Below are 56691 nucleotides of genomic sequence, written 5' to 3'. Positions count from 1 at the left end.
TCGACTACACCGCGAGCAAGGTCGAGGAGTACGTCGAGAGGTACACCGGCGGCGAGGGGTTCGACATCGTGGTGGACAACGTTGGTGGCGCGACGCTCGACGCCTCGTTCGCGGCGGTACGCACCTACCACGGGCACGTCGTCAGCGCGCTGGGCTGGGCCGCACACTCGCTCGCCCCGCTCTCGTTCCGTGGCGCGACCTATTCCGGCGTGTTCACCCTGCTGCCGATGCTCACCGGGCGGGGCCGTGAACACCACGGCGACATCCTGCGCGAGATCGCGACGCTGGCCGACGCCGGTGCGCTGCGCCCCCGGCTGGACGGGCGCCGGTTCACGCTCGACACGGTCATGGACGCCCACCGCCTGGTCACCGACGCCACCGCCGAGGGCAAGGTCGTCGTGGACATCGCCGGTTGAGCCGAGCCGTTCGTTCACACCGAAGAGGTCGCTGGTTCGGTACCAGCATCGCCCACGCAAGTCAAAGGCCATCCCCATTCATTGGGGGTGGCCTTTTTGCTGCCCGTACAGCAGCGAAGTACAGCAACGGTCAGCGGGCGAGTGACGACCCACCCGGCGCGGGCACGCGGGTTGGCACAGCTGGCGGTTCTCGATCAGCCGGGCGGTCGGTCCGCGATGCTACTTTGCCGGCCGTGAATGACAACCTGCGCGCCGTCGACTGGGAATCGCTGCAAGGTCCGTACGGACCCGCCTCGGATGTGCCAAGGCTGTTGCAGACGCTTCGAACTCACGACCCAGCGGCGCGGGGCGAGGCGGAAGAGCAGCTCGAAGACCATCTCCAGCACCAAGGCTTGGTGGAGGAGCCGGCTGCCGCCGCAGCGCCGTACCTGATCGATCTGCTTGCCGACCAGGAGGCACCGGATCGGCTGGTGGCCTACCGCCTCCTGCGGACGATCCTCGATTGTGTCGAGCTGTACGAATCGCCGAGGCCGGCGTCCGACGTTCCGAGTCTCAGCTACCTCGCATCGCAGCGCTCGGACTGGTGGTTGTCCAGGTCGCCGGAGTGGCGCAGGCATGGCGGATTTCAACGCCCGGTCACCGATCCCTGCCACGCCTCAGCGTATGAGGCGGTGCGGGCCGGTCTCCCCACGTACCTGCAGGTCCTGCAGGATCCCGCCCCTGACCTTCGGCTCGGGATGGCGTATCTGCTCGCCGCGTTCCCGCAGGAGTGGGCAACCGTGTCACCCGTTCTGGCCCAACGGCTCCCAGTCGAGACCGACCCGGCCGTAGCCGCCGAGATGTGCATCGCGGCCGGCCTCGCCGGCCAACCCTCCGACGGTGCCATCGTGGATGCGGTACGCCAATGGCGTGGCAACTCCGACCGGCTTCTCCACCGGGCGGCGCTGATCGGCTTGGTGCGGCTCCTCCCGGCACCCGACACGGCGCTTCTGGCCGAACTTGCCGACTGCTTGATGGAGCCGGTTCAGGATTGGGAGTCGCAGGCCGGCGCGATGGCCAATGCCGTCGCCTCGGCCCTCGGCGGTCTCACCGCGAACTCGGTGCCACAGCTCGCTGGACTGTTGCTGGAGCGGATGCGGGTTCCAGACCCGCACCGGCATGACTTCCTGGCACTGCGGCTATTGCTCGGCCTGGCCTTTCCCGGCGGTCCGCTTCGGGACGGCACCGCATTCGATGATCTCTCACCTCTGCAGCAGGAGGTTGTTCGGGTCGTCATTGGTGCCAGTCTGCTGAGGCAGGGCGCGATGATGCCGCGAGCCATCGGAGAGTGCAATCTCCCCTACACAGAGGAAGCTCTCGCGACCTGGTGCGCTGGACAGCCTCACAGCGCGACCTGACCGTAGCGAACGGTTGCAGCATCACCCGTCGAGGACATCCCCGAGGCGCTTGAGCGCTTCGCGCGTGGCCTTGGACGATACGTGCGTGTAGATCTCCATCGTCACGGAGAAGCGGGCGTGCCGTAGCACCTGCATGGCGACTCGCGGGTGGACGTCGAGGTCGGCCAGGAGCGTGGCGCAGGTGCGCCGTGCGTCATGGACGGTGATCGGAGTGGCGTTGGCTTTCTCGCATCTCGTCTGCCAGGAGCGCTGGAAGTTGCGCGGCTCGATCGGTGTGCCATACCGGGTGGTGAATACGAGGCCGGTTTCGTGCCAGGCTTTTCCGGCGGCTGCTCGCGCCTCTTCGCGTTGTTCCTGCCTGAGCTTGAGGGCGGTCAGGCAGATGTCGGGCAGGGGGAGGGTGGCGTCGGACGCCTGGGTTTTGGTGTCGCGGTGGAGGAGCTGCCCGCGTACGCGTTGCAGTTGGCGGCCGATGGTCAGCTCTCCGGCGTCGAGGTCGACGTCTGCCCAGGTGAGCCCGAGCGCCTCTCCCTTGCGTAGGCCGGTGACGAGGACCAGGGCGTAGGCGGCGTAGAGCGGGCCCTCGTCCCGGCGGGCGGACCCCAGGAACTTCCGCGCCTCATCGCTCGACCAGGACTTGCCCCGCCGCCGGCGGACGGTGGCCAGGGTGACCGACGCCGCCGGGTTCTTGGAGATGAGGTCTTCGGCCTGGGCGTGGGTGAGGGTGGCCCGCAAAGTGGCCCGGATATCGCTGACCGTGCGCGTCGACGGGACGGCCTGGCAGCAGCGGCCGACCGCGCAGCAGCGCCGCTTGTCCTCGCAACGGGAGGCGTCCTTGCCCTGGGCGCAGCACTGGCAGGTCCGGGCAACCTGGTTGATCCACGTCTGCACGTCCCGCGACTGGAGCCGGTCGAGCCGCTTTGCCCCGAGGCCGGGGGCGATGTAGCGGCGGACGAACGTCTCGTAGGTGGCGTAGGTCAGTGGTGCCCGGTTGGGCTGGATGATCTCGTTCAGCCACCAGGTGAGGAAATTGCCGACCGTCGGGACGTTGGTCGCCACCGGTCCCTGTTTCGCCTGCTGGTGCAGCTTGATCCACTTGTCGTGGACGGCCTCGCGGGTCTTTCCGTAGACGTACTTGCGGGTGCGTCTGCCGTCCGGCTTGGTGACCCAGACGTACGCGGCGAAGCCGTTGCGGTAGGGGAAGATGGAGCCTTCGCCGTTGGCTCGTGTGCGTCCGGGCATCAGGCGGCCTCCTGGCGTTCGACCTGTTCGCGGATGTAGTCGTCGACCCACTCCGGGAGGATGCGGCGGTACTTGCCGTCCTTGATAGAGCGCAGCTCGCCGGTGGCGATCTTCATCTTGACCTTGGAGATGCCGAAGCCGAGAAGGACGGCGACCTCGGCAGGGGAGTACCAGCGGGGGCGGAGGTCGTGGGTCATGCGGCGGCTTCGGTGAGCCAGGCTTCGTGGGCGAGTTCTTCCCGGCCGATGCGTCTGCTCTCGCGTCGCTGACTTGCGGCGGTGTTGGCGAGTAGGGCGTCACCTTCGATAAGCCAGCCGGACCCGCTGTAGGTGAGGGTGCTGACGGTGATCGTGTCTGGCGGGTCGTCGTCCTCTTCGCGCCGGTAGGTGGCGCGGGTGTCGCGGAGCAGGCCGAAGGTGACGGAGTAGCGGCGGGCCTTGGTGAGGAAGTGGCCGCCGAAGCCGAGCATGTGCGCCCAGCGGCGCAGCCCGGCGTAGGCGTTCGGTTCCGTGTCAAGGCTGCCTTGACGGTCGCCGGCCGTTATGGCGCCGCTGGCGGTGTCGGTGCCCACGGGCCGTCCGAGGTGCCAGCAGGCGTCGATGAGGCGGGCGAGATGGTCGCCTTCCGGATCGGCGTAGTCGTCGACGGTGGCAGGGGTGAGTCGGGTGGATTGATGGCCGGTGGCTTCGGTGGCCTTGGTGGCGTACTTGGCCAGGTAAGCGGCCACCTTGCCATCGGTCAACTCGCCGTTCGCAGCGTTGATCCGTCGCACGTCGACCTGCTCGCCCCAGGCCACCATCCAGCCCTGCGGCCGGTCGGGATGCGGAGGTGTGGTGACGACGATCTGCCGCGCGGCGGCATGGACTGCGGCGTCGAAGTCCTCGATGGTGATGGCGGCCGGCGGCGGAACGAGAGCCTTCGGGTCAGGGTCGACACCGTCGAGGCGCAGCAAGGCGTGGAAGTGCACGGCTGCCCTCCTCTGCATCTCGGCGACCTTGCCGTGCGACACCCGCACCGGCGGCATCCGGCGCACCTTGCCGGAGTTGGCGACGACCTGGACGTGGGGGATGCCGCGACGTCGGCACAGCGCGGCGAGGTGACGTTCGATGGCCTGCTTGGTGCGCCGAACCCTTCGCCGCCCGCTGATACCGCGGCGGCTCATCACTGGCCAGGGCCTTCTTCACGGTGTTGCGAGACATCCTCAACCGCCGTGCGATGGCCTGAATCGCCATGCCCTCCGACCGCCGCAGCCGCCGGATCTCCGCCCAGTCCTCCACGCTCAGCACCTCCCGATGCTTCAGGAGGTGGTCCCGATTCAGCCGGAACCAGGTGGTCAGTTTTCAGGCGGAGCCGACAGTCAAGGCGTGTCTCGTCCAGTTCGGATGCCTTTGCCTGGCGACGGGATCAATACAACGCCAAGTGTTGACCACACATTCGGCGCTCGCCGCTGATGAGGCCGTGAGGCCGTTAGCTACTGTGCTGGCATGGTAGGCATGTCAAGTGGGCGGACCGCCGTCAGGCACCGCGAGCTGAAGCACTGCCTAACCCACCCCGAGCATCAGTTCTTCTGGGCACCTGCGCTCGGCTCATGCCCGTATTGCACCCTGAGTGATGCAGAGCGTTCGCGGGGCTCGTCCGACGAGGCCGTTCCCTGTCCGTCCGGCTGTTGTCCGAGCGCATCGGCTACCCAGGCTGCTGGTTCGTGACGTACACGCCCTTGCCCTGCCGGCCATCAATGAACCCCTCGGCTTTCAAGATGAGCATGGCGGCGCGGATGACGGTGTTGCTCACCTCGTAGTGCTCGCACAGGGCGGCGAAGGACGGCAGCTTGTCGCCCGGCTTCAACTGGCCGGAGCTGATCTGCTCGCGGATATCACGCGCGACCTGTTGGTAGGCGGCTTCAGACATAGGTGGTGCTCCCAGCTTGGCGGCTGGTGCAAGCAGATCACACCCTGGGTGCGACTTACAACGCTATGTGCGTTGACTGTTGACCCTGCGCACATTGCGTCCTAAGTTGCTTCTGGGGCTACCCAGCTTGGCGGCCGGGGGTCCTGCCGTGGGTGCCCGCCTCCCGACGTGGGTGCCCACGGCCTTACCCGGCGTCGGCGGGAGGCGTGATGACCAGGCCGAACAAATCAGCCGCTGGCAATCGCTGGCGATCCACCGGCGATCAGGCTGGCGGTCGACCGCACGTGCCCTACGACGCGTACCTCTTGGCCGTAGCGCTGACTCTGGCTCGCCGGCACCGGCCCGTCTGGTCCTGGCGACACTGGCGGCGCATCTGCCGTTGCGGAGGTGATCTGCCATGCCGAAGCCGCCACCGCATCCCGATCAACCGCGGTCACTGGCCCAGCCAGGACGGCCCGCAGTGACCACTCACCACCCGATCAAGCCAGCCTGGACGTGCGGCGGCTGTGCGGGGGAGTGGCCATGCCAGACCCGGTGCCGAGAGCTACGAGCCGAGTACGACCGAGCCCCGGTGTCACTCGCTCTCTACCTGGCCGCCCAACTCGTCGACGCCGCCCAGGACCTGGCCCACGTTCCCGCCGGCCACCTGCACTACCGATTCCTCGGCTGGACCCGATGAGCATCCTGCGGCCGGGTGACGAGAAGTTCCACTACAGCGACGGCTCACACAAGTGGATCCCACCGGACCCGGACTACGACCAGGAGGTCTGGGACGAGCAGGTCCGCCAGCACAAGCACGGCCACCTCAGGAACGAGCGCCCGAAGGTCCGCATCCAACGCCTCGTCTGACGCCAGCAGTACAGCAGTGAAGTACAGCAACCGTGCCAGCCGAACCGGCCCGAGAAGGGCGCTAGCAGGCCGTCTGACCTCGCATCAAGCCTGGCTCGACCGGCTTGCCGAGAGTTCACACCGAAGAGGTCGCTGGTTCGGTACCAGCATCGCTCACTCTCAATTTGCGCAAGTTAGAGGCCGCTTCCCGGGTTTGGCGGTGTCACGTTCGCTGTGCCTGAGGGTTCATCTCTGTGAGCCTTGGCGATGGGATGGTGTGACCGATGGACGAGAATGAGTGGTTGGCCGCGCGCTTCGAGCAGCACCGACCCCGGCTGCGGGCGGTGGCTTATCGAATGCTCGGTTCGCTGGCTGACGCGGACGACGCTGTTCAGGATGCCTGGCTACGGCTGAGCCGGTTCGACGCGGATCAGATCGACAACCTCGGCGGATGGTTGACCACTGTCGTCGCCCGGGAGTGCCTGCACATGTTGCGCTCTCGCCGACGCCGCCGGGAGGATCCGTTCGCCACGCACCTGCCCGACCTGGTTGTCATTCCGGACGGGGACCTCGACCCCGAGCAGGAGGCGTTGCTGGCCGACTCGGTGAGCTTGGCCCTGCTCGTCGTGCTCGACCAGCTCACTCCTGCTGAGCGGTTGGCGTTCGTGCTGCACGACATGTTCGACCTGCCCTTCGAGGAGATCGCCGGCATCGCGGGCCGCACCCCGGCCGCGGCGCGACAACTCGCTAGCCGGGCACGGCGCCGGGTGCACGGTGCCGATATCCCTTCACCCGATCCGGATCTAGCGCGCCAGCGGCAGGTCGTCCGTGCCTTCTACGCGGCTGCGTGGACCGGTGACTTCGACGCCCTCGTGCAGGCTCTCGACCCCGACGTCGTCCTGCGCACCGACTTCGGCACCGCCAGGCCGGCGACCGTCGTTCACGGCGCGGCGGCCGTGGCCAAGCAGGCGCGTGCCCCACGCGGTGGCCAGCTGCGCCCCGGCCTGGTCAACGGCGCGATCGGAACGTTGATCACCCGCGACGGGCAGCCGTTTTCTGTCATGGCATTCACTGTCGCGGGCGACAAGATCGTCAGGATCGACGTTGTCCGCGACCCCGACCGCGTCCACCGCCTCGCGTCCGTCCTCCTGAACCAGGCGGAGCGACCAATGGGGTGAATGCCGAACCCCACTTCCACGAGCTGTGGGTCTGATGCCGCGTGACCGGGCGGCGCAGCATCAGGCCAGGGACTCGAGATATTTCTGGGTTTCCAGCTTCTTGAAGTACTGCGCCCAGCCCGCCGGCTGCGCGTTGAACCCAGGTTCGCGGGCGGTGTGGTCGGCACCGTGCTCGACCAGCAGGCGCGCGATCGACAGCTCACCCGCTGCCGCCGCATAGTGCAAGGCGCTGGCGCCGGCGGCGGTGACACCGTTGACGCCGAAGCCAAGTTCGATGAGCAGCCGGACCGTTGACCAGTTGCGCGCCTCGGCCATCCGCGTAACCAGGTCTGCACGCCGATCGCACAGCCCAGGGTCGGCGGACAGCATCGACCGCATCGTCGCTTCGTCGGCGGCCTCGGCGGCTTCTTCAAACTGCATTGTGTCCTCCTCGCGTGTTTGCACTCGTGCTTATGAGCCCAGACGACGAGCCGATGTGACAGGGCGAGGTACTCGAACGAAGCCAGACGCGAGGCTGTCGACAGCCACGGTGGCAGCACCACGCCTGATGAAAACGCCCGTCGGCGGCCGTGTACGGGCTGTCGGGGAGTGGACGTGGCTCGGTCGCGCCTGGTAGGCAGGCGGGCGTGCGAATCGTCTCCCTGCTGCCGGCGGCCACGGACATCGTGGCCATGCTTGGCCTGACCGGGCAACTGGTCGGCCGTACCCACGAGTGTGACTGGCCGCCGGGGGTTCTGGCCGACATCCCGGCGGTGACCGCGACGTCCCTGCCTGAGGCCCTGACGAGCCGGGAGATCTCGTCGGCGATAGCCGGTGACGCGCACCGAGGATCGTCGTTGTACCAGCTCGACGTCGCCATGCTGGACGCTTTGAAGCCGGATCTGATTCTGACCCAGGATCTGTGCGACGTGTGTGCGGTCTCCTACCAGCGGGTCAACGACGCGGTTGGTCTGATCGATCTCGACACCAGGGTGATGTCCCTGGAGGCGAGGACCATCGACGGGATCCTGGACACGGTCGACGCCGTGGCCGCGCTGACCGGCACCGAAGGCAGGGCGGCGGAGATCCGAGCCGACGCCGAGCGTCGCCTCGCCGCGTTGCCGGGGCCGGTGCCTGGCGCGCCGACGGTGCTGTTCGTCGAGTGGCTTGACCCGTTGATGCCTGGCGGGCACTGGGTTCCGGAGCAGATCAACCATGCGGGTGGGCGGTCGCTGCTTCTCGGTCCGGGTGCGCACAGCACCCCGCACCGGTGGTCGATGGTCGCGGACCTGGCTCCCGAGGTGGTGGTGTTCGGGCCGTGCGGGTTCACGCCTGAGCGAACCTTCGACGAGCTGTCCGTGGCGACCGCGCAACCCGGCTGGGCGGACCTACCCGCGGTTCGTCAGGGGCAGGTGTGGGTGGTCGACGGGCCTGCCTACTTCAACCGCCCCGGCCCGAGGGTTGTCGACGGTGCGGAGATCCTCGCCGGCATCCTCGCCGGCCGCCCCGACTCCCGCGCTCGGCGGGTGCCCCTCGACGTCGGCTGACGCTGCCGCGCCCGAGTGGCGGAGGCGGATCTCCGATGCCGATCGCCCGTTGCCCCGGCATTCGCACCGCACCAAACCGCACCGATGGTCAGGCGTGTGCCCTCGCTGCACCGGCCAGGTCGACGATCCGGTCGCTCCAGCGGTCCAGCAGGGTCTGGTCGTGGGTGATGACCAGGACCCCGGCGCGCTGGGTCCGCTGGTAGTGAGGCTCAGTCGAGGATCGGCGGCGGCGCGCGGGCTTTGGAAGAGAGTGGCGACGCGGGTCCGCAGGGCGACCGGCACGGCGTACCGGACGGCGTCGACGAGCATCCCCGCCGCCGCGGTCGACGCCACGAGGCGTCGGAAGGTCGGAGGCATCCGGGTCACAGAGGGCTCCTGTGGTGTGGGGAGGAATCGTTGGTCGGGTGGGCGCAGCGCCGGAACCGTTGATCATCACGTTGACGCAGTTGCCACTCTTGGGCAATTACCACTTGCCTGCATCAGGTGGTTGATCAACCGCTGTTCACGTCGCGGTCTGGTGCCGAACACCCATCCGGAGCTGCACGTTTTCGCGCCTACGGCAGTGTGGGCGCGATTCCTGCCACCGCGATCCCGGAGCGCTTCGTGTCCCTGCACCGACGTCGTCGACGAAGCGCGGTGACCGTCCTCCCACTGGCGGTGCTCGCCGTCACCGCGTCCGTCACGGCCCTGCCGCCCCCGGCGGTGGCACACCCGTCCGGCGACCCGCAGACCGTGTCCATCGCGCGCGACGACCAGCGGCCGGAGGTCGTACGGGTGCGGTGGCGTGTCGGCGGCCCCGACGACCTGACGCTGCTCGGCGTCTCGCTCGGCCTGCTACCGCCCGACCGCGTCCTGCTCGACGGTGCCGTCGACTACCGCACGACCGATCCCGCGGTGATCGCATCGTCCGAGCGGTTCTCCGCGTACCTGCTCCAGCGGATCACGGTGGTCGACGGCGGGCGCCGATGCCTCGGCGTGGTCGCCGAGTCGAAGGCGCTGGCGAGGGCCGGCGCCACCGTCGACTACACCTGCCCCGGGCCGGTCGACACGGTCACCGTCGCGGTGCGGACGCTCACCGACCTCAACCCCGCGTACCGTGCGACGGCCACCGGCCCCGCCGGACAACGCGCGGAGTACGGCTCGAGTGAGGACTCCCACGACTGGGCCCTCGACGGCGCGCCGGCCGTGGTCGGCACCAACCGCGGCCACGGTGCCGTCCTCCGGCTCGCCGCCCTCGTCGGCGCAGCCGTGCTGGTCGCCGTTGGCGCGCTGCTGCTGACGCGGCGACTGCGGCGACGGCGGGCCCCGGCATGACCGCTACCACCGCCCCGTGGCGCGTCCGTCGGCCACCGCTGCCGGGCCCCATCCGTCGGTGGTGACGGTCACCGGTGACCGGCTAGGGTTCCGGAATGTTCCGCGCCGTCGTGTTGATCGCTGCTGTGGTGCTCGCCGCGGATCAGCTCACCAAGTACTGGGCCGAGTCCACGCTCTCCGGCGGGCAGACCATCTCCATCCTCGGTGACCTGCTGCAACTGCGACTCGTGTACAACCCGGGCGCCGCCTTCTCGATCGGCTCCGCGTACACCTGGATTTTCGCGGTGTTCGCGGCGGCGGCGGTGGTCGCGGTGACGGTAGTGGCGCGGCGGGTCACCTCGCGCGCCTGGGCGGCGGCGTTGGGCCTGGTGCTCGGCGGCGCGACGACGCACCTGCTGGACCGCCTCTTCCGGGAGCCGGGGTTCGCTCGCGGGCACGTGGTGGACTTCATCGACTACGCCGGGTTCTTCGTCGGCAACGTCGCCGACATCGCCCTCGTGGTCGGCGTGGGCATCATCATGGTGCTCAACGTGCGCGGCATTCCGCTGCACACGGCGGCCACCCCCGACGAGACCCGCAGCGACGAGCAGGTGTCGTCGTCAGGCTCCTGAACCGCCCGCCGGGCCGTCTGGGACGACTTCGTCGTCGGGGCTGACCAGGACGATCTCCAGCCGGCGCGGGCCGTGCACTCCCTCGACGCGGTTGAGCTCGATGTCGCTGGTCGCGGACGGGCCGGAGATCCAGGTCTGCGGCGCGCGCGGGTCCAGTCGGCTCAGTGCCTCCGGCAGCAGTCCGACGACCTGGTCGGTGCGGACGACGCAGATGTGCCGGTCGGGCACCAGGGTGAGCGCGCGTCGCCCCTGTGCCGGGCCGGCGTCGAGGATGATGGTGCCGGTGTCGGCGACCGCGACGGCGCAGCCGGTCAGGACCGCGTCCAGGTCGTCGAGCGCGGCCGGCGACAGCGGGGGCGCGTCGCGGTGCAGCTGCCCGCCGTAGCCGGCCAGCCAGTGGGCGGGGACGTCGGTGGGGACGGCGAGCCGGTCGACCTCGCTGAGCAGCCGGGGCAGGGCGTCGATGCCGTGGTGGACGACCGCCCGGTAGTCCTCCAGGCGGTCGACCAGGGTCTCGATCAGGTCGGGGCGGTCGTCGGCCCGGCGATAGCGGCGGGGCACCTCCACCGGCGGCGGACTGTCGGCCAGCGCCGTCCGCAGCCGCGCCAGGATCTCGTCACGTGCGCTCACTGCTTTCCCCACCATTCCCGGAAGGTCTGCGGCGCGGGCAGCGGCAGGTCTCGCGACCGGGTCCACGCCGAGGCCGGCCAGGGCAGTCGCCGCAGCGTCCGAGCGCCGGTGCGCCGCTCACGGTACGCCCCGAGTGGCCCCGCGCCGGCCCGGGCCAGGCGCAGGGCGACGGCCCAGCGTCGGGGGCTGCGCATCACCCAGGACAGGACGCGCATGGCGGCCCGTTCGGCCGGCGGGTGCGGAGCCTGCTGGCGGAGGTGCACCAGGATCTCCGGAATGTTGATCTTCACGGGACACACGTCGTAGCAGGCGCCGCAGAGTGTCGACGCGTACGGCAGCGAGGCGTTGTCGGCCACGCCGGTCAGCTGCGGCGACAGGATCGCCCCGATCGGCCCCGGATACACCGAGCCGTACGCGTGCCCGCCGGCCCGCTCGTACACCGGGCAGACGTTGAGGCACGCGGAGCAGCGGATGCAGGACAGCGCCGGCCGCCCGACCGGGTCGGCGAGCACCGCGGACCGGCCATTGTCGACGAGGACGACGTGCACGTCCTGCGGGCCGTCGCCGGGGGTGACGCCGGTCCACATCGAGGTGTACGGGTTCATCCGCTCGCCGGTCGAGGAACGCGGCAGCAACTGCAGGAAGACCTCCAGGTCGGTGAAGGTCGGCAGCAGCTTCTCGACGCCGACGACGCTGATCAGCGTCTCCGGGAGGGTGAGGCACATGCGGCCGTTGCCCTCGGACTCCACCACCACCAGCGTGCCGGTGTCGGCGACGGCGAAGTTGGCGCCGGAGACGGCCACCCGGGCCGAGAGGAAACGGCGTCGCAGGTGGGCGCGGGCCGCCTCGGCCAGCGCGGCGGGTTCGTCGCTCAGGTCGGCCGGCGCGTCGGCCATGCGACGCTGGAAGATCTCCCGGATCTGGGCCCGGTTGTAGTGGATCGCCGGCACCAGGATGTGCGAGGGAGTGTCCTCGCCGAGCTGCACGATCAGTTCCGCGAGGTCGGTCTCGTACGCGGCGATGCCGGCGGCCTCCAGCGCCTCGTTGAGCTCGATCTCCTGGGTCGCCATCGACTTGACCTTCACGACCTCGTCGGCCCCGGCGGCCCGGGTCAACGCGACCACGATCCGGCAGGCCTCGGCCGCGTCGCGGGCCCAGTGCACGGTGGCGCCGGCAGCGGTGGCGGACGCCTCGAACTGCTCCAGCAGCTCCGGCAACCGGCGTTGGACGTCCGCCTTGATCGCCGAGCCGGCGTCCCGCAGGGCCTCCCAGTCGGGTACCTCGTCGACGACCCGGGCTCGCTTGGCCCGGATGGTGCGGGTGGCCCGGTGCAGGTTGGCCCGGAGTTGCGTGTCGGCGACGGCCGGCTTGGCGGCGGTGGGAAACGGCAGTGGCGTGCGGATCCGCCCGCTCCCGGTGGCGGGTGCGACCGGTTGGCTCATGAGGTGGCTCCCGTCTCGGCGAGAATCTCGGCGTAGTGCACGGCCCGTACGCCGGAGCGGTGGCGGTCGAGGCCGCCGCCGATGTGCGCCAGGCAGGAGTTGTCGGCCGCGGCGAGCACCCGGGCGCCGGTGTCGCGGACCCGGGCGCACTTGTCGGTGAGCATCGCGGTGGAGACGTCCGGGTTCTTCAGGGCGAACGTGCCGCCGAAACCGCAGCACTCCTCGGCGTCGCCCAGCTCGACCAGCTTGATCCCGCGCACCTGGCGCAGCAGGGTCAGCGGCCGGTCACCGAGGCGCAGCATCCGCAGGCCGTGGCAGGTGGGGTGGTAGGTGACCGTCTCCGGGAACTCGGCGCCCACGTCGGTGACGCCGAGCACGTCGACAAGCAACTCGGACAGCTCGTACGTGCGGGCGGCCACCGAGGTGGCGGGTGGGTGCAGGTGCGGGTACTGGTCGCGGATCATCGCGGTGCACGACCCGGACGGCGCGACGATGGCGTCGTAGGAGTCGAAGACGTCGACGTAGTTGCGCACCATCGGCAGGGCTTCGGCCCGGTAACCCGTGTTGGCGTGCATCTGCCCGCAACAGGTCTGGTCGGCGGGGAAGTCGACGGTGTGGCCGAGTCGCCGCAGGATGCGGGTGACCGCGATGCCGGTGGCCGGGAACGCGAGGTCGTTGACGCAGGTGATGAAGAGGGCGATCCGCATGGCGGCTCCTCGGGTGTGTGGGGGTGGGTCACGCCGAGTCGCGCGGTGTTCCGGGGGCGGCGGGGAGCCGGTCGAAGGCGGGAAGGTGGCGTTCCCGAGCGGCGCTGAGGTGGGCGCACATCGCCTCGGTGGCGGCGGCCGGGTCGCCGGCGACGATGGCGGCGGCGATGCGCTGGTGCTCGGTGTTGGTGTCCGGCGCGCCGGCGACCGGAAAATACAGCCGGTGCAGGTGCAGGTGGGAGTGCAGCCGGGTGATGGTGTCCCGCAGCAGGGGGCTGCCGGAGGCCTCCGCGATCAGGTCGTGGAACTTCGCGTCCAGCGCGGTGAAGGCGGCGTGTCGGCGATATCCGTCGCCGGCCTCCACGTCGATGCTCGCCGCCGCCTCGACGCTGATCCGTTGGCGGGTCTCGGCGGAGGCGTGCGTGGCGGCCCGCCCGGCGGTGGCGCCCTCCAACAGTTGGCGGACGTCGAACAGGTCGTCGAACTCGGCCCGGCTCAGCAGCGGCGTGGTGGTGTAGCCGGAGAGCGGGCGTTTCCGGACCAGGCCGTCGGCCTCCAGTCGGGCGAGGGCCTCGCGGACCGGGGTGGGGGAGACATCCAACTCCCGGGCGAGCGCGTCGATGTTGACCCGCTCGCCGGGGGGAAGGATGTGGTCCATGACAAGCGTCTTTATCGACTCGTAGACGTCCTCGGTGAGGGTGAGCCGACGGGCGGGACGGAGTCGACCCTCGCGAGGTTCCTGCTGGGCCATCTCGTCTCCTCAGCAACCCCTTGACTGTGCCGGTGTGAGCGAGTACACACTAGCAAAGCAACATCCTATAGGAAATAGGTTCCCCCGCCACCGTCTCGCCACCACCACCCCCGAGGAGACGAACATGTCGCGCAGAATGCTGTCCCGAATTGGCTCGGGCCTCACCGTCGTGGCCCTCGCCACGACCACTGTGGCCTGCACGAAGAAGAGCGACACCACCGACGCCGAAGCCGGTGGCCGGGAACCGGCGCAGGTCAAGGTCGCGCTCGTGCCCGGCGGCTCGCACCCGTACTTCCAGCCCTGGAAGGACGCCGGAGCCAAGGCCAAGACCGAGCTCGCGCTCGGCGACGTCACCTTCAACGAGACCGCCGGCTGGGACCAGACCAAGCAGAACGACGTGCTCAAGTCCCTGGCCGCGCAGGGCTACAACGCCTTCGGGGTCTTCGGCGTCTCGCCGGACAACATCAACTCCACCTTCGAGGACCTCAAGCGGCAGGGCTTCCCCGTCGGCTCCCTCGCGTCCTGCCCGGCCGGGGCCAACAAGGCCGACTTCTGCCTTTCCACGGACGTGGAGGTCGCCGCGTACAAGGGTGCCAAGGCCGCCATCGACGCGATGGGTGGTCAGGGCAACCTGGTGCACCTGACCGGAAACAAGGTCGACTCCAACACCCAGCGCCGGATCGCGGGCGTGGAGAAGGCGGTCGCCGAGACCGGCGGCAAGGTGACCCTGATCCAGAGCGTCACCGACATCGACAAGGATCTGCAGAGCGCGCAGAAGGCCGTGGCCGACCTCCTCGCCGCGAAGGGCCGTCAGATCCAGGCGATCGTGAACACCGCCTACAACCCGGCGGTCGCCTCGGCCGAGGGGGTCCGCCAGTCGAAGCTGCCCATCAAGGTCATCGCCATCGACGACGACCCGGCGGTCCTCGACGGGCTGCGCGGCGGTTCGGTGGCCGCCACCATCCTGCAGAACCCGGTCGGTCAGGCCCAGGTCGGCTCATACGCCCTGATGAAGCTCAGCGGCGGCTGCACCATGGCCGAACCCGGGGTGACCATCGACTCGGGCTCGTTCGTGGTGACCAAGGACAACCTGGACGGTTACGAGGCCGACCGCACCGCCACCACCGAGGCACTGCGGAAGAAGTTCGACGGCGACCTGCTCCAGTGCAGCTGATGTCGACAATCACCAAGGCCGAGGCGTACCTCGTCGACATTCCCGTCGAGACCGTCCGCACCGACGCGGTACAGGCGTTCCTCAAGCAGGAGACGCTCTTCGTCGAGGTGCGCACGGCCGACGGCGGACACGGCACGGGGTACGCGTACACGATCGGGACCGGCGGCACGGCGGTGCTCGCGCTGCTGCGCGACTACCTGCTGCCGCACCTGGTCGGCCGCGACGCCGCCCGGGTGGAGGCGATCTGGCGTGACCTGCACGCCGCCACCCGCGCCACCGCGGTCGGGGCCATCACCTCGTTGGCGCTCGCCGCGATCGACACCGCGCTGTGGGACCTGCGCGCCCGCGCCGCCGGCCTGCCGCTGTGGGTGCTCGCCGGGGGCGCCAAGGACCGGATCCCGCTGTACGACACCGAGGGCGGCTGGCTGCACCTCACCGAGGACGAGCTGGTCGCCGGGGCGAAGGCGTCCCAGGCGGCCGGCTGGCCCGGCGTCAAGCTGAAGGTCGGCAAGCCCAACCCCGCCGAGGACGCCGCCCGGATCGGCGCGGTCCGGGCGGCGCTCGGCGACGACTTCGACGTGATGGTCGACGCCAACCAGTCGCTGACCGCCGCCGAGGCGATCCGCCGGGCCCGGTTGCTCGAACCGCACCAGCTCGCCTGGTTCGAGGAGCCGCTGCCCGCCGACGACGTCGCCGGGCACGAGCTGCTGGCCCGGGCGACAAGCATCCCGGTCGCGGTGGGGGAGTCGATGTACTCGATCGGCCAGTTCGCCGAGTACCTACGCCGGCAGGCGGCCGGCGTCGTCCAGGTCGACGTCGCGCGCATCGGCGGCATCACCCCGTGGCTCAAGGTGGCGCACCTGGCCGAGGCATGCAACGTGGTGGTCTGCCCGCACTTCCTGATGGAACTGCACGTGAGCCTCTGCGCGGCCGTGCCGAACAGCCGCTACGTCGAGCACATCCCGCAACTGCGCGCGATCACCCGGACCGAGATCGCGATCGTCGACGGCCACGCGCTCGCCCCCGGCGAGCCGGGCCTCGGCATCGACTGGGACCGCGACGCGATCGAGGACAGGAGGGTGGCGTGAGGACGGAAACAGCGCCGGAGGCGCCGGCGGTGCCTCCGGCCGCGGAGCCCAGGCCGCCGGCCCGGGCCCTGCCGGTCTGGGCGAACCCCCGGCTCGGCCTGCTCATCGTCATCGCCGTGCTGGTAGTCCTCTTCTCGTCGCTCACCCCCGCGTTCCTCGACCCCCGGCTCACCCTGGCACCGCTGCAGGCCGACATCAGCGTGTACGTCGTGGTCGGTCTCGCCCAGCTCGCCGTGCTCTCGCTCGGGCACATGAACATGGCCGTTGGTCGGATGGCCGCGCTGTCCACCTTCGCGATGGGCCTGGCCTACGACCGGCTCGGCGTACCGCTGCTGGTCGGGCTGCTCGTGGGTCTCGCCGTCGGGGCGGGCATCGGCGCGCTCGCCGGCCTGCTCATCGCCAAGACCGGCGTGAACTCCTTCGTGGTCACCCTGGCGCTCGACTTCGGGTTGCTGGGCCTGGTCACGATCCTCTACACCTGGGCGACCGGCGGGGTGTCGTTCGCGGTGCAGCCGAGCGGGCTGTCCGCCCTGCGCTTCGACACCTTCGCCGACTACTGCATGGGCGAGGTCTGCGGACCCCGGATCCCGCTGGTCGTGCCGATCGCGGTGGTCGCGGCGCTCGGCGTCGGGCTGCTGTTCCGGCACGCCCGGCTGGGCCGGGAGATCCTGATGACCGGCTCCAACACGGTCGCCGCCGAGCTGTCCGGCATTCCCACGCACCGCCGGGTCGTCGCCGCGCACGCGTTGAGCGGACTGCTCGCCGCGCTGGCCGGGTTCCTGCTCGCCGCCAACAACGGCGCCTTCTCCGCCACCATCGGTGAGTCGTTCCTGCTGCCGTCGTTCCTGGCCCCGGTGCTCGGTGGGACGCTGCTCGCCGGTGGTGCGGTAAGCGTCCTCGGCACCGCGCTCGGCGCGACCCTCACCCAGGTCATCTACAAGGGCCTCAACCTGCTCCAGTTCTCCCTGGAGGAGCTGAAGCTCTACATCGGGCTCGTGCTGCTCGCGGCGCTGTCGCTGGACCGGCTGCGGGCCGTGCTCGCCGAGCGAAGGGCGGTGTCACCCTCATGAGGAGCGTGATCCGGACCAACGAGTTCACCCTCGCGGTGATCGCGGCGCTCGGGTTCGCGGCGCTCGCGGTCGCCACCGACTTCAACCTGCTCACCGCCGGCACCCTGGACGCCTTCCTGCGCTTCCTCGCCCTGCCGATCGTCATCGGCCTGGCCCAGATGGTGGTGCTCGCCGTCGGTCAGATGAACCTCTCGGTGGGCGTGCTCACCGGGTTCTGCGCGGTGACCTCCGGCTGGCTGATGATCGACGCCGGGCTGCCCGCCCCGGTCGCGGTGCTCGCCGCGCTGGCCCTCGGCGCCGTCGTCGGGCTGGTCAACGGCCTGTTGGTGATCTTCACCCGGATCAACGGGTTCATCGTCACCCTCGCCACCATGACCATCCTCGAAGGGCTGCGGTACGGGGTGAACGGCACCGGCACCTACCAGGGCTACTCGCCCGGCCTGCGCGAGTTCGGGCAGGCGTCCCTGGCCGGCGTACCGGTGGTCTTCCTGCTGGCGGTCGCGATCGCCGTCGCCGTGGCCCTCTTCTTCCGGCGTACCGTGCCCGGACGGCACCTGCTCGCCTCCGGCGGCAACCCGTTCGCGGCCCGGCTGTCGGGCATCTCCAACGACCGGGCGCTGGTGCTGGCCCACACCCTGTCCGGGCTGCTGGCCGGCTTCGCCGCGGTGATCGTGGTGGCCGCCTTCGGCTCGGTGAACGCCTCGATCGGCGACGACCTGCTGCTGCCCAGCTTCGCCGCGCCGATCATCGGCGGGGTGGCCCTGGCCGGCGGCATGGTCAGCGTGACCGGCACGGTGCTCGCCGCATTCCTGGTCCGGCTGGTCGACGTGAGCCAGTCGCAGTTCGACATCAACCGGCGGTGGGTGGACCTCATCATCGGCGCGGTCGTCCTCGGCGCGGTGCTGCTCGGGCAGTTCCGCGACAAGCTCTCCGGAGGTCCACGATGAGCGTCGTGCTGTCCGCGGAGAAACTGGTCAAGACGTTCCCGGGGGTACGCGCCCTGGACGAGGCGACGCTGACCCTGACCGCCGGCAGCGTGCACGCGCTGCTCGGCGAGAACGGCGCCGGCAAGAGCACCCTGATCAAGATCCTGACCGGGGTGTACCGGCCGGACGGTGGGCTCCTGCGGCTGCCCGGGCCCGACGGCGAGCTGCGCACGGTGCAGCTCGGCAACCCGCAGGACGCCCAACGGGCCGGCATCGGTGTCGTGCACCAGGAGCGGAACCTGATCCCGGCGTTCAGCGTCGCCGAGAACATCTGCCTGCAACACCTGCCCCGCCGCGCCGGCCTGCTCGACCGGGCGGCGCTGCGTACCGAGGCCCGCCGTTGCCTCGACCTGCTCGACCTCGACCTGGACCCCGACCTGCCGGTGTCGCGGCTGTCGGTGGCCCAACTGCAACTGGTGGAGATCGCCAAGGCGCTGTCGGCCGACTCGACAGTACTGCTGCTCGACGAACCGACCGCGTCGCTGACCAACGACGAGGCCGACCGGCTCTACGGCATCGTGCGTCGGCTGTCCGAGCGGGGCCACGCCACCGTGCTGGTCAGCCACAAACTGGAGGAGGTCTTCGCGGTCGCCGACACGGTGACCGTGCTGCGCGACGGGCGCAGCGTCGCCGAGGCGGAACCCCTCGCCGACCACAGCCGCGAGGAAATCGTCGACCTGATGGTCGGCCGGGCGTACCAGCAGGTGCGCCTCGCCGCCCGGACCGTCGCGGCGGACGTCGAACCGGCGCTGGCCCTCGACCACGTCGCCACCACCGCCGGCCACCACGACGTCAGCCTCGCCGTCCGCCCCGGTGAGATCGTCGGCCTGTACGGGCTGGTCGGCGCGGGCCGCAGCGAGTTGGCCAAGGCACTGCTCGGCCTCGACCGGATCACCGCCGGTGAGGTGCGGGTGCACGGGCGTCCGGCCCGGATCCGGGACGTGGGCGACGCCCTGCACCGGTACCGGATCGGCTACGTCACCGAGAACCGCAAGGAGGAGGGCCTCTTCCTCGACCAGACCGTGGCCCGCAACACGGCGGTGACGGTGTGGCGCAAGCTGGCCCGGCTCGGGCTGGTCCGGGACCGGGCGGAGCGGTCCCTGGTCGACGAGTACGCCGATCGGCTGGGCATCCGACTCGCCTCGCCCGACCAGCACGCCGGTCAGCTCTCCGGCGGCAACCAGCAGAAGGTCAGCCTGGCCAAGTGGCTGGCGGCCGACTGCGACGTGCTCATCATCGACGAGCCCACCGTCGGCATCGACGTGCGCACCAAGGCGGCCTTCCACGAGTTGATCGCCGGCCTGGCCGCGCGGGGAATGGCCATCCTGCTGATCTCGTCGGACCTGCCGGAGATGGTCACCCTCGCCGACCGGATCGCGGTGATGCGGGAGTTCGCCATCGTTGGTGAACTGGACAACGACCACGACTACGACCGGATGAGTCAGTCGGTGATCCGGTTCATCCACGACGGGCAGGGGGTCGTCGCGTGAAGGCCACCGAACTGGTGACCCTGGGGCGTACCGACGTGGCGGTGACCCGGCTCGGGCTGGGGCTCGCCCCGATCGGTGGGATGTTCGACGCCGTCGGTGACGAGGTCGCCCACGCCACCGTCGAGGCGGCCTGGGGCCTCGGACTCCGCTACTTCGACACCGCCCCGCTCTACGGCTGTGGCCTCTCCGAGCGGCGCGCCGGGGCGGTCCTCGCCGGCAAGCCGCGCGACGCGTTCACCCTCTCCACCAAGGTCGGTCGGCTGCTCGTCCCCGACGGTGCGGACCGGCAGGAGTTCTGGGCCGAGCCGACCGACCTCGCGCCGCGGTTCGACTTCTCCGCCGCCGGGGTACGCCGCTCGCACGCGGAGAGCCTGGCCCGGTTGGGGCTGGACCGGATCGACATCGCGCACATCCACGACCCGGACGACCACCTCGCCGAGGCGGTCGCCGGGGCGTACCCGGCGTTGGCGCAACTGCGCGAGGCCGGCGAGATCGGCGCTGTCAGCGCCGGAATGAACCAGGCCCCGGCGCTGGTCGAGCTGGCCCACGCCGGCGACTTCGACTGCTTCATGCTCGCCGGCCGGTACACGCTGCTCGACCAGTCCGGTCTCGACGAACTGTTGCCGCTGTGCCAGGCGAAGGGGATCGCGGTGATCGCCGCCGGGGTCTACAACTCGGGCCTGCTGGCCGACCCGACACCGGGCGCCCACTACGACTACGCCCCGGCCGACCGGGGGCTGCTCGACCGGGCCACCGCGATCCGGTCGGTGTGCGAGCGGCACGGCGTACCGCTGCGGGCCGCGGCGATCCAGTTTCCGCTCGGGCACCCGGCGGTCACCAGCGTGGTGGTCGGCGCCCGGGACCCGGAGCAGGTCGCCGACAACGTGGCGATGTTCGAGTGGGAGGTGCCCGGCGCGCTGTGGGCCGATCTCAAGGCCGAGGGTCTGCTGCCGAGCGAGGTGCCGACGCCGTGATCATCGACGCGCACCACCACCTGTGGACCGCCGACTACCCCTGGCTCGCCGCACCGGGCCTGGAGACGATCCGGCGCGACTACACCACCACCGACCTCGTACCCCGGCTCGACGCGGCCGGGGTGACGGCGACCGTGCTGGTCGAGGCGGGCCGCTGCGACGCCGGGGAGACCGCCGAGTTTCTGGCCCACGCCTCCACCACGCCCCGGATCGCCGGCGTGGTCGGCTGGGCGTCGCTCACCGACCCGGCCATCGCCGCCACCCTGGCCGACTACCGCGACCTGCCCGGCGCGACCAAGCTGGTCGGGCTCCGCGACCAGGTGCAGGGCGTCACCGACCCCGGGCACCTGGCCCGCCCCGACGTGCGGGCCGCCCTCGCGGCGATCGGGGCCGCCGGCCTCACCTTCGACCTGGTCGTCCACGTCGGACAGCTGACCAGCTGCGCCGAGGCCGCGCGGGCCACGCCGGGCACCACCTTCGTCCTCGACCACCTGGGCAAGCCGAGGATCGCCGCCGCCGGCCTCGCCGAGTGGCGCACGGCGGTACGCGACCTGGCCGGCTGCGACAACGTCGTCGCGAAGCTCTCCGGCCTGCTCACCGAGGCCGGCCCCGGGTGGCGGGTGGCCGACATCCGGCCGTACGTCGACACCGCGCTGGAGCTGTTCGGCCCGCACCGGCTGATGGCCGGTTCGGACTGGCCCGTCTGCGACCTCGTCGCCTCGTACGCCGAGGCGTGGACGGCGATCGACGCCAGCCTGGGGGAGCTGTCCGCCACCGAGCGGGCAGACGTCCTGGCCGGCACCGCAATTCGTACCTATGCACTGGAGGTTGGTTCGTGAGATTCATGCGCGTCGGGCCCGTGGGGCGGGAACGCCCCGTGCTGTACGTCGACGGGCGGCACTACGACCTCTCGTCGCTCACCGCCGACATCGACGGCGAGTTCCTCGCCGGCGACGGCGTCCGGCGGGTCCGCGAGGCCACCGACCTGCCCGAGATCGACGTCACCGGCCAGCGGGTCGGCGCACCGATCGCCCGGCCCGGGGTGGTGCTCTGCGTGGGGCAGAACTACGCCGCGCACGCCGCCGAGTCGGGTGCCGCGCCACCGACCGACCCGATCATCTTCTACAAGGCGCCCAACACCGTCGTCGGCCCGTACGACGAGGTCCTGATCCCGCGCGGCTCGACGAAGACCGACTGGGAGGTGGAGCTGGCGGTGGTGATCGGCCGACCGGCCCGCTACCTCGCCTCGCCGGCCGACGCCCTCGGGCACATCGCCGGGTACGTGCTGTCCAACGACGTCTCCGAGCGGGACTTCCAACTCGCCGTCTCCGGCGGCCAGTGGTCGAAGGGCAAGTCCTGCGAGACGTTCCAACCGCTCGGCCCGTGGCTGGTCACCGCCGACGAGATCGGCGACCCGCAGGCGCTGCGGCTGCGTTCCTGGGTCAACGGCGAACCCCGCCAGGACTCCGGCACCAAAGACATGATCTTCGACGTGGCGTACCTGGTCTGGCACCTGTCCCAGTACACGGTCCTGGACCCGGGCGACGTCATCAACACCGGCACCCCGCAGGGGGTGGCGCTCTCCGGCCGGTTCCCGTACCTGGCCGCCGGCGACGTGATGGAGGTCGAGATCGACGGCCTCGGCCGGCAGCGCAGCACCCTCCGGGACGCCTGATGGCGGTGATCACCTCCGTCGACACGTACGACGTCCGGTTCCCGACCTCGCGGGACCTCGACGGCTCCGACGCGATGAACCCCGACCCCGACTACTCGGCCGCGTACCTGGTGCTGAGCACCGACGACGGCCCGGACGGGCACGGATTCACCTTCACCATCGGGCGGGGCAACGACGTCTGCCGGGCGGCCATCGAGGCGCTGGTGCCGTACGTGGTCGGCCTCGACCCGGACACCGTGGACCTCGGTGCGTTCGCCCGCTCGCTCACGCAGGACTCGCAGCTGCGGTGGCTCGGCCCGGAGAAGGGCGTGATGCACCTGGCCGCCGCCGCGGTGATCAACGCGATGTGGGACCTGGTCGCCAAGAGAGCGGGCAAGCCGGTCTGGCGCTACCTGGCCGACCTCAGCCCCGAGCAGATCGTCGACCTGGTCGACTGGCGCTACCTCACCGACGCCCTCACCCCCGACGAGGCGCTGGAGATCCTGCGCGCCGCCGAGCCGGGCCGGGCCGACCGGATCGCCCGGCTGACCGAGCGGGGCTACCCCGCGTACACCACGTCACCCGGCTGGCTCGGCTACTCCGACGACAAGGTGGTCCGGCTGGCCCGGCAGGCCGTGGCCGACGGGTTCACCCAGATCAAGCTGAAGGTGGGCGTGGACGCCGCCGACGACGTGCGCCGCCTGAAGATCGCCCGCGAGGCGGTCGGTCCGCAGATCCGGATCGCGCTCGACGCCAACCAGCGCTGGGACGTCGCCGAGGCGGTCGACCGGATGCGGGAGCTGGCGCCGTACGACCCGTGGTGGATCGAGGAGCCGACCAGCCCCGACGACGTGCTCGCCCACGCGGCGATCCGGGCCGCCCTCGCCACCAGCGCACCCGACGGCGGGCCGATCCGGGTCGCCACCGGCGAGCACGTGGCGAACCGGGTCGTGTTCAAACAGCTGTTGCAGGCCGACGCCGTCGACGTCGTGCAGATCGACGCGTGCCGGGTCGGCGGCGTGAACGAGAACGTCGCCATCCTGCTGCTGGCCATGAAGTACGGGGTGCCGGTCTGTCCGCACGCCGGGGGAGTGGGCCTCTGCGAGCTGGTGCAGCACCTGTCGATGTTCGACTTCGTGGCGGTGTCCGGTTCGATGCGCGACCGGGTCGTCGAGTACGTCGACCACCTGCACGAGCACTTCCTCGATCCGGTGGTGATCAAGGACGGGCACTACGTGGTGCCCGGCGCCCCGGGGTTCTCCGCCGCGATGCGTCCGGAGAGCCTCGCCACGTACGCGTACCCCGACGGGCCGGCATGGGCCTGACGGCGGTGCGTCACTTCAGCGGACCACTCGGAAAGGGAGAGCAGTATGCGGTGTGACGGTCTGGTGGCGGTGGTGACCGGGGGTGGATCGGGGATCGGGCTTGCCTGCGTGCGGGCGTTCGCCAGCGCAGGCGCCCGGGTGGGTGTCCTGGACCTGGAGCTGTCCGGTCTGCCGGAGGATCCCGGCGTGCTCGGCGTGCGGGCGGACGTGGCCGACCGGTCCTCCCTCAGCGCGGCCGTCGCCTCGGTCGCGGAGGCGTTCGGCGGCATCGACATCCTGGTGAACAACGCCGGGATCTCGGCCGTGGGCACGGTGGAGGAGAACGACGACGAGCAGTGGAGCAGGGTACTCGACGTCAATGTCTCCGGCGTGGCCCGAACCAGCGCCGTCGCCCTGCCGTACCTGCGCCGGTCGTCGGCTGCGGCGATCGTCAACATCTCCTCGATCGCGGCGACCGTCGGGCTGCCCCGACGCGCCCTGTACTCGGCGTCGAAGGGTGCCGTGCACGCCCTCACCCTCGCCATGGCCGCCGATCTGGTGACGGAGGGTGTCCGGGTCAACTGTGTCGCCCCCGGCACCGTCGACACGCCCTGGGTGGCCCGCCTGCTCGCCGGTGCGGCCGACCCGACGGCGGAGAAGCGGCAGCTGGCGTCCCGGCAGCCGACCGGCCGCCTGGTGACCGCCGACGAGGTGGCCGCCGCCGTCGTCTACCTCGCGTCGCCCGCGACCGGGTCGGTGACCGGTTCGTCGCTGCCGGTGGACGGCGGTATGTCCGGCCTGCGCCTCCCCGCCCCGGTCCCGCCCGCGGTCGGTACTGCCGAACCGGGCGCGTGACATGATTGCGCCATGGGGAAACAGCAGGACGTCGGCGAGGCCGACAGTCACAGCGGGTCCGGCACCACCGCCCACCGTCCGATCGGTGGCAGCGCTGACGCTCGGCTCGCCCTCGCCCAGGACCCCACGACGCCACAAATGACCCTTATCGACCTGGCGTCCGACCCGTCGGTCCTGGTCCGCAAGGCGGTCGCCGCTCGGGCCGACGCTCCCGCGCAGGCCCTGCGACCGCTCACCCGGGACCATGATCGTCAGGTTCGGGAGGCCGTGGCGAGAAACCCCTCCACCTCGATCGCCAACCTCATGCGCCTGGTCAAGGACGCCGACCGGTGGGTCCGCTGGGCGGTCGCCGGCAACCCGTCCTGCGACGGGTCGATCCGCCAGGTCATGTCGGAGACCTCGGACAAGGAGCTTCGCGGTCTCCTCGCCGAGAGTCGGAAGCTGGAGCCGGAGCTGGCCGCCCGGCTGGTCGACGACGTCTCACCCGAGGTACGGGAACGACTCGCCACCCACACCCACGACCCCGACGTGATCACCGCCCTGTTGGCCGATCGCACCGCACGCGTACGCAAGGGGGTTGCCCGCAACCCGCGGACCACCGCCGAGCAGCGCAGCGCGCTCGCCGCGGACCCGGTGGTCGACGTCCGTGCCGCGCTGGTGCGGTCCGTCGAGCTGAGCGAGGCGGATCTGGCCGGCCTGGTCGACGACCGCGCGGTGCAGGTCCGGCTGGCGATGGCGACGTCCGAGTTCGTTCCGCCGCACATCCGGCAGACGCTCGCTCGCGATGCCGACGAGATGGTGGCCAGCGCGGCCCGGGACTACCGCCCCGGCGCCGGCAACGCCTCCGCCGTCCGGGCGCCCCGCATCGCGCACCGGCCCTCCGCCGCCGGCGCGAATCGATCGGGTGGCGGCACCACAAGGTAGGACCGCGCCGTGTCCCGGGCCGTGCGGAAACGGAACGTACAGCTCGGGCACTCAGCGCAGATGACACCGGCTGACACAGGGGCGATGGTCAGGCCCTGATGGTCAGGCGCCAACGGGCGATCAGGTCGGTCACCTGCGCGGCGTCCACCGCGCCCGCGTCGTGGTCCAACCATCCGACGATCTGGTTCCCCCGGTCGTCCAGGTTGAGGACCACGTCGAATCGGGTCGGCGCCGGGATGCCGACGTCCAGGATCAGCTCTGCTCGCGTGCCCTCGGCCAACTGCCACTCGCGCGGGCCGGGAGGTTGCAGGGCGAACATCATCTGGGCCACCGGGTGGTGCCTGCCGCTTCGGTCGACCCGCAGGCGCCGGAGAACATCGGGCAGGGGCGCGGTCCGATGCCGCAGGGCCCGACCGACGGCCTGCTGCGTGAGGTCGGTCAGAGCCGTCAGGCTCTCCGCGCCGGTCGCCAACGGCAACAGGACGGTGTTGAGGAACAGGCCGACGCAGCTGGCTTCCTCGGCGGTCGTCCGGGTGGAGATCGGCACCCCCACGCACACCTCGGCGCCGTCCTCGGCGAACAGGGACGCCCACGCGGCCAGCAGCACGGCGAACGGTGTCGCGCCGGCGTCCGTGGCCCGTTTCCGGACCGCGTTGACCTCGGCCGCGTCCAGCACGACCGGAACCCGGCGCAGCGTCGGCTGCGGAGCGCGCTGCCGACCCCAGGACATCGGCGGCCGGGCAGCCGAGGGCTTCAGGTGCTCCACCCAGTCGGAGAGATCACTCTCGGCTGCGGGCAACTGCCAGGGCTGGATCGTGTGCGGCGGCTCATCGCCGCGGTAGAGGGCGGCGAAATCCTCGAACAGCAACCCGAGCGACCAGCCGTCGCAGCTGGCGTGGTGCAGCCGGAACAGCATGCGGTGGTGCTGGTCGCCGAGCCGGACGAGGTCCACCACCGGTGTGGCGACCGCACCGAACTCGTAGCGCTCGGCCAGGCGCCGCCCGCGCAGCGCCGCGAGGTCGACCGACCCGGCATGGGTCACGTCGGGCAGTGCCGAGGGCACGTACTCCTGGGTGATGGTCCGCCCGACGAAGTCGTAGCGGGTGTGCAGGGCCGCGTGCCGGCGGGTGAGCGCACGGACCGCGGCCTCGGCCGCCGCCGGGTCGAACGCTCCGGTGATGTCGAGTTCGGCCAGCACCCAGTGCGACGGCCCGCTGTCCGCGAGCATCTCGTCGACGAAGATCTGCCGCTGCATCACACTCACCGGCTGTGGCCCGGCTGGCTCGACAGCCGCGCGGCGGGGCACCGGAGGGCTCTCCGCCACGATCTCGGCCAGATGCTCCAGCGACGTGGCGGCCAACAGCCGGTCGGTCGCCACGAGCACACCCAGCTCCCGGGCGATGCGCGCCGACACGCGCGCCGCGGCGAGGGAGTCCACACCGGCCGCCCGTAGATCCTCGACCTGCTCGTCGGCCAGTTCGAGCTCCGCCTGCCAGATCGCCGCGAGGCCGTCCGCCCGCTGCCCGACCGAGGGTGAGGCGAGGTCGACCAGCGCGGCGCGGTCCAGCTTCCCACTCGGCGTGGTGGGCAGCTCCGCCAGTCGAACGATCCGGTGCGGCACCAGATGACCAGGCAGTGTTTCGGCCATCCGCTCGCGGATCAGCCCGGTGTCGAGCCGGCCGGTGACGAAGCCGACGAGGCGGGTGCCCGCGCCGGCGCGCGCCACCACGGCCGCCTCCCGCACCTCCGGGAAGGCCAGCAGGGCGCGTTCGATCTCGGCCGGCTCCACCCGGATGCCGTTCACCTTCACCTGATCGTCGTTGCGGCCCAGGTAGTGCAACTGGCCGTCGTTCCACTGCACGACATCGCCGGTCGCGTACATGATGCCGGCCCCACCGGGCTCGGGCCGGAACCTCTTCGCGGTCAGCTCCGGCTGCCCGAGGTATCCGCCTGCCACCGCGATGCCGGCGACGTGCAGCTCACCCGGCTCACCTGCCGGCACCGGATCGCCCCCGGCGTCCAGCACGTGCAGCCGAACCCGGTCGATCGCGGTGCCGATCGGCGGTAGCAGCGGCCAACCCTCGGGATCGGCGGGCAGCGAATACCGGGTGCAGACGTGTGTCTCGGTGGGGCCATAGTGGTTGACGAGCCGGCATCCGGGGAGCTGGGCGAAGAGCCGCTTGATCCGGTCGTCGCAGCGCAGCTGCTCGCCCGCGGTGATCACCTCACGCAGCGGAGGTGCGCCGCCAGCCAGCTCCTCGGCGAACAGGGCCAGCGTCTGCAGCATGACGAACGGCAGGTAGAGCCGGGCGACCCGCTCCCGGGCCAACACCCTCCACAGCAGCACCGGGTCACGGCGTTCGTCGTCGGTGAGACAGAGCAGCACCCCGCCGGCCGCCAGGGTCGCGAAGATCTCCTGAAAGGAGACATCGAACGATATCGGGGCGAACTGTGCGGTGACCTCACCCGCGCCGACCACCGAGTCGCGGAGCTGCCACTCGACGAGATTGGCCAGGGCGCCGTGCGTCTGCATGACCCCCTTGGGCACCCCGGTCGATCCGGAGGTGAACATGACGTACCCGATGTCGCCCGCCGTGACCGCGGGAGTGACGTCGACCGTGCGGCCGTCGTCGGTCTCGTCGAGGGGGATGAGCACGCGCGAGCCCGCCAGCGCCTCGGCGCTGTCGCGGTGTCCGACCAGCACCGTGGCATCGGCCTGCCGCAGCATGTATTCCAGCCGCTGTCGCGGATAAGCGGCGTCGAGCGGCAGGTAGGCGCCGCCGGCCCGCAGGATGCCGAGGACGCCGACGACCAGATCGGGGGAGCGCCGCGGGCAGAGGCCTACCACGTCGCCGGGTCGCACTCCGTGGTCGCGCAATTGCGCGGCGAGCACACCCGAGCGGTGCCACAGCTGCCCATAGCTCATCGATTCGGTGTGCCCCCGAACGGCCGGCCGGTCCGGATTCTGCCGCACCTGAAGATGAACGAGGTCGACAACGTTCCGAACAGCGGCGTCGCTCATGTTTCCCTCCATGAATGCGGGCCGGCAGGTGTGCGGCGCGGAGCCCGCATTCGATGGTATCAGTCGAAATGAATACAGCCGGAGCAATTATTGGCTGCCGCACAGGACGGAGGTCGGTCGCCACCACCGCCCGGCGACGTCGATCGACATCACTGTCGGTGGTTTCCCAGCTCAGCCCTGGATCGCTCATGAAGATCGAAAGTTGTCGCACCGCGAGGGGGTGACAGTCAGCTCGGAGAGTGATATCAATGTGACCGGAGTCAGTCCGGCCGGTGAACAACGAGGTGGATCCGTCCCGAGCCTGAAGGACAAGACTGGCTGGTAGGTCTGGGTCATCGAAGGGGATGGCCGACATGGGGGGTGCTTCCTTCGAGGGGCGCGTCCTGTTACGGGGGAAAGGACTTCACTGGGTCATGCGACCGACCACCGCTGTGCGCGCCGCTCATTGATCTCGTCGATGTGGGTGCGCTCTCGTGACTGCTGGATGAAACCCCTGCGTGGTGCCGTGCGCAGCAGCACTGTTTCACCCGGAATTGTCCGATAGGGCTCACGATCGAGTCGGGCGACGATGCCCAAAAAATCCTGCCTTGTAATGCTGGCGAACGATTCTGCGCGAAATTGACTGTCGACACCAAGGGTGGCGCGCTCTCATCATTTGGAAACACCTTGGCGGGCCTCTCGCGATCCGCTTAGGGTTGCCGGCAGGCTCAGCGTGGACGTCTCAAGGCGAAGCGAATCGCGATCCGCGACAAACGCGGAAAGCCAAAGTCGTTATGTGTTCACAGGCCCATCGTCGGGGGAAAAGAATTGAAACTCGTCTTTGCTCCGTCTGGCAAGAGAATCATTCCGTACCCGCCGGTGGGGATTTCACTGCTGGCGTCGAGCCTGCGCCTGAACGGCCATGACGCCGAGGTCTTCGACCTCGAGATGCAGCTCGCCGACCGTCGCCGCAAAGGCGAGGACGTGCTGCTGTACGACGGCGCGCTGTCGACCGCCGACGTGCTCGCGCCGGAGCTCGCCGAGCCGGTCCGCGCCTACGGCGAGCAGCTCTGGCAGATCATCGGCGGATCCAGCGGCGGGCAGTCCCTCGGCATCTCGGTGATGGGTTTCGAGCAGAGCGCGTCGGCGTTGCTGCTGGCCCGGCTGGCCCTGGCCCATGACATGCCGGTCATGTTCGGTGGCCAGTTCTGGACGGAGCGGTCGGCCTCCGAGGTGATCCACGCGCTCGCCCCGTTCGGCTCGGTCACGGTGACCGTGGGCGACGGCTGGGAGTCGACGACCGCGTTCGTCGAACGGGCCACACCGGAGACGATCCCCAACAGCTACACCACCAACCCCACCCCGGGTGGCGCGATCGTCGCCGGCCCGCGGAAGGTGGCGAAGTCGCTGCCCCCACAGCCGGTCTACGACTGGGTGCCGTGGGAGCAGTACGAGGACTTCGGCATCGCGACGTACAAGAACCCGACGCGGGCGCGGCGTGCCCACCTGTACGTCTGGGACAAGCAGTGCAACTTCCGGTGCGCGTTCTGCCGGGTCGCGACCGGCAGCCGGGCGGTCCTGACCCCGCCCAAGGTGGCCATCGACTCGTTCGCCGACCTGGCCAAGGCCGAGGTCGACCAGCTCAACTTCATGACGAACGAGCTCAACCCGTCCCGCAAGTACCTGTTGCGTTTCCTGGACGAGCTCGAGGCCCGCGGCGGGGGTGGCGCCACCAACTGGTTCACCTACATCCGTGCGGATCGGCTCGAGGCCGCGGATTTCGGGCGCATCCGCCAGAACGGCGGGCGTCTCGCGCGGTACGGCGTCGAGTCCGGCTCGCAGCGGCTGCTCGACCTGATGCGCAAGGACTACGACGTACCGACGATGTCGACCACGCTGCGGTACGCCGCGGCCGAGGACGTCTGGAACCACGTCAACTTCCTGGTCGGTTTCCCCGGCGAGATCGCCGACGACATCGAGCGGACCATCGACTTCCTGGCGGCGAACGTCGACACGATCCACTCGGTCCGGATCAACCCGTTCTACCTGCCTCCGGACACACCGATCGCGCGCGCTCCCGAGGAGTTCGGCATCCAGCTGACCACCTTCGACTCCGGGTGGTGGCAGTACCAGAACTCGGACGGCTCGCTGCCGGACGCCGACCTGGTGGTGGAGCGGGTCGAGCGGCTCTCGCGGGCCTGTAGCGACCTCGGCATCGGCTTCGCCGGCACCGACCCGTTCTTCCTGCTCGACACCATCAGCCGGTACGACGCTGTGCCGGACGCCGTCAAGTTTCTCAAGGACGCCTACCCGCTGTTCTGGGTGCCGGCCCCGACTGACACGTACAAGGCGCTGATCGGCGGCTACGAGGTCAAGTCGGAATGGAAGGAAATCGCTTTGAAGCGTCAGCGCAACTACTCGTTGTCGATCTGCACGGACTGAGGGACTCGACATGTACATTGCGGCGAAGGACCTGCGTCGGCGTGTTCAGGAGGACAACGCCCGGATCGTGCTCGACGAGGCGGTGGGCGACGCGATCGAGGCGGCCTACCAGGGCATCGGCTGGGATCGACTCTCCGAGGCCGGTTTCGACAAGCGCGGCGACTACTGCTTCATCTACAGCTATCCACCGGTGCGGGTGCTGGAGGAGCTGCCGCACGACGCGATGTTCGCCCGGTCGGAGTTGGAACCCCCGGCCGACGTGCTGAACATGTACCTGCACATCCCGTACTGCAGTGGGATCTGCTCCTACTGCTACTTCGCCAAGGTCGTGGACAACGGGAACGCGCCGGTCGACAAGGACGACTACATCGAACTCCTGATCCGGGAGATCGACGCCAAGCTGGAGCGCTACAACCCGGACGCGACGATCGGTACGGTTCACTTCGGCGGCGGCACACCCTCGATCCTGGAGGAGCGGCAGATCAAGCGGATCATGAGCTATCTGCACTCCCTCAAGACCAAGGACAGCCTGGAAGTCACCTTCGAGTGCGCGCCCGAGACGATCCACGCGAACCTCGACAAGCTGACGATCCTGCGGGACAACGGCGTGAACCGGGTGAACCTGGGCGTGGAGAGCCTGGACGACCGCGTACTCAAGATCATGGCCCGTCGGCACGGCGCGGACATGACGCTGCGCAGCATCGAGAACATGCGCAGCGCGGGTTTCGACAACATCAACGTCGACCTGATCTACGCGCTTCCCGGGCAGTCGCTCGCCTCCTGGGTCGAGACGATGAAACAGATCATCGCCTGGCAGCTCGAGTCGGTGAGCGTCTATCGGCTGCGCCAGCACCCGATGAAGCGCATCTCGAAGCTCGAACAGGACCTCTACCCGTCCTACGAGGACGGCCTGCGGATGCAGCTCGCGCACGGCCTGATGATGGGCGACGCGGACTACGTCCGGGTGCAGAGCCACAAGTACGCCAAGGCGCGCGAGAAGATGCAGCAGCAGACCGAACTCAAGAGGGGCGTGGACCAGACGCAGCTGCTGAGCGCCGGCTGCGGCTCGTACGGCTTCCTCAACTCGACCTTCTACTGGAACACCAAGTCGTTGGGCGAGTGGGGCGCCCAGGTCCGCCAGGGTCTGCACCCGACCTGGATGGGTCAGACGCTGGGCCGCGACGAGCTGATGCGCAAGACCTTCGTGCTGGGCGTGCACACCAGCGCGGGCGTCTCCCGGGCCGGGTTCGCGGCCAAGTTCGGCATCGACCCGCTCGAGGTCTTCGGCGACACCATCCGGCACGCCGAGCAACACGGGCTGTTCGAGGTGACCGACACCGCCGTGCGCCCGACCGAGCTGGGCTACTTCTTCGGCGACGAGCTGAGCGTCGCCTTCTACTCGCCGTCGGTCAAGGAGCAGCTGGCCGCCGTGGGCATGAAGTACGGGATGTTCTTCGAACAGGACCGGTATGCGTGAGCCCGCCTCCGTGGTCCTGGACGCCATGGGTGTGCTCTACGAGTCGGCCGACGACGTCGCCGAGCTGCTGGTGCCCTACGTCCACGAGCACGGTTCCCCGCTGAGCACCGCCGACATCGAGGAGACCTACCGCAGGGCCAGCCTCGGCGAGCTGACCTCGGCCGGCTTCTGGGCGGCCACCGGCGTCGCCGGTTCCGCGGACGACGAGGACTACTGCGCCCGGCACACGCTGACCCCCGGGGTGCCCGAGTTCCTGAAGACCGCCGACGCCGCCGGGGTGCGGCTGGCGTGCCTGAGCAACGACGTGTCCCGCTGGTCCGAGCTGCTGCGCCGGCGCTTCGGCCTCACCGACCTGATCCGGGAGTGGGTGATCAGCGCCGACGTCGGCGTCCGTAAGCCGCAGCCGGCCATCTACCAGGAGATGCGGCGCCGGCTCGGCGCCGACGCCGACCGCGCGTGGTTCGTGGACGACCGGGAGGCGAACGTGGTCGCGGCACGCGAGGCCGGCTTCACCGCGATCCACTACGGCCGGGACGTCACCTCGTTCGATCAGCTCACCGCTGCGCTGGCCCGATGAACCTGACCGTGTACGAACCCGGAACTGACCTGCCCCCCGGCATGCTGGCCGCCGTCCACGAGCTCTTCCGAACGTCGTACCACCGCTACCACTACCTGGCCGAGGTCGCCGCGACCGACCGGATCAAGATCGTGGCGAACGCGCACGACCGGGTCTGCGGCTACGCCTCGGCCAGCCGGGCCGGAAAGCTCTACCGGCTCGCCAACCTCCTGGTGGCCCTGGGCAGCCGGGGCACCGGGCTCGGCCGGCGGCTGGAGCGGGTGCGCTACGACTACGTGCGCGACCGGGGGATGTCCTGCTACGTCAGCTGCACCTGCGAGGACACCACCAGCCAACTGCTCAAGCTCGACCTCGGGCTGCGCCCGGTGGCCCTCAAGATCGGCTACCGGGTGGACGTGGTCCGGTCCGGGGAGCGCGGCAGCGCCGTGGTGTTCACCGACGCCCCCGTCGAGGTGGCCGAGCCCCGGGACGACTCGATCGTGCGCAACGAGGTCCTGCGGCGCACCCGGTACGTCTCCGCCGACCCGAAGCCCGAGGTGCTCGCCGCGCTGCCCGTGGACGACTTCGCCGAGGTGCTGACCGGCTCGGCCGGGCTGCGGCGGATGGCGCGGATGCCCGGGTTCCGGTTGGCGGGACACGAGTACGACGCCGTCGACGCGCAGTGGCACTACTGCTTCCAGGCCTGCAACGCGGCCTACGAGGAGGGTGTGCGGCAGCGGCCGGCGATTGCCGTCATGCCGGAACCAGCGGAGGTGTCGCTGTGACCGACTACCTCGACACCCTCGCCCGGTTGGTCGCCCTCGACACGGTCAGCCCGATCGGCGACGAGCCGCTCGAGCGCTGCGCCGCCGAGCTGAGCCGGCTCGGCTGCCGGCCGGTCGGCGACCGGCTGTTCGGCTTCGGCGACCCGGCCGCGCCGGTCTGGCTCTACGGCCACGTGGACACCAAGCCGATCGGGCCGCCCACCGACTGGGAGACCGAGCCGCTGACGCTTACCGAGCGGAACGGGATGTTCTTCGGCCTGGGCGTCTCGGACTCCAAGTTCCAACTGCTCAACGCGCTGGCGGTGGCCGACCCGGCCCGTCACTTCGTACTCGTCGACACGAGCGAGGAGACCGACGGCGCGCCCGGCGCGGCGGCCTTCGTCGCCCGGTACCTGCCGGCCACGCTGTTGATCTGCGACGGCGCCCGCGGCGACGCCGACCTCTACGCGGGCTACAGCGGTCAGGCCGACGGGTTCTTCCACCTGCGGACGGGGCGGCCGACCCACCATCCGGCCCGGCCCGGCGGGGACGCGGCGGAGCTGCTGCGCGCGTTGCTCGCCGCGGCGGCCGACTGCCCGCGGTTCACCCTGACCGGAGTCAGCGCGCCGCACACCGAGCGCTCACTGGCGGTGCAGGAGATCGACGTCCGGTTCGACATCCGCTACGGCCCGGACCAGGCGCCTGCGGTGGAGGCCCTGCTGGCGGCCTGGCCGCACACCCTGCGCCAGTCGATGGCAGCGGTGGCGGGCACCCGCACGATCTCGGTGCCGGGCCTGACCACCGGCGGCCTCGCGCCCTTCTCCAACCGGCTGGGGCAGCTCGGCCCGCTGAAGGTCGACCGTCTCGCCGTCGTCCCGGGCGCCGACCCGGACAACCGCAACCACCAGCCGAACGAGTTCATCCGCATCGGCCAGATCGAACACCACCAGGACGTCCTACGCCGGGTGCTGGACGCCTTGGATAGCGAGGGGGACCGCCATGAGTGAGACGGCGCTACGCGTCTGGGGCCGGACGATCAGGCTCACCGGCTTCACCGGTGAGGAACTGGCCGAGGTGTTCGACACCTTCGGCGGCAGCATCGACGTCGTCACCGACGGCGGGAAACCCCAGCTGACCCTGCACCGGCAGCACGGTGTCGCGGACGGTGCGGGCGAACGCCGGTCCCGGCACCGGGGCGGATCGCCGGCCGGGAAGTACTTCCTCGACGGGACGCCGTTCGACGGCGCCGAACAACGGCGGGACATCACCATCGTCAGCGAGGGGCCCGGCTGCGGTGTGTACGCCGAGGACCGCGCCCTGCTCGTCGTAGCCGGCGACACCGCCACGATCGTCGCCGACACCCTCCCGCCGATGCTGGTCAGCGACGTGATCGAGGACTGGCTGCTGTGCCGCAGCCGGGCCGACGACGCCGTGCAGGTGCACTGCGCGGGGTGGCTCGACGACGGGCAGGTCACCCTGGCGGTGGGCAGCTCGGGCGCCGGCAAGTCGACCGAGCTGTTCCGCAACGTCCGGTCCGGCAGCTCCTTCTTCTCCAACGACCGCGCCTTCCTCCGCCTGCGCGACGGGGTGCTCGAGGTGCGCAGCTTCCCGCTCCCGGTCAACATCGGCTGCGGCACCATCCGCTCCCTGGACCTGCCGATTCCGCACCACGACCTGGGCGACCACGACAAGATCCGGCTGCGGGCGCCCGAGGTGGCCGAACGGTTCGACGTCGACTACGAGACCTGGTACCCGGTCTCGCGCATCGTCTGCACCTCGCTGGCCGACTTCCACGCCAACATCTACTGGGACGAGGACGACTGCCACCCGTTCTGGATCCGTTCGTGGCACCCCGGAGCGCTGCCCGGCGCGGTCGTCGAGGAGCTCACCACGGCAATCGAGCCGCTGATCACCGAGCGGAAGCTGCTGACCCGGTGAACGCACCCGCATCCAGGCCGACGAAGGAGGCAGTGACATGAGAAGCAAGCCACCTCCCGGCCGCCCCGTCGCGGTGATCGGGATGGCCGGTCGATTCGCCGGAGCGGGCGATGTGGCGCAGTTCTGGACGAACCTTGTCGACGGGGTCGAATCGGTGCGCCGGACCGGCGAGCGGCCACGGCCCGGCGGCGTCGACGACGGCGAGTTCGTGGGCGCGGTCGGGAAGGTCGACGGCGTCGACCTCTTCGACGCGGACCATTTCCGGGTGCCGCCGGCCGAGGCCGTCACCCTGGACCCGCAGCAGCGGATCCTGCTGGAGGTCGCCGCCGAGGCGCTGGACGACGCCGGCTACGCGGGCGAGCGGGACGCCGTGGTCGGCGTCTTCGTCGGGTGCGGGGAAAACCTGTACTACCGCGACTTCGTGGCGCCCACCGAGGCCGGCGCCGGGCGCCTCGGCGACGTGCAAGTGACACTGGCCAACGAGAAGGACTTCCTGGCGCCGCGGCTCGCCTTCAAGCTCGGCTTCACCGGGCCGGTGATCACCGTGCAGACCGGCTGCGCCACGTCGCTCACCGCGGTCGCGCTGGCCTGCTCGACGCTGGCCGCCGGCGACTGCGACATCGCGCTGGCCGGCGGCGTGAGCCTGCTGCCGCCGGACGTGAACGGCTACACCTTCCACGAGGGCGGCATCCTCTCGGCCGACGGGCACTGCCGGCCGTTCGACGTCGGTGCGTCGGGCACGGTGCCCAGCTCGGGCGCGGGCATCGTGGTGCTCCGGCGCGACGACGACGCCCGGGCCGACGGCGACAACCGACGGGCGGTGATCCGGGGCTGGGCCGTCAACAACGACGGCGGCGCCCGCGCGGGCTTCGCCGCGCCCAACGTGGACGGGCAGGAGGCGGTGATCCGCGCCGCGCTGGCCCGGGCCACGCTCACCGCCGGCCAGGTCGGCTACGTCGAGACGCACGGCACCGGCACCGCCATCGGCGACCTGGTCGAGTTCGAGGCCCTCCGGCGCGTCTTCGCCCACGACGGCCGATCGACCGCCTCGGTCACCCTGGGCGCGGCCAAGGCGAACATCGGCCACGCCGACGCGGCGTCCGGCGTAGCGGGCCTGATCAAGGCGACCCTGGCCGTGGAGAGCGGCACGCTGCCGGGGACGGCGCACTTCGCCGCGCCGAACCCCGAACTCGACATGGACTCAACGCCCTTCGTGATGACCGCGGCGACCCGCCCCTGGCCGGTGGAGAGTCCGCGCGTCGCCGGCGTCAGCTCGTTCGGGCTGGGCGGCTCCAACGCGCACGTCGTGCTGGAGCGGGCGCTCGTCGAGCCGGTCCCGACGACCATGCGGCCCCGGGCCGTGCTGGCGCTGTCCGCCCGTACCGATGACGAGCTGCACCGGATGCGGGAGCGGCTCGCCGAGCGGCTGGCGGCGACGGCGCCGGCCGAACTCGCCGACGTGGCCTACACGCTCGCGGTCGGGCGCGGCCGGTTCGTGCGGCGGTGGTCGGCGGTGGTCGGCAGCAGCGCCGACGCGATCACGAAACTGCGCGCGCCCGGCGAGGCCGGCCGGTCCACCGCCCGCTGGTCACTGGCCATCGCCGGGGATGCCGCCGAGCTGGCCGAGTTGGGCAAGCGGCTCCAGGCGTCCGAGCCGACCGTGCGGTCCGGGTTGCTCGAACTCACCGGGTCGACCGAGCTGGCGGACATTCCGATGCCACGGGCCGGCGCGTTGGTGGCGGCCGTCGTGGGCCGGGTTCTGCAGCGGCTCGGGCTGACCTTCTCCCGGGTGGACGCGCAGGAGTGGGCCCGGCCGGTCGCGCAGTGGCTCGCCGCGGGCGCCGATCCGTCGTCGTTGGCCGCGGCGCTGGACGCCTGCACCGGCACCGCCGAGGGCCGGGAGACCCGTTCCGGCCCCGGCCAGGTCGTCATCGGGCCGTCGTTCGACCTGGACGAGGTGCTGGCTGCGGCGTGGCAGGGGGGCGCGCGAATCGACTGGGCGGCCTACTACGCCGACGAACCGCGCCAGCGGGTCTCGCTGCCCGCCTACCCGTTCACCCGCCGCCGTTTCTGGCTCGACCGGCCGACGCGCTCCGTCGGGACGGTCGACGGCGCGACGGGTGCCTCGGCGCGCCGGAACGGCGTGAGCATCGCCAGCTATGTCGAGCAGGTGTGGCGCGACGTCCTCGGCGTCGAGCACCTGCCGCCGGACGCGCACTTCTCGGACGACCTCGGCGGCGACTCCATCTACGCGGTCGAGGTCACCGCCCGCCTGCGCGAGGGGCTCGGCCTGGACCTGCCGGTCGACCTGCCGTTCGTCGCCCCCACCGTCGCCGCCACAGCGGCTTTCGTCGAGGAAGCCTCGGCCAACAAGGAGACAGGCTCATGACCACCATCAACGACGACATGGTTCTCATCCGCGGGCTGGACGTGACGGCCCGGCTCGCCACCGGGGTCGAGGGGCTCAGCGACCGTACCGCCGACGGCATCCTGCTGGAGACCCTGACCGGCCGCTACGTGCTGGACCGCGACGCCCGGGTGCCCTGGCTGTTGATCGACGGCCGGCACACCGTCGGGCAGGTGCTCGCCGGGGTGGCCGAGGCAACCGCCGCACCGGTCGAGCAGATCCGACAGCCGACCTACGAGCTCTGCGAGCGGCTGCTCGAGATCGGCCTCGTCGAGGTCGCCACGCCCGCCGACGTCGCCGCCGTGACCAGCCGTTAGGTCCCGGATGAACCGCACACCGATCACCCGAGTCGGCCTACAGTTCAGCGGCTACTCGTTCGCCGGGGTCACCGACGACAAGCTCTTCCAGCAGGTCGCGGACGCCGCCCGGGCGGCCGAGAAGACCGGCTTCGACAGCCTCTGGACCATGGACCACCTCCACCAGATCGCCTCGGTGGGGAGCCGGGACGAGCCCATCCTGGAGGCGTACACCACCACGGCGGCCCTGGCGGCCGTCACCTCCGTCGCCCGCCTCGGGGTACTCGTCTCCGCCTGCGGCTTCCGGAACCCGGCGGTGCTGGCCAAGATGGTCACCACCATCGACATCATCAGTGGCGGCCGGGCGATCCTGGGCATCGGCGCCGGCTGGCACGAGGAGGAGTACCGCGCCTACGGCCTGGACTTCCCGCCCGCACGGGAGCGGCTGGCTCAGCTGGCCGAGGCGGTCCAGATCTGCCGCGCGATGTTCACCGAGTACGCGCCGCGGTTCGCCGGGAAGTACCACCGCATCGACGAGCCGCTCAACATGCCCGGGCCGATCAACCCGGACGGGCCGCCCATCCTCATCGGCGGTGGCGGCGAGAAGGTGCTCATCCCGCTGATCGCCAGGCTCGGGGACGCCTGCAACTTCTTCGGCGGGCCGGCCACGGTGCGCCACAAGATCGACGTGCTGGAACGCGCGTGCGCGGCCGTGGGACGCGACAGCGGCGAGATCACCAAGACCTGGTTGGGTCACGTGATCATCGCCGATTCCGAGTGGGAGCTGCACGAGGCGCTGGACCGGCTGGGGGTGCTCCTCGACCTGACGCCGAGTGCCGCCCGGGGGTTCGCCCTCTGCGGCACCCGTGACCAGGTGCGGCGTCAGGCGCGCAGCTACCGCGAGTCCGGGGTGGACGGCTTCATCGTGGCCGTGCTCGACCCCACCGACCTCACGCACCTGCAGGCCGTCGGCACGACTCTGCGGGAGGCATTGGATGGCTGACCTGGCCCGGGCTCCGGAGGCCGGCCCCGACCTCGACGGCGACCCGGTCGAGGTCCTTCAGGCGGTCTGGGCGGACGCCCTCGGCGTCGAGACCGTCGAGCCGGACGCCGGCTTCTTCGACCTCGGCGCGACCTCGGAGGTGATGCTCGGCGTGGTCCGCACACTCCGCGGGCGCTGGCCCGGGGTGCGGATCGTCGACATCTTCTCGCACCCGACCGTCGACCAGCTCGCCGCGTTCCTCGGCGATGAGTAGGTCACAGCGCGGCGCGCACGGTCTCGGCGAGCCGCAGCCACGCGTCACCCGCGAAGAGGTGGTCTCCCTCGGCGACCTCGTGGAAGGTCGTCGGGCCGGTTGTCTCCCGCCGCCAGGCGTCGAGCCGGGCACGGCTCAGCTGGTCGTCCCGCGCGCCGTAGACGACGGTGATCGGCGTCGTGAGGGCGGCTCCGGGCCGGTGGACGTAGCGCGACACCAGGCCGATGTCCGCGGCGATGATCGGCAGCAGCAGTTGGACGAAGTCGGGCTCGTCCCGGAAGTGCGCCGGAACGTACTGCAGGAGGTCCTGCTCCGCCGCGGGGTCCGCCTCGGTGAAGTGCGGGGGCGGCAGCTGCGAGGCGACCAGCAGGTGGCTGACCTCGATGCCGTGGCCGTCGTGGGTCAGCGCCTTCGCCAGCTCGAACGCCAGCACCGCCCCGAAGCACTGACCGAAGAGGGCGACCCGCGTCACGCCGCGATCGGCCAACTCGGCGACGACCTCGCCGACCACCTGGCCGGCGGTCTTCGCCGGCGGCTCGGCCCGGCGGCTCTCGCGGCCCGCCAGTCGCAGGCCGTAGACGGTGGCCGTGTCGCCGAGCACCGGGGTCCACACCCGGAACGGAGCCGCTCCGGCGCCGGCCCACGGAATGCACACGAGGGCCAGGCCGCTTGTCGCCGGCGCGCCCCAGGAAACGAGCGACTGCCCCTTTGTCGGCGACGGTTCGAGCTTATTCATGACAATGGATACTATGCGGCCGCCGCCAACTCGTACACCGTCACCCGGGAGGAATTCTGATGTTCGATCCGAATATTGACGTCATCGTGGCTCAGCCCCGATTCCGGCAGCCACCGGACATGAGTTTCGACGGCATCCTCAAGCGGTTCCCGGGCCTGGCCGAGGCGGAAGCCGTCTGCTGGACCGGGTCCACCGCGATCGGCTGGGGCAACGTCTACAGCGACTACGACCTCTTCGCCTTCTCCGACCAGACCCTCGAGCTGCCGGTGGACGAGACCATGGAGACCTGGCCGGGGGTGGACAAGAGCGGCATACGCTGGGACAACTGGATGGGCGAGTACGAGCAGGCGCGCGTCGACCTGACGGTGTGGCCGACCGCCACCTTCGCCACCGTGCTGAAGCCCTACCTGGCGGGCGAGGTCGAGCTCTGCGGCACGAGCGAGGGCATGCTCGCCTTCGTCTACCGGATGTCCATCGCCACTCCACTGAAGAACGACGCATTCTTCCAGCAGGCGCGCGAACTGCTGGAGAAGTCGTCGTTCCGCCGCGCCCGTGCCCGTACCGCAAAGGTGTGGGCGGAGAATTCCCTCATCGACGTCGCCGGTCAGCTGGACAACGACGACGAGGCCTCGGCGCGTATTTCCGCGCGGGTCGCGGCATTCCGGGCGACCGACGCCTGTCTCGCCCTGTTCGGAGACTTCTGCCACGACGAGAAATGGACGATGCGCCGGTTGGCGGCCAAGCCCGAGTGTGGCATCGGCGCCGATGAGTTCCGGTCCATGGTGCTGGACGGGGCTCGTCCGGGAGAATCCGACGGAGACTGCGCCCTGCGCGTGGCGCGGTGGGCTCAGGGTCACCTCGTGCGGCTCGAGGGCGAGTTCCTGGCCACCGCCTGACCGGGCGGGCCGCAAGGTTGGACAAGGACGAGGAGAACCAGTTGAAGACCGTCGGACCTGACGCAGGCCGGCTGACCCGGATCCGCGCCACTCTGCGCGGCCCGGAGGACCGCCGTCAGCAGGTGCTGGCGCGGGCGACCATCGTGAACACCATCGGCATGGGCATGTTCCTGTCCGCTGGGACGATCTTCCTGATCAGGTTCACCGGCCTGAGCCCGGCCACGGTCGGGCTCGGGCTCACCATCGGGTCGCTGATCGGGGTCGGCGCCGGCGTGCTCGTCGGTGACCTGGCCGACCGGCGCGGCTCGCGTGAGGTCGTGATCGCCGCCATGGTGTTGGAGGCGGTGGGCAGCATCTGCCTGCTGCTGGTGGACAACCTGTGGAGCCTGATCGCCGTGGCCGCGGTCGCCGCGATCGGCAGCGGCGGGACGAGCAGCGCCCGGGGCGCGATGATCGGAGTGGTCGCCGAGGAGGGCAAGGGGGCGCGGCTGCGCTCGTACCTCCGGGCCGTGACGAACGTCGGGCTCGCGATCGGCACCCTCTCGGCGGCCGTCGCGCTGGCCATCGACACCCGCCCGGCGTACGTGTTCCTGATCGTCACCGACGCGACCACCTTCCTGATCGCCGCCGCCATCCTGTCCCGGCTGCCGCACCTGCCGCCGACCCGGGTCGCCAAGCTCGACGACGCCGTCGAGAAGGAACGCAAGTGGATCGCCCTGCGGGACCGGCACTACCTGATGCTGACGGTCGCGGCGGCGGTGGCCAGCCTGCAGTACTGGGTGCTGGTGCAGGCGCTGCCGGTGTGGATCGTGTTCGAGACCGACGCACCGCGTTCCATGGCGGCGCTGGTGCTCTTCATCGCGTCGATCGCCGTCGCCGCGATGCAGGTGCCGGCGACGCGGTCCATCGACGGTCCCGCGTCGGCCGCGCGTCTCATCACGATGTCCGGGCCGCTCTTCCTGATCGCCTGGACCATGATGGCGTTGTCGGGCGGGACGGTCGCGTGGGTCGCCATCGCCCTGCTGCTCGTCGCCGTGCTCGTCCACTCGCTGGCCGAGGTGTGGCAGGCCGGTGGCACGTTCGAGCTGTCCTTCGCCCTCGCCCAGTCCAAGGCGCAGGGGCAGTATCAGGGCGTCATGGGCCTGGGGCAGTCCATCGCCGCCGCGGTGGCGCCGGCCATCGTCATCCCGCTGTGCCTCAACGGCGGGCTCTACGGCTGGGTCGCGCTCGGCGTGGTCGTCGCCGTCGCCGGGTTCGTCTGCGCGCTGATCGAGCGGCACTGGGCCCGGTCGCGGCCCGTGCCGGTGACCTGAGAGGACGTGGTGATGTCCCACATCGACAGCGTCGAGCTGGTGCCGAGACTCACCGTCATCTGGGAGGCCGAACTGGGCGTCCCCGTCGCACCGGAGGACGACTTCTTCGACCTCGGCGGTGACTCGCTGCTGGCGCTCGCGGTGGCCCGGCAGGCCGCCGCCGAGGGAATACCGATGCAGCCGGGGGCCGTGCTGCGCCACCCGACGGTGGCGGCGCTCGCCGACGCGGTGCGGAGGGGAGCGGCGTGACCCTGGCCTCGCCGGAAACCGTACCCGGGGTGTTCGCCGGCGTCGCCCGCGCGACCCCCGGGGCGGTCGCGGTCGAGGACGACCAGGAGCGGTTGACGTACGCCGAGCTGGACCGCCGTTCGACGGCGCTGGCGCGCGTCATCGTCGACCGCGGCTGCGCGGGCGGGTTCGTGGGTGTCCTGCTCGGCCGATCGACGCGGACCGTCGTCGCCCTGCTCGCCGTGCTGAAGGCCGGGGCGGCCTACGTGCCGCTCGATCCCGCCTATCCCCGGGCGCGGCTGCTGGACATGGTGGAGCGGTGCGGCGTCAAGCTGGTGCTGACGAGCGCCGACGCCCCGATGCGGATCGACGTCGACCTCATCCTCGTCGACGAGGAACGGCACGACGAGGCGACGGCTCCGTTCGCCGCTCCGGAGCGCCAACCTGCCGACCCGGCGTACGTCATGTTCACCTCCGGCACCACCGGCCGGCCGAAGGCCGTGGTGGTCTCGCACCACAGCATCGTCAACCTGGCGACCGGCGCCGACTACGTGGAGCTGGGCCCGGCCCGGACGATGCTGCAGTTCGCGCCGATCTCGTTCGACGCGTCGACGTTCGAGATCTGGGGCGCCCTGCTCAACGGCGCCCGGCTGGTGGTCGCCCCCGACGACCTGCTCGGCAGCGACCGGCTCGGCGAGCTGCTGACCCGCCACCGGGTCGACACGATGTGGCTGACCTCCGCGCTGTTCCACCAGGTCGTCGACGTCGACCTGCGGGCGCTCGATCCGGTGACCCAGCTGCTCTCCGGCGGTGACGTGCTCTCGGCCGACCACGTGCGGCGGGCGCTGGCGGCCGTGCCGGGCCGGGTCGTGGTGAACGGCTACGGCCCGACCGAGACCACCACCTTCGCCTGCTGCCACCGCGTGTCAACGGTCGAGGAGGCGGGCCACCCGTTGCCGATCGGCCGGGCGATCCCGGGCGCCCGACTGTGGATCATGGACGAGCGCGGTGAGCCCGTGCCCGAGGGCGATCCGGGCGAGCTGTGGATCGCCGGTGCCGGCGTCTCGCTCGGCTACCTGGAGGACCCGACCGAGACCGACCGTCGGTTCGTCCCCGAGCCGGGGCGGCCGGAGTCCCGCGCCTACCGGTCCGGTGACCTGGTGCGGCGGCGCGGCGACGGGCTGCTGGAGTTCCTCGGCCGCATCGACGACCAGGTGAAGGTGCGCGGCTATCGAATCGAGCCGGCCGAGGTGGAGGCCGCCCTGGTCGAGCAGCCCACCGTCCACCGGGCCGTGGTCACCGCCCAGGAGCTTCGGCCCGGCGACAAGCGCCTGGTCGCCTACCTGGTCCTCGCGCCCGGCGCCGAGCTGCGCGTACCGGAGCTGCGGCGGGCGCTGGCGGCGCGGCTGCCGGCCCACCTGGTGCCAGCCCGGTATGTGGCGATGGACGATCTGCCGGTCACGCGCAACGGCAAGGCCGACCGCCGCGCACTGCCGGTGCCGACCTGGCGGGGCGGCCAGGGGTGAGCGTGAACAGGCCGGTCTTCGCGATCTAGCCCGCTGCCTCCGCAGGCAAGCCCGTTCGCCGCACCGAACCTCGCCGTGATCCCACCCTCGTCGGTCATCCACGCGATCTCCGAGGCGGGGCGTTCACCCGAGTGATGAGTTGTCGCGTCCGCGCCCGTCATACCTGGGACAGGACATGACGAGGCGGAAGGATGACGTGATGAGTGCGGACACGCGGCTGGAGGAGCTGGGCGTGAGCGGTCTGGGCGAGGTCGACGAGCCGGCGTTCTCGGGGCTGGTGCAGCGGCACCGGCGGGAACTGCACGTGCACTGCTACCGGCTGCTCGGGTCGTTCGAGGACGCCGAGGACACCGTGCAGGAGACGTTCCTGCGGGCCTGGTGGCGGCGGGAGACCTTCGAGGGGCGGTCGACGTTCCGGGCCTGGCTGTACCGGATCGCCACCAACGCGTGCCTGGACCTGCTCGCGAGGCGCCGCCCGGAGCCGGCGACCGGCGGCGAGGTGCTGTGGCTGCAGCCCTACCCGGACCGGCTGCTGGACGAGCTGCCCGCGGGCGACGCGGACGAGCCGGAGACCGTCGCCGTCGCGCGGGAGACGATCGAGTTGGCGTACCTGGTCGCGGTCCAGCACCTCGCGCCGCGTCCGCGGGCCGTGCTGATCCTGCGGGACGTGCTCGGCTGGCCGGCGAAGGACGTCGCGGAGCTGCTCGGGGACTCGGTCAACTCGGTCAACAGTGCCCTGCAGCGGGCTCGCGCCGGCATGCGGGAACACCTGCCCGCCGAGCGGCAGGACTGGACCGGCGGCGAGGAGGACGCCGGGACGCGCGAGCTGGTGCGTCGCTTCACCGACGCCAGCGTGGCCACGAACGTCGACGTGCTCGCTGGCATGCTGCGCGACGACGTCCGCTACTCGATGCCGCCCACGCCGGGCCTGTACGTCGGCCGCGACGCGGTGCTGAACAGCTGGGTTGAGGATGGCTTCGAGGGCATGACGGGCCTGCGCGCGGTCCCCACCTCGGTGAACCGTCAGCCCGCCGTCGCCTTCTACCACTGGCGCAAGCAGGAGGGCGCGTACCTGCCGCTGACGATCGACGTCCTGCGCATCACCGGCGGCGCGATCACCGAGGTCTTCATCTTCCACGACGACCAGTTCCCGCGGCTCGGGCTGCCGGAGCGCCTGCCGGCGGACGGCTCGGAGTAGTCCCGGTGTGGACGCTCACGCTGCGCGGTGGCGCGCGTGCCGCGGTGGTCCCGGCGGAGTGGTACGACGCGTTCGGTGTGGTCACCCGTGGGCGGGTGCAGCTGGAGCTGCGCGACGGCGAGCCTGGGCCGGTCCTCGGACGCGATGCCGGGTTCTGGCTGCGCGGCACCGGGGTCCGCGCGCTGCGCAACCCCGGCCGTCGCACGGCGAGGGTGCGTGTCTGCGCGCCCGGGGCCGTCACACGCCAGTCAACGCATCCGGTACGACAGCCTCCAGCTGAGGGAGACGACGTGAACAGCACGAAGGACACCGAGGTAGTCGCGGGCCCGGCATCGGGCCAGCGCAGCCGCACCCACCGCGGGCTCGCCGGCACCGGCTTGATTGCCACGCTCGCGGCGATGGTGGCCACCACCCTCGCCGCTGCGCTGGCCCGGGCCGGTGGCGTCGACTTCGAGATCCCCGATGGTGGCGAGACGATTCCGTTGTCCGGGATCGCCGTGGTGACCGGCTTCTTCTCGGTCGTGGGCGTCGTCATCGCCGTGGTTCTGCTCCGGTGCAGTGCCCGCCCCGCCGACCGGTTCGTGTGGACCGCAGTGGCGCTGAGCGTGCTCTCGTTGGTCCCGGCCCTCGTCTCCGGGGCGAACGCGGCCACCATCGCCGCCCTCGTCGGGCTGCACCTCGTCGCCGCGGCGGTGATGATCCCCGTCCTGGCACGGAACCTTCGCGCCCGGACCGACTGACGAATCGGCCGCCTCGCCGGTAATCCAACAATTCGGCTGGCGTCGACGCCCGCCGAAACGACAGGAGGGCCGGCCCGACGGGCCGGCCCTCCTGCGGTCTACGCGCTTCGGTGGGGTGGGGCAGTCTGCTCCCACAGCGACTTCATCTCGTCGAACGCCTGCTCCATCAGCTGCACCATGGCCTGCCGGGCCCGCTCACCGTCACGCCGCTGGATCGCCTGGGCGACGTCGGCGTGCATCTGGAGGGCCTGCTCGTGCGGGTGGTGTGGCATGAGGTGGTGCTTGTGCCGGCCGGTGAGCACCTCCGCGACCAGGTCCTGGAGCCGGACGAACATCTCGTTGCCGGAGGCGAGCAGGACGCGCCGGTGGAACTCGATGTCGAGGTGCAGGAAGCGCTCCTCGTCGCCGGCCTCGCCGGCCGCCCACATCTTCGCCGCCAGCCCGACGAGGTCGCTCGCCTCGTCGCGGCCGATCCGGCTGGCGGCCAGGAAGGCCGCGTGTGGTTCGACGGCGGTGCGCAGTTCGGTGATCGAGCGGAGCTGGGCCATCCGGCCGGCCGAGGCGAGACGCCAGCGGATCACCTGCGGGTCGAAGACGTTCCACGCGCTCGCCGGCCGGATCATCACACCTACCCGTCGGCGCGCCTCGATGAACCCGATCGAGGCCAGCACCCGCAGCACCTCGCGCACGACCGAGCGGGACACGGCGTACCTGTCGACCAGCTCGTCGATGTTGAGGACCGATCCGGGTGCCAGTTCACCGCCGCAGATGGCGGTGCCGAGGTGTTCGAGGACGCGCGCGTGCAGCCCGGACTCGACGGGAAGGGCCGGAGCGGCTGCAACCTCTGGTGAGGACGGTTCCACCCAAAGATCATATCATTTGCATCTACCTCTTGAGGTAATCAGCTTATTCGGCCTAGCATCCCGATGTTAAGCGGATGTAACACCGAGGTAGCGGCTCTCTCGGGGGCGGCGGCCACGACAGAAGGAGAGACAAGCGTGCGACGTCGATCGATAATCGGCACTTCTCTGGCTGTGGTCGCCGCCATGGGCCTGGCCGCCTGCGGCGGCGATGGCGGCGGCGAGGACTCGAAGACCGTCCGCGTGACGCTGGTGAACCACGTGTGGACGGAGAACATCAAGAAGGTCCTGCCGGAGTTCGAGAAGCAGTCCGGCCTCAAGGTCGAAGTCACCCAGCTCGGTGAGGACCAGCTCTCCGACCAGTACAACGTCAAGCTGAACGCCGGGTCCGACGACCTCGACGTGATGATGTACCGGCCCCTGCAGGAGGGGAAGCTGTTCGGCAAGAACAAGTACCTCGCCGACCTGAGCGAGAGGGTCAAGTCCGACAGCGCCTTCGAGTTCTCCGACTTCCAGGCCGGGCCGGTGCAGGCGACGACCTATGAGGACAAGATCGTCGGACTGCCGATCATCACCGAGCAGGAGGTCCTCTACTACCGCAAGGACCTGCTGACGAAGTCCGGCTTCACCGCGCCGCCCAAGACCCTCGACGAGCTCAAGGCACAGGCCGCGAAGATCGAGGCCGACAACCCGGGCGTCGCCGGCTTCGTCGCTCGTACCGGCAAGGCCGCCGCCGTCACGCAGTTCTCCAGCTTCCTCTTCAGCTTCGGCGGCGACTTCGTGGACGCCAGCGGAAAGGCCACCGTCAACACCGAGCAGGCCAAGCAGGCGTACGCCTACTACGGCGGGCTGCTCCGGGACCACGGCCCGGAGAACATCAGCACCGACATGAGCTGGTCGGAGGCGATGGCGATCTTCACGCAGGGCAAGGCCGCGTTCTACACCGAGGCCAACTCGCTCTACAAGAACGCCACCGACCCGACCAAGTCCAAGGTCGTCGACTCCGTCGGCTTCGCCGCCTTCCCGGCCGGCCCGGCCGGATCGAAGCCGTACAACATCCCGTCCTGGGCGCTCGGGGTGAACGACAGCTCGGAGAACAAGGACAACGCCTGGAAGTTCATCCAGTGGGCCGCCGGCAAGGAGCAGGCGCTGGCGCAGCAGACGGCCGGCGTACCCGGTGCCCGCACCTCGGTCTGGGCGAACCCGGCGGGTACCGCCTCCTACCCGAAGGACCTCGCCGAGGCCAACACGGTCAGCACCGCCAACGGGGTCGGGCACGACCGTCCGCTGGTGGTCAAGGTGGCCCAGGCGCGGGAGATCGTCGGCCAACCGATCGTCGACGCGATCACCGGCAAGGACGCCGCCAGCTCGGCGGACACGGCCAACGCGGCGTTCCAGAAGTTCCTCGACGACGAGGCGAAGTAACCCACGCGCTGGGCGGCGGAGCCGACCCGGCTCCGCCGCCTCGCCGGGACCTGGCCCCTCCAACCCGGAGATCTCAATGTCAGCCGTTCTCACCCCCCGTACCGATTCGCCCGAGGCCCCCGCGGCGTCCCTGGACACCACGTCGGCCTGGTCGCGTTGGGCCAACGAACACCGCAAGTGGCTCTTCGCGGCACCCGCCATGGCGTTCGTCGCCGTGCTGATCGTCTTTCCGGTGGCGTGGACCGGCTACCTGAGCCTGACCGACGCCGAGGGTTCGGTACGCGCCGAGTCGGAGTTCATCGGCTTCCAGAACTACCTCGACGTGCTCACCGACACCGACCGGTTCTGGCCGGCGGTCTGGCGGACCGTCCTCTTCACCGGCGTCGTGCTGTTCTTCGAGGTCGTCCTCGGCATGGCGATCGCCCTGCTGCTGTGGCGGCCCTTCCGCGGTGAGAAATGGGTCCGCGTCGCGATCCTCCTGCCGCTGGTGGCCACCCCGGTGGCGGTCGGCATGATGTGGCGCCTGATCTTCGACCCCAACATCGGGATGGCGAACCAGCTGCTCGGCTGGATCGGGATCGGCCCCCAGCCCTGGCTGGCCGGGCAGCACTCGGCCCTGCCGACGACGATGTTCATCGACATCTGGCAGTGGACCCCGATGGTCGTGCTGATCCTGCTCGCCGGGCTCACCTCGCTCTCCGACGAGCCCCAGGAGGCGGCCCGCATCGACGGCGCCAGCAGCTGGCAGCGGTTCCGGCACGTCACCCTGCCGCTGCTGATGCCCACGGTGATCGTCGCCATCCTGCTGCGCGGCATCGACGCGCTGAAGACGTTCGACATCCTCTACGCCACCAAGGGGCGCGGCGGTGGGTCCTTCCACGAGGTCGAGACCCTCAACGTGTACGCGTACGGCCTCAGCTTCGACTACAACGACTACGGCGTCTCGTCGACAGTCCTCATCATCTTCTTCCTGATCATCATCGGGGTGATGTGGGCCCTCACCTATCGCAAGAAGGGGCTGGGCCGATGAAGCCGAGCAAGCCGTACCGGGTGTTCCGCACGTCGGCTCTCGTCGTCGTGGTGTTCGCGCTGATGGCGCCGCTGCTCTGGATGATCGCCGCGTCGTTCAAGACCAACGTGGACATCTACGACACCGCCAAGGCGTTCGCCTTCTCACCCAGCCTGAAGAACTACGAGACAGTTCTCCAGCAGGCGAACTACCTCCAGTTCATCGGCAACAGCCTCTGGGTGGCGTTCGCGGCCACCACGCTCTCGCTCCTGCTCGGGGTGCCCGCGGCGTACTCGATGAGCCGGTTCAGCATGAAGAAGTCCGCGCTCGTCGTGCTCATGGCCCGGGTGATCCCCGGCGTCTCGCTCCTGGTGCCCTGGTACTACGTCTTCTCGAACCTGAAGATGGTCGGCGGCTTCACCGTGCTGATCCTGAGCCACATGTTCGTGTCGCTGCCACTGATCGTCTACATCATGATGGGCTACTTCGACGGCCTGCCGGCCGAGTTGGAAGAGGCCGCGCTGGTCGACGGGTTGACCCACATCGGCGCGTTCCGGCGGATCACCCTGCCGCTGTCGGTGGCCGGCGTCGCGACCGCCGGCATCCTCTCCTTCATCTTCTCCTGGAACAACTTCATGTTCGCCCTGGTGCTCTCCGGCTCCGACACGAAGACGCTGCCCGTCGCGATCTTCGACTTCGTCGGCTACGCCAGCATCGACTGGGGCGGCCTGATGGCTGCGGCGACGGTGGTCACCCTGCCGATCATGCTGATCGCCCTGTTCGTGCAGAAGTACGTCGTCTCCGGTCTCACCGCCGGTGCCACGAAGGGCTGACCGGGCATGACGACGATCGCAAGGGTAGAGACGTTCCTGGTCGCGCCCCGCTGGCTGTTCGTCCGGATCGAGACGGAGTCCGGCATCGTCGGCTGGGGCGAGGCGACCTGCGAGGGCCGGTCCGAGACCGTGCGCACGGCCGTCCACCAGCTCAGCGAGCTGCTCACCGGTCGGGACGCGCTGCGCATCGAGGACCACTGGCAGGTGTTGACCAAGGGGTCCTTCTACCGGGGCGGCCCGATCCTGGCCAGCGCGGTGTCCGGCCTGGACCAGGCGCTCTGGGACATCGCCGGCAAGCACTACGGCGCCCCGGTGCACCAGCTCCTCGGCGGGCCGGTCCGGGACCGGATCCGGGTGTACGGCTGGATCGGCGGTGACGAGCCCGCCGAGATCCGCGACCAGATCAGCGCCCGGATCGAGGCGGGCCTGACCGCGGTGAAGATGAACGCGTCCGGGCCGATGGGCCCGCTCGCCTCGGTCGCCGACCTCGACGCGGTGGTGCAGCGGGTGGCCGTCGCCCGCGAGGTCCTCGGCGACGACCGCGACGTCGCGGTCGACTTCCACGGTCGGTTCACCCTCGCCAACGTCCGGCGGGTCGCCCCGCTGCTGGAGCCGTACCGGCCGTTCTTCCTGGAAGAACCGGTGGTGCCGGAGAACTCGCACCTGATCGGCGAGGTCGTCCGGTGCACGAGCACCCCCGTCTCGACGGGGGAGCGGCTCTACAGCCGGCAGGAGTTCCTGCCCGTGTTGCAGGCGGGCATCGCCGTGGCCCAGCCGGACCTCGCGCACGCCGGCGGCATCACCGAGGTCCGCAAGATCGCCACGTTGGCCGAGGTGTACGACGTGCAGCTCGCCCCGCACTGCCCGCTCGGGCCGATCGCCCTCGCCGCCTGCCTCCAGGTCGGCTTCGCCACACCGAACTTCCTGATCCAGGAGCAGAGCATCGGCATCCACTACAACCAGGGCGCCGAGGTGCTCGACTACTGCCTCGACCAGACCCCGCTGACCTTCGTCGACGGGTACGTGCAGCGGTTGACCGCGCCGGGTCTCGGCATCGAGATCGACGAACACGCGGTGCGGACCGCGGACAAGCGCGGGCACGCCTGGCGCAGCCCGACCTGGCGGCACCCCGACGGCTCCTACGCGGAGTGGTGAGACCCCGACCGGCAAGAACGAAAGGCACCCCGTGAAGATCGTCGCAGCAGACGTCATCGTGTCCAGCCCCGACCGGAACTTCGTCACCCTCAAGATCACCACCGATGAGGGCATCACCGGTCTGGGCGACGCCACGCTCAACGGCCGTGAGCTCTCCGTCGCCTCGTACCTGCGCGACCACGTCGCCCCGCTGCTGATGGGGCGGGACCCGCACCGGATCGAGGACACCTGGCAGTTCCTGTACCGGTCGGCGTATTGGCGACGTGGCCCGGTCACCATGGCGGCCATCGCCGCGGTGGACGTCGCGCTGTGGGACATCTTGGCCAAGGCCGCCGGCATGCCGCTGTACCAACTGCTGGGCGGCGCGTCCCGCACCGGCATCATGGCCTACGGGCACGCGTCGGGGCGGGACATCCCCGAGCTGTTCGACTCGATCCGCCGCCACCTCGACGAGGGCTTCCGGTCGATCCGGGTGCAGACCTCGGTGCCGGGGATCAACGCGGTCTACGGTGTGGCCGCACAGCCCAGCGCCACCGGCCAGCGCTACGACTACGAGCCCGCGCAGCGCACCCCGCTGCCCGCCGAGGAGGACTGGGACACCCGCGCGTACCTGCGCCACCTGCCGTCGGTCTTCGAGGCGGTGCGCAACGAGTTCGGCCCGGAGTTGCCGCTGCTGCACGACGGTCACCACCGGATGACCCCGATCCAGGCCGCCAAGCTCGGCAAGGCCCTCGAACCGTACGACCTGTTCTGGTTGGAGGACTGCACCCCGGCCGAGAACCAGGAGGCGCTGCGGCTGGTCCGCCAGCACACCACCACCCCACTGGCCATCGGTGAGGTCTTCAACACGGTCTGGGACTACCAGACCCTGATCCGCGAACAGCTGATCGACTACGTCCGGTCCGCGGTCACCCACACCGGCGGCATCACCGCGATGCGCAAGCTGCTCGACTTCGCCGCCCAGTACCAGATCAAGTCCGGCATCCACGGCCCCACCGACATCTCCCCGGTGGGTATGGCCGCGGCGCTGCACCTGGACCTGGCCATCCACAACTTCGGCATCCAGGAGTACATGAAGCACACCCCGCTGGCCAACGAGGTGTTCCGGCAGTCGTTCACCTTCACCGACGGCTACCTGCACCCCGGCGACCAACCGGGGCTCGGGGTGGAGCTCGACGAGGAGGCGGCGGCCCGGTTCCCCTACGAGCCGGCGTACCTGCCGTTCAACCGGCTCAAGGACGGCACGGTTCATGACTGGTGAGCGGCGCGGCACCCGGCCCACCCGGCACGTCGTGGTGATGGGCGTCTCCGGCGCCGGCAAGACCACTGTGGCGCGCGGGATCAGCGCGGCCACCGGGCTGACGTTCGCCGAGGCGGACGAGTTCCACTCCCCGGAGAACGTGGCGCGGATGCGCTCGGGCGTACCACTGGACGACACCACCCGGTGGCCCTGGCTGCGGGACATCGCCGGGTGGATCGCCGATCGCGGCGCGGAGGGTCGCTCGACGGTGCTGGCCTGCTCCGCGTTGAAACGGTCGTACCGGGACGTGCTCCGCCAGGGCCCGCTCCGGGTGGACTTCGTGCACCTGGACGGGCCGGCGGAGGTCATCCGAGCCCGGTTGGCCCGGCGTGAGGGGCACTACATGCCGGCCAGTCTGCTGGAGTCGCAGCTCGCCACGCTGGAGCCGGCCGAGCCGGACGAGCCGGTGCTCGTCCTCGATGTCTCGTTGGCCCCGGAAGCCCTGGTCGCGGCGGCCGTCAAGGGCCTCGGCCTGCCCGGTCCGGTGCCGGTGGGGGAGCACCGGGACCGCATCCACCCCGACTCCGGAGGTGTGTTAGGGTAGCCTGCCCTAATCGTAAGTGGAGTCCGCCGCCGTGCCCTCATCGATCCGAGCATGACAGTCGCCGCGACCACCGGGCCTGTGGTGCTCCGTCGCGCGCTGCGTCGACAGCGCGCCCGGGTGGCCGCCGGCATCGCGCTGCTCTGCACCCACCAGGCCACCGAAGCCCTCGTCCCGGTGGCCATCGGCGTGTTCATCGACCGTGCGGTGGCCACCGGGGACGTCCGCGCCCTGCTGCTCTCGCTGGCCGGCCTGGCCGCCCTGTTCACCGTGCTCGCCTTCGCCTACCGGGCCGGCGCGCGACTGGCGTTCGCCGCCGTCGAACACGAGGCCCACGCCACCCGGGTCGAGATCGTCCGCAGCGCCCTCGACCCGCGTGGACGCCGGTCGGGCCTGCGCGACGGCGAACTACTGTCCGTGACGGCCTCCGACGCCGAACTGTCCGCGCTCGTCGTACGGGTCGCCGGCCTCACCGCCGCGGCGCTCACCGCCATCGTGGTCGCGGCCGTCGCGCTGCTCGTCGTCGACGTACCCCTCGGCCTCGGGGTGCTCATCGGCGTACCCCTGCTGGTCGTCGCCCTCCAGCGGATGGCGCCACTGCTCACCCGGCGCAGCACGTCACAGCAGGAGGCCCTCGCGGCCACCACCGCCCTCGCCGTCGACCTCGTCACCGGCCTGCGCGTACTGCGCGGCATCGGGGCACAGGACCACGCCGCCCGCCGGTACGCGGGGGCCAGCCGCCATGCGCTCGACGTCACCCTGCGCGCCGCCACCACCAAGGGCCTGCACCTCGGGCTCACCACCGCCGTCAACGGCCTCTTCCTCGCGACGGTCGCCGGAGCCGCGGGCTGGCTCGCGTTGCAGGGCCGGCTCACCATCGGTGAACTCGTCGCCGTGGTCGGGCTGGCCCAGTTCATCGCCGAGCCGGTGCAGACGCTCGGGTACTGCGTCCAGTTGTTCGCCATGGCCCGAGCCTCCGCGGGGCGGGTCGCGCGGGTCCTCGGCGCCGCGCCGGTCGTGCAGCCGGGTGACGCCGGACCGCCCACCCCGAGCCCGTCCCGGCTCACCCTCGACGGGGTCTCGTACGCGGGCCTCGACGACGTCAGCCTGCGCGTCCGCGCCGGTGAGATCCTGGGCGTGCTCGCCTACGACCCGAGCGAGGCCGAGGCGCTGGTCGCGCTGCTGGCCGGTCGGGTGCCCCGCGCGGAGCACCGGGGAGCGCTCCTGCTCGACGGCGTGCCCGCCGACGAGCTGCACATCGACGCCGCGCGCGCCGTGGTCCTGGTCGAGCAGCATGACGTGGCGCTGTTCGAGGGGACGCTGCGCGCCAACCTCAGCGCCGGCGCCTCCGTCGACGACGAGGTCCTGCGTGCCGCCGTGCGGGCCGCCGCCGCGGAGGACGTGCTCGCCGCGCACCCGCACGGGTTGGACCGCCTGCTCACCGAACGCGGGGCGAACCTCTCCGGCGGGCAGCGGCAGCGGATCGGCCTGGCGCGGGCGCTCGTCGCCGACCCGCCGGTGCTGGTGCTGCACAACCCCACCACGGCGGTCGACGCGGTGACCGAGGGGTTGCTCGCCACCAGGCTGGCCGAGGCTCGCGGGGCGGGCACCCGTGGCACCGTGCTGATCACCACAAGCCCGGCGCTGCTGCGGATCACCGACCGGGTCGCGGTGATCGATCGGGGACGGGTCGTCGCCGAGGGTCCGCACGAGCGGTTGCTCGCCAGCGACGCCCGCTACCGGGAGGAGACCCTGCGATGACGTCCGAGCCGATCACCCGGCACCTGCTGCCGACGGCCACCGGCCGGCAGACCTGGGCCGCCCTCCGTACCGAGCTGGCGCTCCTGCCCGGGCTCAGTGTCGTCGCCGGCACGTTGCTGGTGGCCGCCGCCGCGACCGGACTCGTCGCCCCCTGGGTGCTCGGCCGCCTCGTCGACGACGTCATCGCCGGAACCGACACGCAACGGGTGATCGCCTGGGCCGGCGTGATCGCGGGCGCCGCCGTGCTCGCGGGACTCCTCACCGCGGTCGGAGCGGCGGTCGCCGCGCGTCTCGGCGAGACCGTGCTGGCCCGACTCCGGGAGCGGGTCCTCGACCGGGCCCTGCACCTGCCCTCGGCCACCCTGGAACGGGCCGGGACCGGGGACCTGGTGGCCCGTGCCGGCGACGACGTGGCCGTGGTGACGAATGTGATCGCCACCAGCGGCCCCGCCTTCCTCGGCGCGCTGCTGTCCGTCGTGCTGACCGCGGCGGGGCTCTTCGCCCTCGACTGGCGACTCGGCATCGCCGGGCTGGTCGCGGCCCCGGCGTACGCGGTGGCGCTGCGCTGGTACCTCAAGCGTTCGGTGCCGTACTACGCCCGGGAGCGGGTGGCGACGGGCGAGCGCGCGCAGGCGACGGCCGAGGCGCTGCGGGGCGCGGCGACCGTGCGCGCCTACCGGATGGAGGACGCCCACGTCGCGCGGATCGCGGAGCGCTCCGGCGTCGCCCGCGACCTGTCGCTGGAGATCTTCGGTCTCTACACCCGCTTCGGGCTGCGCATCAACCGCTCGGAGTTCGTGGGGCTCGCCGCCGTGCTGCTCGCCGGCTTCCTGCTGGTACGTGGCGACCTGGCCACGGTCGGAGCCGCCACCACGGCCGCGCTCTACTTCCACCGCCTCTTCAACCCCATCGGCCTGCTGCTGTTCGAGTCGGACTCCGTGTTGCAGGCCGGGGCCAGCCTCGCCCGACTCGTCGGGGTCACCACCCTGCCGGACACCGCGGCCTCGGCCGGCACCGAGCCCACCCGCCCCGACCGAGCCGTACCGGCGGCACTGGAGGTGACCGTCGCGCAGCACCGCTACGACGACGGGCCGGTGGTGCTGCGGGACGTCGCCCTGCGTCTCGCACCGGGGGAGCGTGTCGCCCTGGTTGGCGCGAGCGGCGCGGGCAAGAGCACCCTCGCCGGCATCATCGCCGGCATCATCGCGCCCACCGACGGCGCGGTGACCCTGCGCGGCGTGCCGCTGGCACAGCTCGACGAGCACCGCCTGCGTCGCGAGATCGCCCTGATCAGCCAGGAGGTGCACGTCTTCGCCGGGCCGCTCGCCGACGACCTGCGCCTCGCCGACCCGGACGCCACCGACGCCGAGATCGCCGCCGCCCTCGACCTCGTCGGCGCCACCGAGTGGGTGCGGACCCTGCCGGACGGTCTCGCCACCGCGGTGGGGGAGGGTGGGCGGCAGCTCACCTCGGCCCAGGCCCAGCAGCTCGCGCTGGCCCGCCTCGCTCTCGCCGACCCGGCCGTCGCGGTCCTCGCCGAGGCCAGCGGCGAGGCGGGCAGCGC

At 70.8% G+C, this 56691-nt stretch carries 53 protein-coding genes and 2 pseudogenes (1 of these 55 only partly in view); 42 read left to right on the top strand and 13 right to left on the bottom strand.

Features of this window, described 5'->3' with window-relative positions:
- Positions 1-416: the end of a zinc-dependent alcohol dehydrogenase family protein gene (locus tag PSH25_RS12235; protein ID WP_238659217.1), read on the top strand. It extends 571 nt beyond the left edge of the window; 416 of the gene's 987 nt are visible here — the last part of the coding sequence; the start codon falls outside the window, past its left edge; it ends in the stop codon at positions 414-416.
- 233 nt (positions 417-649) lie between these two features.
- The gene (locus tag PSH25_RS12230) at positions 650-1813 is read left to right on the top strand and encodes a hypothetical protein (protein ID WP_238659216.1); all 1164 of its coding nucleotides are present in this window, start codon (positions 650-652) and stop codon (positions 1811-1813) included.
- A 21-nt stretch (positions 1814-1834) separates the two neighbouring features.
- Here PSH25_RS12230 and PSH25_RS12225 read toward each other — a convergent pair whose 3' ends face one another.
- The 5 genes and pseudogenes from PSH25_RS12225 to PSH25_RS12205 all read right to left on the bottom strand — a co-directional run bounded on the left by PSH25_RS12225 (position 1835) and on the right by PSH25_RS12205 (position 4963).
- Positions 1835-3055 carry a tyrosine-type recombinase/integrase gene (locus PSH25_RS12225; RefSeq protein WP_238659215.1) on the bottom strand — a complete coding sequence of 407 codons (1221 nt, stop codon included), beginning with the start codon at positions 3053-3055 and terminating at the stop codon, positions 1835-1837.
- Positions 3055-3252, bottom strand: a complete 198-nt coding sequence (locus PSH25_RS12220; protein WP_107075187.1) for an excisionase family DNA-binding protein — start codon at positions 3250-3252, stop codon at positions 3055-3057. The genes PSH25_RS12225 and PSH25_RS12220 overlap by 1 nt, the downstream gene beginning before the upstream one ends.
- A pseudogene (locus PSH25_RS12215) lies at positions 3249-4181 on the bottom strand (replication initiator); the annotation flags it as partial. The pseudogene PSH25_RS12215 and the gene PSH25_RS12220, both read right to left, overlap by 4 nt.
- Positions 4182-4190: 9 nt before the next feature.
- Positions 4191-4332 (bottom strand): annotated as a pseudogene (locus PSH25_RS12210) (helix-turn-helix domain-containing protein); the annotation flags it as partial.
- A 406-nt stretch (positions 4333-4738) separates the two neighbouring features.
- Positions 4739-4963, bottom strand: coding sequence for a winged helix-turn-helix domain-containing protein (locus PSH25_RS12205; protein ID WP_238659214.1), 225 nt, complete (start codon positions 4961-4963; stop codon positions 4739-4741).
- 675 nt (positions 4964-5638) lie between these two features.
- Between PSH25_RS12205 and PSH25_RS12200 the strand changes: the two genes are divergently transcribed.
- Both PSH25_RS12200 and PSH25_RS12195 read left to right on the top strand, forming a co-directional pair.
- Positions 5639-5812, top strand: coding sequence for a hypothetical protein (locus PSH25_RS12200; protein WP_167362340.1), 174 nt, complete (start codon positions 5639-5641; stop codon positions 5810-5812).
- 263 nt (positions 5813-6075) lie between these two features.
- Positions 6076-6969, top strand: coding sequence for a sigma-70 family RNA polymerase sigma factor (locus PSH25_RS12195; RefSeq protein ID WP_238659213.1), 894 nt, complete (start codon positions 6076-6078; stop codon positions 6967-6969).
- 60 nt (positions 6970-7029) lie between these two features.
- Here the strand turns inward: PSH25_RS12195 and PSH25_RS12190 are convergent, their stop codons facing one another.
- Positions 7030-7389, bottom strand: a complete 360-nt coding sequence (locus PSH25_RS12190; protein WP_238659212.1) for an ankyrin repeat domain-containing protein — start codon at positions 7387-7389, stop codon at positions 7030-7032.
- 206 nt (positions 7390-7595) lie between these two features.
- Here PSH25_RS12190 and PSH25_RS12185 point away from each other — a divergent pair, with 206 nt between their 5' ends.
- The 3 genes from PSH25_RS12185 (at position 7596) to PSH25_RS12175 (ending at position 10420) form a co-directional block, all read left to right on the top strand.
- Complete coding sequence (locus PSH25_RS12185) at positions 7596-8495, top strand: ABC transporter substrate-binding protein (RefSeq protein WP_238659211.1); 900 nt, start codon at positions 7596-7598, stop codon at positions 8493-8495.
- Between the two features lie 564 nt (positions 8496-9059).
- Positions 9060-9809, top strand: coding sequence for a hypothetical protein (locus PSH25_RS12180; RefSeq protein ID WP_238659210.1), 750 nt, complete (start codon positions 9060-9062; stop codon positions 9807-9809).
- 95 nt (positions 9810-9904) lie between these two features.
- Positions 9905-10420, top strand: a complete 516-nt coding sequence (locus PSH25_RS12175; RefSeq protein WP_238659209.1) for a signal peptidase II — start codon at positions 9905-9907, stop codon at positions 10418-10420.
- Here the strand turns inward: PSH25_RS12175 and PSH25_RS12170 are convergent.
- The 4 genes from PSH25_RS12170 to PSH25_RS12155 are packed head-to-tail and all read right to left on the bottom strand — an operon-like array spanning position 10409 to position 13950.
- The gene (locus PSH25_RS12170; protein ID WP_238659208.1) at positions 10409-11050 is read right to left on the bottom strand and encodes a LutC/YkgG family protein; all 642 of its coding nucleotides are present in this window, start codon (positions 11048-11050) and stop codon (positions 10409-10411) included. The genes PSH25_RS12175 and PSH25_RS12170 overlap by 12 nt on opposite strands.
- Positions 11047-12492, bottom strand: a complete 1446-nt coding sequence (locus PSH25_RS12165; RefSeq protein WP_238659207.1) for a LutB/LldF family L-lactate oxidation iron-sulfur protein — start codon at positions 12490-12492, stop codon at positions 11047-11049. Before PSH25_RS12165 ends, PSH25_RS12170 begins: the two co-directional genes overlap by 4 nt.
- The gene (locus PSH25_RS12160) at positions 12489-13199 is read right to left on the bottom strand and encodes a (Fe-S)-binding protein (RefSeq protein ID WP_238659206.1); all 711 of its coding nucleotides are present in this window, start codon (positions 13197-13199) and stop codon (positions 12489-12491) included. Before PSH25_RS12160 ends, PSH25_RS12165 begins: the two co-directional genes overlap by 4 nt.
- A 28-nt stretch (positions 13200-13227) precedes the next feature.
- Positions 13228-13950 carry a GntR family transcriptional regulator gene (locus PSH25_RS12155; protein ID WP_238659205.1) on the bottom strand — a complete coding sequence of 241 codons (723 nt, stop codon included), beginning with the start codon at positions 13948-13950 and terminating at the stop codon, positions 13228-13230.
- A 124-nt stretch (positions 13951-14074) separates the two neighbouring features.
- Here PSH25_RS12155 and PSH25_RS12150 point away from each other — a divergent pair, with 124 nt between their 5' ends.
- From PSH25_RS12150 to PSH25_RS12100, 11 genes are read left to right on the top strand one after another with little or no spacing between them, the layout of a single operon-like run.
- Entirely contained in the window at positions 14075-15124 is a 1050-nt protein-coding gene (locus tag PSH25_RS12150; protein WP_238659204.1) for a sugar ABC transporter substrate-binding protein, read from the top strand.
- Entirely contained in the window at positions 15124-16212 is a 1089-nt protein-coding gene (locus PSH25_RS12145; RefSeq protein ID WP_238659203.1) for a mandelate racemase/muconate lactonizing enzyme family protein, read from the top strand. Before PSH25_RS12150 ends, PSH25_RS12145 begins: the two co-directional genes overlap by 1 nt.
- Positions 16209-17282 carry an ABC transporter permease gene (locus PSH25_RS12140; protein ID WP_238659202.1) on the top strand — a complete coding sequence of 358 codons (1074 nt, stop codon included), beginning with the start codon at positions 16209-16211 and terminating at the stop codon, positions 17280-17282. Before PSH25_RS12145 ends, PSH25_RS12140 begins: the two co-directional genes overlap by 4 nt.
- The gene (locus tag PSH25_RS12135) at positions 17279-18229 is read left to right on the top strand and encodes an ABC transporter permease (RefSeq protein ID WP_238659201.1); all 951 of its coding nucleotides are present in this window, start codon (positions 17279-17281) and stop codon (positions 18227-18229) included. The genes PSH25_RS12140 and PSH25_RS12135 overlap by 4 nt, the downstream gene beginning before the upstream one ends.
- On the top strand, positions 18226-19758 hold the full coding sequence (locus tag PSH25_RS12130; RefSeq protein ID WP_238659200.1) for a sugar ABC transporter ATP-binding protein: 1533 nt from the start codon (positions 18226-18228) through the stop codon (positions 19756-19758). The genes PSH25_RS12135 and PSH25_RS12130 overlap by 4 nt, the downstream gene beginning before the upstream one ends.
- A complete protein-coding gene (locus tag PSH25_RS12125; protein ID WP_238659199.1) occupies positions 19755-20732 on the top strand; it encodes an aldo/keto reductase in 978 nt (325 codons plus the stop codon). The genes PSH25_RS12130 and PSH25_RS12125 overlap by 4 nt, the downstream gene beginning before the upstream one ends.
- A complete protein-coding gene (locus tag PSH25_RS12120) occupies positions 20729-21571 on the top strand; it encodes an amidohydrolase family protein (protein ID WP_238659198.1) in 843 nt (280 codons plus the stop codon). The genes PSH25_RS12125 and PSH25_RS12120 overlap by 4 nt, the downstream gene beginning before the upstream one ends.
- Entirely contained in the window at positions 21568-22407 is an 840-nt protein-coding gene (locus tag PSH25_RS12115; protein WP_238659197.1) for a fumarylacetoacetate hydrolase family protein, read from the top strand. The genes PSH25_RS12120 and PSH25_RS12115 overlap by 4 nt, the downstream gene beginning before the upstream one ends.
- Entirely contained in the window at positions 22407-23711 is a 1305-nt protein-coding gene (locus tag PSH25_RS12110) for an enolase C-terminal domain-like protein (protein ID WP_238659196.1), read from the top strand. Before PSH25_RS12115 ends, PSH25_RS12110 begins: the two co-directional genes overlap by 1 nt.
- Positions 23712-23756: 45 nt before the next feature.
- Entirely contained in the window at positions 23757-24545 is a 789-nt protein-coding gene (locus PSH25_RS12105) for an SDR family NAD(P)-dependent oxidoreductase (RefSeq protein WP_238659195.1), read from the top strand.
- Between the two features lie 12 nt (positions 24546-24557).
- A complete protein-coding gene (locus tag PSH25_RS12100) occupies positions 24558-25469 on the top strand; it encodes a hypothetical protein (RefSeq protein WP_238659194.1) in 912 nt (303 codons plus the stop codon).
- 88 nt (positions 25470-25557) lie between these two features.
- On the opposite strand, the gene PSH25_RS12095 is transcribed toward PSH25_RS12100, so the two are convergent.
- Positions 25558-28491 (bottom strand): non-ribosomal peptide synthetase, encoded by a 2934-nt coding sequence (locus PSH25_RS12095; RefSeq protein WP_274527365.1) that lies wholly within the window; start codon positions 28489-28491, stop codon positions 25558-25560.
- Positions 28492-29349: 858 nt separating this feature from the next.
- Between PSH25_RS12095 and PSH25_RS12090 the strand changes: the two genes are divergently transcribed.
- Genes PSH25_RS12090 through PSH25_RS12045 form a run of 10 tightly spaced genes read left to right on the top strand, consistent with a single transcriptional unit; the run spans position 29350 to position 39606 of the window.
- Positions 29350-30912: a B12-binding domain-containing radical SAM protein gene (locus tag PSH25_RS12090; protein WP_238659192.1), complete on the top strand. Its 1563-nt coding sequence runs from the start codon at positions 29350-29352 to the stop codon at positions 30910-30912.
- A gap of 10 nt (positions 30913-30922) precedes the next feature.
- Positions 30923-32389, top strand: a complete 1467-nt coding sequence (locus PSH25_RS12085) for a coproporphyrinogen-III oxidase family protein (RefSeq protein WP_238659191.1) — start codon at positions 30923-30925, stop codon at positions 32387-32389.
- The gene (locus PSH25_RS12080) at positions 32382-32966 is read left to right on the top strand and encodes an HAD family hydrolase (protein ID WP_238659190.1); all 585 of its coding nucleotides are present in this window, start codon (positions 32382-32384) and stop codon (positions 32964-32966) included. Before PSH25_RS12085 ends, PSH25_RS12080 begins: the two co-directional genes overlap by 8 nt.
- Complete coding sequence (locus PSH25_RS12075) at positions 32963-33730, top strand: GNAT family N-acetyltransferase (RefSeq protein ID WP_238659189.1); 768 nt, start codon at positions 32963-32965, stop codon at positions 33728-33730. Before PSH25_RS12080 ends, PSH25_RS12075 begins: the two co-directional genes overlap by 4 nt.
- Complete coding sequence (locus PSH25_RS12070; protein WP_238659188.1) at positions 33727-34716, top strand: M20/M25/M40 family metallo-hydrolase; 990 nt, start codon at positions 33727-33729, stop codon at positions 34714-34716. Before PSH25_RS12075 ends, PSH25_RS12070 begins: the two co-directional genes overlap by 4 nt.
- Entirely contained in the window at positions 34709-35647 is a 939-nt protein-coding gene (locus PSH25_RS12065) for a hypothetical protein (protein ID WP_238659187.1), read from the top strand. The genes PSH25_RS12070 and PSH25_RS12065 overlap by 8 nt, the downstream gene beginning before the upstream one ends.
- 37 nt (positions 35648-35684) lie before the next feature.
- On the top strand, positions 35685-38036 hold the full coding sequence (locus PSH25_RS12060) for a polyketide synthase (protein ID WP_238659186.1): 2352 nt from the start codon (positions 35685-35687) through the stop codon (positions 38034-38036).
- On the top strand, positions 38033-38371 hold the full coding sequence (locus PSH25_RS12055) for a PqqD family protein (protein WP_238659185.1): 339 nt from the start codon (positions 38033-38035) through the stop codon (positions 38369-38371). Before PSH25_RS12060 ends, PSH25_RS12055 begins: the two co-directional genes overlap by 4 nt.
- Positions 38372-38378: 7 nt before the next feature.
- Entirely contained in the window at positions 38379-39353 is a 975-nt protein-coding gene (locus PSH25_RS12050; protein ID WP_238659184.1) for a TIGR03560 family F420-dependent LLM class oxidoreductase, read from the top strand.
- Positions 39346-39606 carry a phosphopantetheine-binding protein gene (locus tag PSH25_RS12045; RefSeq protein WP_238659183.1) on the top strand — a complete coding sequence of 87 codons (261 nt, stop codon included), beginning with the start codon at positions 39346-39348 and terminating at the stop codon, positions 39604-39606. The genes PSH25_RS12050 and PSH25_RS12045 overlap by 8 nt, the downstream gene beginning before the upstream one ends.
- 1 nt (position 39607) lies before the next feature.
- Here the strand turns inward: PSH25_RS12045 and PSH25_RS12040 are convergent, their stop codons facing one another.
- Positions 39608-40342 carry a thioesterase II family protein gene (locus PSH25_RS12040; RefSeq protein WP_238659182.1) on the bottom strand — a complete coding sequence of 245 codons (735 nt, stop codon included), beginning with the start codon at positions 40340-40342 and terminating at the stop codon, positions 39608-39610.
- Positions 40343-40401: 59 nt separating this feature from the next.
- On the opposite strand from PSH25_RS12040, the gene PSH25_RS12035 reads away from it, so the two are divergent.
- The 6 genes from PSH25_RS12035 (at position 40402) to PSH25_RS12010 (ending at position 46243) form a co-directional block, all read left to right on the top strand.
- Positions 40402-41238 (top strand): hypothetical protein, encoded by an 837-nt coding sequence (locus tag PSH25_RS12035; protein WP_238659181.1) that lies wholly within the window; start codon positions 40402-40404, stop codon positions 41236-41238.
- Between the two features lie 41 nt (positions 41239-41279).
- Complete coding sequence (locus PSH25_RS12030; protein ID WP_238659180.1) at positions 41280-42551, top strand: MFS transporter; 1272 nt, start codon at positions 41280-41282, stop codon at positions 42549-42551.
- Positions 42552-42563: 12 nt separating this feature from the next.
- Positions 42564-42800, top strand: coding sequence for a phosphopantetheine-binding protein (locus tag PSH25_RS12025; RefSeq protein ID WP_238659179.1), 237 nt, complete (start codon positions 42564-42566; stop codon positions 42798-42800).
- Positions 42797-44305 carry an amino acid adenylation domain-containing protein gene (locus tag PSH25_RS12020; protein WP_238659178.1) on the top strand — a complete coding sequence of 503 codons (1509 nt, stop codon included), beginning with the start codon at positions 42797-42799 and terminating at the stop codon, positions 44303-44305. Before PSH25_RS12025 ends, PSH25_RS12020 begins: the two co-directional genes overlap by 4 nt.
- 196 nt (positions 44306-44501) lie before the next feature.
- On the top strand, positions 44502-45503 hold the full coding sequence (locus PSH25_RS12015; protein WP_372492773.1) for an RNA polymerase subunit sigma-70: 1002 nt from the start codon (positions 44502-44504) through the stop codon (positions 45501-45503).
- Between the two features lie 5 nt (positions 45504-45508).
- The gene (locus PSH25_RS12010) at positions 45509-46243 is read left to right on the top strand and encodes a DUF6069 family protein (RefSeq protein WP_238659176.1); all 735 of its coding nucleotides are present in this window, start codon (positions 45509-45511) and stop codon (positions 46241-46243) included.
- Between the two features lie 98 nt (positions 46244-46341).
- Here PSH25_RS12010 and PSH25_RS12005 read toward each other — a convergent pair whose 3' ends face one another.
- On the bottom strand, positions 46342-47106 hold the full coding sequence (locus PSH25_RS12005) for a FadR/GntR family transcriptional regulator (protein WP_238659175.1): 765 nt from the start codon (positions 47104-47106) through the stop codon (positions 46342-46344).
- 135 nt (positions 47107-47241) lie between these two features.
- Between PSH25_RS12005 and PSH25_RS12000 the strand changes: the two genes are divergently transcribed.
- The 8 genes from PSH25_RS12000 to PSH25_RS11965 form a co-directional block, all read left to right on the top strand.
- Positions 47242-48528 (top strand): ABC transporter substrate-binding protein, encoded by a 1287-nt coding sequence (locus PSH25_RS12000; protein ID WP_238659174.1) that lies wholly within the window; start codon positions 47242-47244, stop codon positions 48526-48528.
- 76 nt (positions 48529-48604) lie between these two features.
- Positions 48605-49558 carry a carbohydrate ABC transporter permease gene (locus tag PSH25_RS11995; protein WP_238659173.1) on the top strand — a complete coding sequence of 318 codons (954 nt, stop codon included), beginning with the start codon at positions 48605-48607 and terminating at the stop codon, positions 49556-49558.
- Positions 49555-50370, top strand: a complete 816-nt coding sequence (locus PSH25_RS11990; protein WP_238659172.1) for a carbohydrate ABC transporter permease — start codon at positions 49555-49557, stop codon at positions 50368-50370. Before PSH25_RS11995 ends, PSH25_RS11990 begins: the two co-directional genes overlap by 4 nt.
- Positions 50371-50376: 6 nt before the next feature.
- A complete protein-coding gene (gene dgoD, locus PSH25_RS11985) occupies positions 50377-51525 on the top strand; it encodes a galactonate dehydratase (RefSeq protein WP_238659171.1) in 1149 nt (382 codons plus the stop codon).
- Between the two features lie 31 nt (positions 51526-51556).
- Positions 51557-52786: a D-mannonate dehydratase ManD gene (gene manD / locus PSH25_RS11980; RefSeq protein ID WP_238659170.1), complete on the top strand. Its 1230-nt coding sequence runs from the start codon at positions 51557-51559 to the stop codon at positions 52784-52786.
- On the top strand, positions 52776-53369 hold the full coding sequence (locus tag PSH25_RS11975) for a gluconokinase (protein WP_238659169.1): 594 nt from the start codon (positions 52776-52778) through the stop codon (positions 53367-53369). Before manD ends, PSH25_RS11975 begins: the two co-directional genes overlap by 11 nt.
- A 51-nt stretch (positions 53370-53420) precedes the next feature.
- Positions 53421-55127 carry an ABC transporter transmembrane domain-containing protein gene (locus tag PSH25_RS11970; RefSeq protein ID WP_238659168.1) on the top strand — a complete coding sequence of 569 codons (1707 nt, stop codon included), beginning with the start codon at positions 53421-53423 and terminating at the stop codon, positions 55125-55127.
- Positions 55124-56691 (top strand): ABC transporter ATP-binding protein (locus PSH25_RS11965; RefSeq protein WP_238659167.1); only part of this gene is annotated, 1568 nt, incomplete at its 3' end. The genes PSH25_RS11970 and PSH25_RS11965, both read left to right, overlap by 4 nt.

The sequence above is a fragment of the Micromonospora foliorum genome (genome assembly GCF_022229015.1).
GTDB classification, from domain to species: domain Bacteria; phylum Actinomycetota; class Actinomycetes; order Mycobacteriales; family Micromonosporaceae; genus Micromonospora; species Micromonospora foliorum.
This window is presented reverse-complemented; position numbering and strand designations above follow the sequence as displayed.

What these genes read in the sequence shown, in the direction of transcription:
- PSH25_RS12175 (WP_238659209.1), top strand. Translation starts at nt 9,905, where the DNA reads ATGTTCCGCGCCGTCGTGTTGATCGCTGCTGTGGTGCTCGCCGCGGAT.
- PSH25_RS12045 (WP_238659183.1), top strand. Translation starts at nt 39,346, where the DNA reads ATGGCTGACCTGGCCCGGGCTCCGGAGGCCGGCCCCGACCTCGACGGC.
- PSH25_RS12130 (WP_238659200.1), top strand. Translation starts at nt 18,226, where the DNA reads ATGAGCGTCGTGCTGTCCGCGGAGAAACTGGTCAAGACGTTCCCGGGG.
- PSH25_RS11975 (WP_238659169.1), top strand. Translation starts at nt 52,776, where the DNA reads ATGACTGGTGAGCGGCGCGGCACCCGGCCCACCCGGCACGTCGTGGTG.
- PSH25_RS11990 (WP_238659172.1), top strand. Translation starts at nt 49,555, where the DNA reads ATGAAGCCGAGCAAGCCGTACCGGGTGTTCCGCACGTCGGCTCTCGTC.
- PSH25_RS12075 (WP_238659189.1), top strand. Translation starts at nt 32,963, where the DNA reads ATGAACCTGACCGTGTACGAACCCGGAACTGACCTGCCCCCCGGCATG.
- dgoD (WP_238659171.1), top strand. Translation starts at nt 50,377, where the DNA reads ATGACGACGATCGCAAGGGTAGAGACGTTCCTGGTCGCGCCCCGCTGG.
- PSH25_RS12085 (WP_238659191.1), top strand. Translation starts at nt 30,923, where the DNA reads ATGTACATTGCGGCGAAGGACCTGCGTCGGCGTGTTCAGGAGGACAAC.
- PSH25_RS12025 (WP_238659179.1), top strand. Translation starts at nt 42,564, where the DNA reads ATGTCCCACATCGACAGCGTCGAGCTGGTGCCGAGACTCACCGTCATC.
- PSH25_RS12050 (WP_238659184.1), top strand. Translation starts at nt 38,379, where the DNA reads ATGAACCGCACACCGATCACCCGAGTCGGCCTACAGTTCAGCGGCTAC.
- PSH25_RS12055 (WP_238659185.1), top strand. Translation starts at nt 38,033, where the DNA reads ATGACCACCATCAACGACGACATGGTTCTCATCCGCGGGCTGGACGTG.
- PSH25_RS12080 (WP_238659190.1), top strand. Translation starts at nt 32,382, where the DNA reads ATGCGTGAGCCCGCCTCCGTGGTCCTGGACGCCATGGGTGTGCTCTAC.
- PSH25_RS12110 (WP_238659196.1), top strand. Translation starts at nt 22,407, where the DNA reads ATGGCGGTGATCACCTCCGTCGACACGTACGACGTCCGGTTCCCGACC.
- PSH25_RS12150 (WP_238659204.1), top strand. Translation starts at nt 14,075, where the DNA reads ATGTCGCGCAGAATGCTGTCCCGAATTGGCTCGGGCCTCACCGTCGTG.
- PSH25_RS11995 (WP_238659173.1), top strand. Translation starts at nt 48,605, where the DNA reads ATGTCAGCCGTTCTCACCCCCCGTACCGATTCGCCCGAGGCCCCCGCG.
- PSH25_RS12105 (WP_238659195.1), top strand. Translation starts at nt 23,757, where the DNA reads ATGCGGTGTGACGGTCTGGTGGCGGTGGTGACCGGGGGTGGATCGGGG.
- PSH25_RS12190 (WP_238659212.1), bottom strand. Translation starts at nt 7,389, where the DNA reads ATGCAGTTTGAAGAAGCCGCCGAGGCCGCCGACGAAGCGACGATGCGG.
- PSH25_RS12095 (WP_274527365.1), bottom strand. Translation starts at nt 28,491, where the DNA reads ATGAGCGACGCCGCTGTTCGGAACGTTGTCGACCTCGTTCATCTTCAG.
- PSH25_RS12145 (WP_238659203.1), top strand. Translation starts at nt 15,124, where the DNA reads ATGTCGACAATCACCAAGGCCGAGGCGTACCTCGTCGACATTCCCGTC.
- PSH25_RS12160 (WP_238659206.1), bottom strand. Translation starts at nt 13,199, where the DNA reads ATGCGGATCGCCCTCTTCATCACCTGCGTCAACGACCTCGCGTTCCCG.
- PSH25_RS12040 (WP_238659182.1), bottom strand. Translation starts at nt 40,342, where the DNA reads ATGAATAAGCTCGAACCGTCGCCGACAAAGGGGCAGTCGCTCGTTTCC.
- PSH25_RS12195 (WP_238659213.1), top strand. Translation starts at nt 6,076, where the DNA reads ATGGACGAGAATGAGTGGTTGGCCGCGCGCTTCGAGCAGCACCGACCC.
- PSH25_RS12135 (WP_238659201.1), top strand. Translation starts at nt 17,279, where the DNA reads ATGAGGAGCGTGATCCGGACCAACGAGTTCACCCTCGCGGTGATCGCG.
- PSH25_RS12200 (WP_167362340.1), top strand. Translation starts at nt 5,639, where the DNA reads ATGAGCATCCTGCGGCCGGGTGACGAGAAGTTCCACTACAGCGACGGC.
- PSH25_RS12035 (WP_238659181.1), top strand. Translation starts at nt 40,402, where the DNA reads ATGTTCGATCCGAATATTGACGTCATCGTGGCTCAGCCCCGATTCCGG.
- PSH25_RS12205 (WP_238659214.1), bottom strand. Translation starts at nt 4,963, where the DNA reads ATGTCTGAAGCCGCCTACCAACAGGTCGCGCGTGATATCCGCGAGCAG.
- PSH25_RS12225 (WP_238659215.1), bottom strand. Translation starts at nt 3,055, where the DNA reads ATGCCCGGACGCACACGAGCCAACGGCGAAGGCTCCATCTTCCCCTAC.
- PSH25_RS12220 (WP_107075187.1), bottom strand. Translation starts at nt 3,252, where the DNA reads ATGACCCACGACCTCCGCCCCCGCTGGTACTCCCCTGCCGAGGTCGCC.
- PSH25_RS12155 (WP_238659205.1), bottom strand. Translation starts at nt 13,950, where the DNA reads ATGGCCCAGCAGGAACCTCGCGAGGGTCGACTCCGTCCCGCCCGTCGG.
- PSH25_RS12100 (WP_238659194.1), top strand. Translation starts at nt 24,558, where the DNA reads ATGGGGAAACAGCAGGACGTCGGCGAGGCCGACAGTCACAGCGGGTCC.
- PSH25_RS12065 (WP_238659187.1), top strand. Translation starts at nt 34,709, where the DNA reads ATGAGTGAGACGGCGCTACGCGTCTGGGGCCGGACGATCAGGCTCACC.
- PSH25_RS12165 (WP_238659207.1), bottom strand. Translation starts at nt 12,492, where the DNA reads ATGAGCCAACCGGTCGCACCCGCCACCGGGAGCGGGCGGATCCGCACG.
- PSH25_RS12060 (WP_238659186.1), top strand. Translation starts at nt 35,685, where the DNA reads ATGAGAAGCAAGCCACCTCCCGGCCGCCCCGTCGCGGTGATCGGGATG.
- PSH25_RS11970 (WP_238659168.1), top strand. Translation starts at nt 53,421, where the DNA reads ATGACAGTCGCCGCGACCACCGGGCCTGTGGTGCTCCGTCGCGCGCTG.